56 protein-coding genes and 1 riboswitch are annotated in these 53,193 nt (G+C 41.7%); of the genes, 38 read left to right on the top strand and 18 right to left on the bottom strand.

Annotated elements, in window-relative coordinates; genetic code table 11:
• The first annotated feature begins 162 nt into the window (after window positions 1-162).
• The 9 genes from RCH61_RS04040 to RCH61_RS04000 all read left to right on the top strand — a co-directional run bounded on the left by RCH61_RS04040 (window position 163) and on the right by RCH61_RS04000 (window position 5,663).
• Entirely contained in the window at window positions 163-369 is a 207-nt protein-coding gene (locus tag RCH61_RS04040) for a helix-turn-helix domain-containing protein (protein WP_306479950.1), read from the top strand.
• 13 nt (window positions 370-382) lie between these two features.
• Entirely contained in the window at window positions 383-898 is a 516-nt protein-coding gene (locus RCH61_RS04035) for a hypothetical protein (protein ID WP_306479949.1), read from the top strand.
• 245 nt (window positions 899-1,143) lie between these two features.
• Window positions 1,144-1,944: a hypothetical protein gene (locus RCH61_RS04030; protein WP_306479948.1), complete on the top strand. Its 801-nt coding sequence runs from the start codon at window positions 1,144-1,146 to the stop codon at window positions 1,942-1,944.
• Between the two features lie 20 nt (window positions 1,945-1,964).
• On the top strand, window positions 1,965-2,948 hold the full coding sequence (locus RCH61_RS04025; protein WP_306479947.1) for a helix-turn-helix transcriptional regulator: 984 nt from the start codon (window positions 1,965-1,967) through the stop codon (window positions 2,946-2,948).
• 78 nt (window positions 2,949-3,026) lie between these two features.
• Window positions 3,027-4,175, top strand: a complete 1,149-nt coding sequence (locus RCH61_RS04020) for a Fic family protein (RefSeq protein WP_306479946.1) — start codon at window positions 3,027-3,029, stop codon at window positions 4,173-4,175.
• Between the two features lie 258 nt (window positions 4,176-4,433).
• Window positions 4,434-4,565, top strand: coding sequence for a GNAT family N-acetyltransferase (locus RCH61_RS04015; RefSeq protein ID WP_306479953.1), 132 nt, complete (start codon window positions 4,434-4,436; stop codon window positions 4,563-4,565).
• A 74-nt stretch (window positions 4,566-4,639) separates the two neighbouring features.
• Entirely contained in the window at window positions 4,640-4,933 is a 294-nt protein-coding gene (locus RCH61_RS04010; protein WP_306479945.1) for a type II toxin-antitoxin system RelB/DinJ family antitoxin, read from the top strand.
• Complete coding sequence (locus RCH61_RS04005; protein ID WP_306479944.1) at window positions 4,923-5,237, top strand: type II toxin-antitoxin system RelE/ParE family toxin; 315 nt, start codon at window positions 4,923-4,925, stop codon at window positions 5,235-5,237. Before RCH61_RS04010 ends, RCH61_RS04005 begins: the two co-directional genes overlap by 11 nt.
• 150 nt (window positions 5,238-5,387) lie before the next feature.
• Window positions 5,388-5,663, top strand: coding sequence for a hypothetical protein (locus tag RCH61_RS04000; RefSeq protein ID WP_306479943.1), 276 nt, complete (start codon window positions 5,388-5,390; stop codon window positions 5,661-5,663).
• Window positions 5,664-5,677: 14 nt separating this feature from the next.
• Here the strand turns inward: RCH61_RS04000 and RCH61_RS03995 are convergent, their stop codons facing one another.
• Window positions 5,678-7,225, bottom strand: coding sequence for a hypothetical protein (locus RCH61_RS03995; RefSeq protein WP_306479942.1), 1,548 nt, complete (start codon window positions 7,223-7,225; stop codon window positions 5,678-5,680).
• 161 nt (window positions 7,226-7,386) lie between these two features.
• Here RCH61_RS03995 and RCH61_RS03990 point away from each other — a divergent pair, with 161 nt between their 5' ends.
• Entirely contained in the window at window positions 7,387-7,665 is a 279-nt protein-coding gene (locus tag RCH61_RS03990) for a hypothetical protein (RefSeq protein ID WP_306479941.1), read from the top strand.
• 1 nt (window position 7,666) lies between these two features.
• On the opposite strand, the gene RCH61_RS03985 is transcribed toward RCH61_RS03990, so the two are convergent.
• Window positions 7,667-7,987, bottom strand: a complete 321-nt coding sequence (locus tag RCH61_RS03985; protein WP_306479940.1) for a helix-turn-helix domain-containing protein — start codon at window positions 7,985-7,987, stop codon at window positions 7,667-7,669.
• A 106-nt stretch (window positions 7,988-8,093) separates the two neighbouring features.
• On the opposite strand from RCH61_RS03985, the gene RCH61_RS03980 reads away from it, so the two are divergent.
• The 5 genes from RCH61_RS03980 to RCH61_RS03960 are packed head-to-tail and all read left to right on the top strand — an operon-like array spanning window position 8,094 to window position 11,536.
• On the top strand, window positions 8,094-8,648 hold the full coding sequence (locus tag RCH61_RS03980) for a zinc ribbon domain-containing protein (protein ID WP_306479939.1): 555 nt from the start codon (window positions 8,094-8,096) through the stop codon (window positions 8,646-8,648).
• Window positions 8,649-8,662: 14 nt separating this feature from the next.
• Complete coding sequence (locus RCH61_RS03975) at window positions 8,663-9,490, top strand: zinc-ribbon domain-containing protein (RefSeq protein WP_306479938.1); 828 nt, start codon at window positions 8,663-8,665, stop codon at window positions 9,488-9,490.
• Window positions 9,491-9,494: 4 nt separating this feature from the next.
• On the top strand, window positions 9,495-9,839 hold the full coding sequence (locus tag RCH61_RS03970) for a DUF2085 domain-containing protein (protein ID WP_306479937.1): 345 nt from the start codon (window positions 9,495-9,497) through the stop codon (window positions 9,837-9,839).
• Window positions 9,840-9,876: 37 nt separating this feature from the next.
• Entirely contained in the window at window positions 9,877-10,404 is a 528-nt protein-coding gene (locus RCH61_RS03965; protein WP_306479936.1) for a zinc ribbon domain-containing protein, read from the top strand.
• A 31-nt stretch (window positions 10,405-10,435) separates the two neighbouring features.
• A complete protein-coding gene (locus tag RCH61_RS03960; RefSeq protein ID WP_306479935.1) occupies window positions 10,436-11,536 on the top strand; it encodes a zinc-ribbon domain-containing protein in 1,101 nt (366 codons plus the stop codon).
• A gap of 174 nt (window positions 11,537-11,710) precedes the next feature.
• On the opposite strand, the gene RCH61_RS03955 is transcribed toward RCH61_RS03960, so the two are convergent.
• Window positions 11,711-14,308 (bottom strand): tetratricopeptide repeat protein, encoded by a 2,598-nt coding sequence (locus RCH61_RS03955; RefSeq protein ID WP_306479934.1) that lies wholly within the window; start codon window positions 14,306-14,308, stop codon window positions 11,711-11,713.
• A gap of 217 nt (window positions 14,309-14,525) precedes the next feature.
• Between RCH61_RS03955 and RCH61_RS03950 the strand changes: the two genes are divergently transcribed.
• The 3 genes from RCH61_RS03950 (at window position 14,526) to RCH61_RS03940 (ending at window position 16,765) form a co-directional block, all read left to right on the top strand.
• Window positions 14,526-15,746, top strand: a complete 1,221-nt coding sequence (locus RCH61_RS03950; protein ID WP_306479933.1) for a DUF3825 domain-containing protein — start codon at window positions 14,526-14,528, stop codon at window positions 15,744-15,746.
• Window positions 15,747-15,906: 160 nt separating this feature from the next.
• Window positions 15,907-16,473, top strand: a complete 567-nt coding sequence (locus tag RCH61_RS03945) for a hypothetical protein (protein ID WP_306479932.1) — start codon at window positions 15,907-15,909, stop codon at window positions 16,471-16,473.
• Window positions 16,412-16,765, top strand: coding sequence for a hypothetical protein (locus RCH61_RS03940; RefSeq protein WP_306479931.1), 354 nt, complete (start codon window positions 16,412-16,414; stop codon window positions 16,763-16,765). The genes RCH61_RS03945 and RCH61_RS03940 overlap by 62 nt, the downstream gene beginning before the upstream one ends.
• An 89-nt stretch (window positions 16,766-16,854) precedes the next feature.
• On the opposite strand, the gene yaaA is transcribed toward RCH61_RS03940, so the two are convergent.
• Window positions 16,855-17,595: a peroxide stress protein YaaA gene (gene yaaA, locus RCH61_RS03935; RefSeq protein ID WP_178006569.1), complete on the bottom strand. Its 741-nt coding sequence runs from the start codon at window positions 17,593-17,595 to the stop codon at window positions 16,855-16,857.
• Window positions 17,596-17,674: 79 nt separating this feature from the next.
• On the bottom strand, window positions 17,675-18,937 hold the full coding sequence (gene uraA, locus RCH61_RS03930; protein WP_178006568.1) for a uracil permease: 1,263 nt from the start codon (window positions 18,935-18,937) through the stop codon (window positions 17,675-17,677).
• Between the two features lie 501 nt (window positions 18,938-19,438).
• On the opposite strand from uraA, the gene RCH61_RS03925 reads away from it, so the two are divergent.
• The 4 genes from RCH61_RS03925 (at window position 19,439) to RCH61_RS03910 (ending at window position 23,251) form a co-directional block, all read left to right on the top strand.
• The gene (locus RCH61_RS03925) at window positions 19,439-20,080 is read left to right on the top strand and encodes a Maf family protein (protein WP_178006567.1); all 642 of its coding nucleotides are present in this window, start codon (window positions 19,439-19,441) and stop codon (window positions 20,078-20,080) included.
• Between the two features lie 111 nt (window positions 20,081-20,191).
• Window positions 20,192-20,296, top strand: a riboswitch (TPP riboswitch).
• 39 nt (window positions 20,297-20,335) lie between these two features.
• Window positions 20,336-21,001 (top strand): energy-coupled thiamine transporter ThiT, encoded by a 666-nt coding sequence (locus RCH61_RS03920; RefSeq protein WP_178006566.1) that lies wholly within the window; start codon window positions 20,336-20,338, stop codon window positions 20,999-21,001.
• A gap of 257 nt (window positions 21,002-21,258) precedes the next feature.
• Window positions 21,259-21,978, top strand: a complete 720-nt coding sequence (locus RCH61_RS03915; RefSeq protein ID WP_178006565.1) for a response regulator transcription factor — start codon at window positions 21,259-21,261, stop codon at window positions 21,976-21,978.
• A complete protein-coding gene (locus RCH61_RS03910) occupies window positions 21,953-23,251 on the top strand; it encodes a sensor histidine kinase (RefSeq protein WP_306479930.1) in 1,299 nt (432 codons plus the stop codon). The genes RCH61_RS03915 and RCH61_RS03910 overlap by 26 nt, the downstream gene beginning before the upstream one ends.
• 76 nt (window positions 23,252-23,327) lie before the next feature.
• Here the strand turns inward: RCH61_RS03910 and RCH61_RS03905 are convergent, their stop codons facing one another.
• The 3 genes from RCH61_RS03905 to RCH61_RS03895 all read right to left on the bottom strand — a co-directional run bounded on the left by RCH61_RS03905 (window position 23,328) and on the right by RCH61_RS03895 (window position 26,806).
• On the bottom strand, window positions 23,328-24,674 hold the full coding sequence (locus tag RCH61_RS03905; protein ID WP_306479929.1) for an MATE family efflux transporter: 1,347 nt from the start codon (window positions 24,672-24,674) through the stop codon (window positions 23,328-23,330).
• A gap of 59 nt (window positions 24,675-24,733) precedes the next feature.
• Window positions 24,734-26,122, bottom strand: coding sequence for an MATE family efflux transporter (locus RCH61_RS03900; protein WP_306479928.1), 1,389 nt, complete (start codon window positions 26,120-26,122; stop codon window positions 24,734-24,736).
• Window positions 26,123-26,257: 135 nt separating this feature from the next.
• Complete coding sequence (locus tag RCH61_RS03895; RefSeq protein WP_306479927.1) at window positions 26,258-26,806, bottom strand: sporulation initiation factor Spo0A C-terminal domain-containing protein; 549 nt, start codon at window positions 26,804-26,806, stop codon at window positions 26,258-26,260.
• A 206-nt stretch (window positions 26,807-27,012) separates the two neighbouring features.
• Between RCH61_RS03895 and RCH61_RS03890 the strand changes: the two genes are divergently transcribed.
• Window positions 27,013-27,750, top strand: coding sequence for a helix-turn-helix domain-containing protein (locus tag RCH61_RS03890; protein ID WP_178006637.1), 738 nt, complete (start codon window positions 27,013-27,015; stop codon window positions 27,748-27,750).
• A gap of 102 nt (window positions 27,751-27,852) precedes the next feature.
• Here the strand turns inward: RCH61_RS03890 and RCH61_RS03885 are convergent, their stop codons facing one another.
• Entirely contained in the window at window positions 27,853-29,292 is a 1,440-nt protein-coding gene (locus RCH61_RS03885) for a phospholipase D-like domain-containing protein (protein WP_306479926.1), read from the bottom strand.
• 249 nt (window positions 29,293-29,541) lie between these two features.
• On the opposite strand from RCH61_RS03885, the gene aroE reads away from it, so the two are divergent.
• Window positions 29,542-30,417, top strand: a complete 876-nt coding sequence (aroE, locus tag RCH61_RS03880; RefSeq protein WP_306479925.1) for a shikimate dehydrogenase — start codon at window positions 29,542-29,544, stop codon at window positions 30,415-30,417.
• Between the two features lie 52 nt (window positions 30,418-30,469).
• Here aroE and RCH61_RS03875 read toward each other — a convergent pair whose 3' ends face one another.
• The 7 genes from RCH61_RS03875 to RCH61_RS03845 all read right to left on the bottom strand — a co-directional run bounded on the left by RCH61_RS03875 (window position 30,470) and on the right by RCH61_RS03845 (window position 38,535).
• Window positions 30,470-31,279, bottom strand: a complete 810-nt coding sequence (locus tag RCH61_RS03875; protein ID WP_306479924.1) for a Cof-type HAD-IIB family hydrolase — start codon at window positions 31,277-31,279, stop codon at window positions 30,470-30,472.
• Between the two features lie 33 nt (window positions 31,280-31,312).
• Entirely contained in the window at window positions 31,313-32,734 is a 1,422-nt protein-coding gene (locus RCH61_RS03870) for a UDP-N-acetylmuramoyl-tripeptide--D-alanyl-D-alanine ligase (RefSeq protein ID WP_306479923.1), read from the bottom strand.
• 96 nt (window positions 32,735-32,830) lie between these two features.
• Complete coding sequence (locus RCH61_RS03865) at window positions 32,831-33,883, bottom strand: D-alanine--D-alanine ligase family protein (protein WP_306479922.1); 1,053 nt, start codon at window positions 33,881-33,883, stop codon at window positions 32,831-32,833.
• 93 nt (window positions 33,884-33,976) lie between these two features.
• On the bottom strand, window positions 33,977-35,425 hold the full coding sequence (locus tag RCH61_RS03860; protein WP_178006643.1) for a nicotinate phosphoribosyltransferase: 1,449 nt from the start codon (window positions 35,423-35,425) through the stop codon (window positions 33,977-33,979).
• Between the two features lie 287 nt (window positions 35,426-35,712).
• On the bottom strand, window positions 35,713-37,134 hold the full coding sequence (gene hydG, locus RCH61_RS03855; protein ID WP_178006644.1) for a [FeFe] hydrogenase H-cluster radical SAM maturase HydG: 1,422 nt from the start codon (window positions 37,132-37,134) through the stop codon (window positions 35,713-35,715).
• 70 nt (window positions 37,135-37,204) lie between these two features.
• The gene (hydE, locus tag RCH61_RS03850; RefSeq protein ID WP_178006645.1) at window positions 37,205-38,263 is read right to left on the bottom strand and encodes a [FeFe] hydrogenase H-cluster radical SAM maturase HydE; all 1,059 of its coding nucleotides are present in this window, start codon (window positions 38,261-38,263) and stop codon (window positions 37,205-37,207) included.
• Window positions 38,264-38,286: 23 nt separating this feature from the next.
• Window positions 38,287-38,535, bottom strand: coding sequence for a TM1266 family iron-only hydrogenase system putative regulator (locus tag RCH61_RS03845; protein ID WP_178006646.1), 249 nt, complete (start codon window positions 38,533-38,535; stop codon window positions 38,287-38,289).
• A 569-nt stretch (window positions 38,536-39,104) separates the two neighbouring features.
• Between RCH61_RS03845 and RCH61_RS03840 the strand changes: the two genes are divergently transcribed.
• The 4 genes from RCH61_RS03840 (at window position 39,105) to trxB (ending at window position 41,686) form a co-directional block, all read left to right on the top strand.
• Window positions 39,105-39,242: a hypothetical protein gene (locus tag RCH61_RS03840; RefSeq protein WP_178006647.1), complete on the top strand. Its 138-nt coding sequence runs from the start codon at window positions 39,105-39,107 to the stop codon at window positions 39,240-39,242.
• Between the two features lie 242 nt (window positions 39,243-39,484).
• Window positions 39,485-39,757 carry an acylphosphatase gene (locus tag RCH61_RS03835; protein ID WP_004847771.1) on the top strand — a complete coding sequence of 91 codons (273 nt, stop codon included), beginning with the start codon at window positions 39,485-39,487 and terminating at the stop codon, window positions 39,755-39,757.
• 99 nt (window positions 39,758-39,856) lie between these two features.
• A complete protein-coding gene (proC, locus tag RCH61_RS03830) occupies window positions 39,857-40,651 on the top strand; it encodes a pyrroline-5-carboxylate reductase (protein ID WP_306479921.1) in 795 nt (264 codons plus the stop codon).
• Between the two features lie 120 nt (window positions 40,652-40,771).
• A complete protein-coding gene (gene trxB / locus RCH61_RS03825) occupies window positions 40,772-41,686 on the top strand; it encodes a thioredoxin-disulfide reductase (protein ID WP_306479920.1) in 915 nt (304 codons plus the stop codon).
• A gap of 90 nt (window positions 41,687-41,776) precedes the next feature.
• Here trxB and RCH61_RS03820 read toward each other — a convergent pair whose 3' ends face one another.
• Window positions 41,777-42,514: a lysophospholipid acyltransferase family protein gene (locus RCH61_RS03820; protein WP_178006651.1), complete on the bottom strand. Its 738-nt coding sequence runs from the start codon at window positions 42,512-42,514 to the stop codon at window positions 41,777-41,779.
• Between the two features lie 211 nt (window positions 42,515-42,725).
• Here RCH61_RS03820 and RCH61_RS03815 point away from each other — a divergent pair, with 211 nt between their 5' ends.
• The 7 genes from RCH61_RS03815 (at window position 42,726) to RCH61_RS03785 (ending at window position 49,349) form a co-directional block, all read left to right on the top strand.
• On the top strand, window positions 42,726-43,196 hold the full coding sequence (locus RCH61_RS03815; RefSeq protein WP_306479919.1) for a protease complex subunit PrcB family protein: 471 nt from the start codon (window positions 42,726-42,728) through the stop codon (window positions 43,194-43,196).
• An 11-nt stretch (window positions 43,197-43,207) separates the two neighbouring features.
• Window positions 43,208-44,764, top strand: coding sequence for a DUF3794 and LysM peptidoglycan-binding domain-containing protein (locus RCH61_RS03810; RefSeq protein ID WP_306479918.1), 1,557 nt, complete (start codon window positions 43,208-43,210; stop codon window positions 44,762-44,764).
• 106 nt (window positions 44,765-44,870) lie between these two features.
• The gene (ispE, locus tag RCH61_RS03805; protein WP_306479917.1) at window positions 44,871-45,746 is read left to right on the top strand and encodes a 4-(cytidine 5'-diphospho)-2-C-methyl-D-erythritol kinase; all 876 of its coding nucleotides are present in this window, start codon (window positions 44,871-44,873) and stop codon (window positions 45,744-45,746) included.
• A gap of 1 nt (window position 45,747) precedes the next feature.
• Window positions 45,748-46,425 (top strand): GntR family transcriptional regulator, encoded by a 678-nt coding sequence (locus RCH61_RS03800; RefSeq protein ID WP_178006407.1) that lies wholly within the window; start codon window positions 45,748-45,750, stop codon window positions 46,423-46,425.
• Between the two features lie 166 nt (window positions 46,426-46,591).
• Entirely contained in the window at window positions 46,592-47,308 is a 717-nt protein-coding gene (gene spoIIR / locus RCH61_RS03795) for a stage II sporulation protein R (protein WP_306479916.1), read from the top strand.
• 1 nt (window position 47,309) lies between these two features.
• Window positions 47,310-48,494 carry a cation diffusion facilitator family transporter gene (locus tag RCH61_RS03790; protein ID WP_178006405.1) on the top strand — a complete coding sequence of 395 codons (1,185 nt, stop codon included), beginning with the start codon at window positions 47,310-47,312 and terminating at the stop codon, window positions 48,492-48,494.
• Window positions 48,495-48,626: 132 nt separating this feature from the next.
• Window positions 48,627-49,349 (top strand): acyl-[acyl-carrier-protein] thioesterase, encoded by a 723-nt coding sequence (locus RCH61_RS03785; RefSeq protein ID WP_306479915.1) that lies wholly within the window; start codon window positions 48,627-48,629, stop codon window positions 49,347-49,349.
• A gap of 22 nt (window positions 49,350-49,371) precedes the next feature.
• Here the strand turns inward: RCH61_RS03785 and RCH61_RS03780 are convergent, their stop codons facing one another.
• Window positions 49,372-50,163 (bottom strand): HAD family hydrolase, encoded by a 792-nt coding sequence (locus tag RCH61_RS03780; protein WP_306479914.1) that lies wholly within the window; start codon window positions 50,161-50,163, stop codon window positions 49,372-49,374.
• 122 nt (window positions 50,164-50,285) lie between these two features.
• Here RCH61_RS03780 and cobK point away from each other — a divergent pair, with 122 nt between their 5' ends.
• The 3 genes from cobK (at window position 50,286) to tsf (ending at window position 52,975) form a co-directional block, all read left to right on the top strand.
• Window positions 50,286-51,089 (top strand): precorrin-6A reductase, encoded by an 804-nt coding sequence (gene cobK / locus RCH61_RS03775; RefSeq protein ID WP_178006402.1) that lies wholly within the window; start codon window positions 50,286-50,288, stop codon window positions 51,087-51,089.
• Window positions 51,090-51,216: 127 nt separating this feature from the next.
• Complete coding sequence (gene rpsB, locus RCH61_RS03770) at window positions 51,217-51,963, top strand: 30S ribosomal protein S2 (protein ID WP_178006401.1); 747 nt, start codon at window positions 51,217-51,219, stop codon at window positions 51,961-51,963.
• A 91-nt stretch (window positions 51,964-52,054) separates the two neighbouring features.
• Entirely contained in the window at window positions 52,055-52,975 is a 921-nt protein-coding gene (gene tsf, locus RCH61_RS03765) for a translation elongation factor Ts (protein ID WP_178006400.1), read from the top strand.
• The last annotated feature ends 218 nt before the right edge of the window (window positions 52,976-53,193 follow it).

The raw sequence follows: 53,193 nt of genomic DNA, 5'->3' as shown, positions 1-53,193 counted from the left end.
TTCAACAAAAAGATAAATCAAAAAGAAAGTTGCCAACGATTACTTGACAGTAACACTGCGGAAACTCAAGAATGAGAGATGTTGAAAAAATAATGATTTTTATGTAGAATGATAATTACATGACTATAACAAATAGTTGTTCTGACGGAAAGGGCATTAGTAATGAAGATAAGTTATAATAAACTTCAAAAATTGATGATAGATAATCAGATGAAAAGAAGTGATTTGACGAGAGCTGCGGAACTTACACCTTACGCAGCGAAAAAAATAAATAAGAATGAGCCGGTATCTCTCGAGGTTTTAATGAGAATATGTAAGGTCTTTCATTGTGACATTGGAGATATATGTGAAGTTATCTTAGACGAGTGAGGAATGCTTGAAAATGGCAGGAAGCGAAAAGCAAACTATATTTAACAAAGTGAATAGTTTTTTAGATATGGAATTGATTACACCTATTGGTTCGATTGTACTGTCGTTAGACGATGAGCCAGTATATTTCAGTTATTCGGTTCTTGAACCGAACGAGAAGTATTTCTCTAATGTAGATGCTGCATACAGACTGAGTTATGATTTTGTTGCCGATGGAAAGCCGCACACCTTATTTTTCAAGTTTAAGGAGGGCAGTTTTGAAACAGAACCGGAAAGTGGCGAACTTTTTGAAGCGGTTTCTTTCTATAAAGAAAAATTTAAACTAACACTTGGATGTATTGCATCGTTTGTAGATTATGAGGATTATAATCTTGATTATGACGGCACTCTTTGCGATGCCGGCATTGAAATATATATTGCTGAAACAACAAAATCACAGACTTTTAGATTTGGAGTATGTTGGATCGAAAATTGCACTAAAGAAAATGATGTGCAAACTTGGTACGGAGCTGATCCGTCAATACAATGAAAATAAAGAGAGAAATTTTATTTATGCGTGTTTGAGAGGAGAATACTCAGGAGTGGATTGATGTTAGTTTAGATGCTCCTAATGGGAAATTAAGAGAAGAAGATGCCCGAAAGTGTTTTCTCCCATTTAGTGCAAAAGAAATTTTGGAAATTAATGAGTTGGTAAAAGTATCTTAGGAAAAAACTTTTGAAGGAAAAATTACAATCTCACGCTCTAATCAGGTGCTTGATAATGCCAAATTTATTTTGAGTGATACGAAAGAAGTGTTTACAAATATAAGACCGGTTATTGAGGAAGTTGCAAGGGGAGAGCTTGGAATTACAAAAAATCTTTCCAAAGTTTCTGACGCACTTGATGATATGCTTCTTGAGTTGGATAGTGTATTCAAAGCAAAAGAAGTTAATACAATGAATCAGATGGTATCTGTTGCATTGGAGTTTATAAATGCCTATGAGAAGCGGGATGCTTCATCAACAGAAATCGGAAATATGATTGAATTGCATATTGCTTTTTCAAAAACAGGAATACTACGAAGTTCAAACAACAAATTTGTTATTTTTGACACTCCGGGTTCTAATACCGCAACAAATGATGGGCATATGGAGGTACTTAAAGAAGCTCTTGAAGGCTTTTCAAACGGTATTCCTGTTTGGGTGTCACAGTATGAAGCAGAATTGAGGAGTATTGTGGAAGAAAATGATAATCCAGTTGATACTAACAGTAAATTACTTGTTGGCGGAGATGACAGCTTTTTGGCATATCCGTCTTTAGTTACGGCAACTACAAGCCTGTCAGGAAAGGAATTAGCATATTCATTGAACTTTCCGCAGAAAGCAATCGCCGGTTTACCTATTTTGGAATGTGCTGAATTTGGTAGAAATATTGTTACTTATGACGAGGTGCAAAAAACAGGTAAATTTTTTGAGTTAGGCAACATTTTTCACATGAACCGCAAAGAAAATGTAGAGGTAAATTTGGCTAAACAATCCTTTGCTTCTCATATTGGTGAGATACAAGGAGAAATGTTCAAAGAGTTATACGAATAATAACTTGGAAAGGATATACTGTGGAAACAAAACCAAGAATATTATACTTAAAGAAGATATTAGAAGAACGCACGGACGAGGAACATCCGCTTTCGACAACGCAGTTGATCAATATATTGAATGAAGAATATGGAATATCCGCACATAGGACAACCGTAACAAAGGATATTGCGGCGCTTCAGGAGTTTGGAATGGATATTGTGACCATTCATTCTACACAGAGCAAGTATTTTGTGGCAAGTCGTAAGTTTGAACTTCCTGAATTGAAACTGTTGATTGATGCTGTGGAGTCTTCAAAATTTATTACGAAGAAAAAAAGCGATGCATTGATTGAAAAGATACATACTTTGACGAGTCCGGCACAGGTAAAGAAATTGAAGCGCAACAATTATGTTGTAAATCGTATTAAGCCGGATAACGAACAGATATATTACATCATTGACGCTATCAATGACGCTATCAATATGGGAAAACAAATTTCTTTCAGATATTATGATTATACCGGATTGAAGAAGAAAGTTCTTAGAAATAAAGGTGAGATTTATAAATTGAGTCCGTACAAGCTTCTTTGGAACGGGGATAATTATTATGTAATCGGATACTCCGAAAAGAAAAGGAAGGTTATCAATTTCAGAGTGGATCGTATTGCGGGAACGCCGGAAATACTTGATAAAGATGTGATTGCTATGCCGGACGACTTTGATATAGAGAATTTTACAAAAGAAGTATTTTTTATGTTTCCGGGGAAAAGCATTATGGTGGATTTGCGGTGTGACAACAGCCTGATGAAAACAATGGTTGACCGCTTTGGAGAAGATGTAACAACTCTTGCCTATGATATGATATCATTTAGAATACAGACAGAAGTATCAGCCAGTCCTACCTTTTTCGGCTGGGTGTTTGGTTTCAATGGAAAAGTACAGATACTTGCACCGGAAAGTGTGAAGGAACAGTACAGACAGATGATTGCACGAGCCAATAAAGATATACGGGAGAACGAGTAGGGCATATTTCAAATTGTGCAGACGGACTGCACAATTTGAAAAGATTAAATTATAAGACTATGAAATGAGGTAGCGGATATGGAGAAAGATCCATTTAAAGAATATTTGAGAGAGGCTGAACCCGATAAAGCTCATAAAGGTTATGCGTGGAGTACAGCAATCGGACTTCAGGCGGTAGACGGACTCAAACCATCTAAATATTTGATTGATACTGCCATTCAAAATATCGAGGGCAAAATCACAATAAAAGAGGCGCAAAATCTCATAGATACGTATTACGAAGAAAAACCGGCACATTTACCTGATGAGGATCGTACAGAAGAAGCGGATAAGGTATCTTCCCGTATTGCTGAGATACTTTCCGAAACAGCGTTTTCTTTTTCTCCGAATGAGTATATTTCTATTCATCGCAAACTTTTTCGGGACATTTACAAACACGCCGGAAAGATAAGAGATTATAATATTACGAAAAAGGAATGGGTGCTTGATGGGGCAACCGTTATGTACGGAAGTGCTTCAGAACTGAGAGCTACTCTTGAATATGATTTTTCGCAGGAGAAAGATTTTAGCTACAAAGGATTGTCGATGGATGAGATTATCCATCATCTTGCAGTTTTTATTTCACGATTGTGGCAAATTCATGTTTTCGGAGAGGGAAATACGAGGACAACAGCGGTATTCTTCATCAAGTATCTGAGAACACTTGGATTTTCAGCAACGAATGATATTTTTGCGGAAAATGCTTGGTATTTCAGAAATGCACTTGTCCGAGCGAATTACACAAACCTGCAAAAGAATATCCACGAAACAACAGAGTATCTTGAAGTATTTCTGAGAAATCTGCTCTTAAATGAAAACAATGAGCTTCACAATCGAAATCTGCATATAAGTGGACTTCTGACTGATGAAAAAGTGGATATTGGAGGGCAGAAAGTGGATATTGAAACTGAAAAAGTGGATATTCGGAACGAAGAAGTGGACATTGAAAGTGTACTTTCCGAAAAAGGAAAAGATTTTTCTGTGAAAACGCTAGTTCATATCCAACGGCTTTTTGAAAAGTTTGGTTTTGATGAAATATTTGGGAGAAGTGCTGTAATGGAATTGCTTGAATTGAAAAGTTCCGGCGCTTCTAAACTTATTTCCAATTTGATACAGTCAGATATGATCGAACCTGTGTCAGGTCATGGAAAGGGAAAATATAAATTCAAAAATAATAGCTTACGGTAAGACAAAATCACAGCAAGTGGAAGTTTCACCTGCTGTGACTTTTTATATATAGTTATTTGATTTCAATTAAGCTATTGTAAATGTTCTTTTCCATTTCTTTTTGCTGAGAAGCAGTCAATTTGTCGGAAGTGCGGATAACTACTGTTCCAACTACTGAATGAGAACCGCTACTAAACATACCGGCACCGTCAAATCCGGCAAGGCACTCATTTCTTCTATTGGCGTCCTCAACAGTTGGATAAACTTCGATAGCACAACATAAAAGGATTTATTGGTTTAATGAATGAATATATTGCCAGGATTTTTGTTGACAAAAACTGCCGTTCCACAGGAATCGGTACGCAGCTTCTTACTTATGTGAAAGAAAAATATGATATAAAATCAATATAAATGTCAAATCATTACAAATGTATTGAATTAGAAATGATCAGGCATTATAATAAAGAAAAACGGAGGTGTGAAATATGTCAAGTACAATACAAATTCGTGTCGATGATGAGTTAAAAACGAAATCCGATCAGCTTTTTAAAGATCTTGGAACAGATACAACTACAGCAATTAGAATGTTTTTAACGCAAGCTGTGGCAAATAATGGTTTTCCATTTGAAATTAAAAGAATAGTACGAAGTCCATATAGTCCTATGACGGAAGAGGAGATTTTAGAAAAACTGGAGAAATCCAGAGAGTCAGCGGCAAAGGGAAACTACAAATCAGCGGAAGCGGTTGTTTCAGAACTGAGGGGAAAATATGGATTATAAGGTTGTTGTTACATCAGATGCAGAAGAAGATTTTGATAGATTTATTCAATATCTTTTCTTTGAAAAGAAAAATGAACAAGCAGCCAAAAATGTTCTTGACGATTTTGAAGATACATTAAATTGCTTGAAAAATGCTGCAGGAAGTTTGTCTTTATGTGAAAATCAAAGACTTAGAGCATTAGGTTATCATAGAATTAATTTTTTAAGACATCGATATTTTATGCTCTATAGAATCGAAGAAAATACGGTGTTCATAGATAACATATTTCATGAACTTCAAGACTACGAAAACAAAATGATATAAAATCGAGATAACAAAATAAAGGAAAAGTGTAAGCACACTTTTGAAAAAAGTCATTTACTGTAAAAATGTAAATGGCTTTTTTGCTTTTCTCGGTGGAAATGAAACAGGTCTTTGTTTTTGACCGGGAAAAGAAGAAAGCCCAGATGCCGGATGGACAAGGTGAGGAACGGAATCTGCAAAAAAAGCAGATCCGAAAAAAGTCACTTCAAACCATTTCTTAATGTAAGATTAGGGACTCCAGAGCAGAAACAAGCCCTGCGGAATATATTAGAGTATTGTGATGAAACTACATTGAAAGTTCCTTTTATTATGGGAATAGGTGTGAAGATGGCAGGCGGAATTATCATCCGTCATTTGTTGCCCGGAGAAAAATGCAGAAAGAGCTCCAAGATAAAGGATATAACGATATATTCATCCCCAATTTGATGGTTTTGCGACACCTATTTTATTAAGCCTAAAAATTGACGGAGGTTTTCAAGATCAACTTGCAATAAAAATTCGGCAAATGATATCGGGAAATGAATCTTTTTATCACGGAAATATTGAAGAATATAATCTTCCGATACAAGATAGTTCCCTGTTAATCCGTAGGTTATTTTTAAGCATTCTTGAGGAAAGAGGACAGCGGGATATGTGAGGTCGTGTACCAATCCTCTGTCGTTATAAAATAAGAATGGTTTGGAATGTTCAAACGCGGTCATAAAATTTTTCCCGAAGAGTTTTCTTTCGATTGCTTTGATCGATTGTTTGAATTCCGAGAAGTAGTCTTTGTCAGTTTTTAACGATATATATTGTTCAGGAGAGGCGTGAGAAGCCTTCCTGACGTTGTTTTTGAAAGTCAGGATCGTTTGTACAAACGAATTGGCAAATGTTGTAAGGGCGTCTATGAGCAAATAATATCTGTAATTTAAACTTTCTTGATCAAGTTCTAAGCGTCCGTTAGAGAGCGCGCGGCTGATAGTCGGTTCGTTTATTAGATTAAAGTAGAATGCCGTGACCTCTTCTTTTTCCTTCTCAACCTGTCGTTCTATGTTGTCTATGATCTTAGTGCATCCGACGGAAAAGGCGTCATAGTCCTTTGCCGAGATGTGGTAGGGGGAATGAAAATCCAAAGCTTCTTCCGCAAAAGAAAATGCTTTTGCAGAAAAGAAAGACAGAGAATGCGTTATGCTCTCTATCAGTTCTTTCTCCCCTATGATAGACCACGGCTTTTTGCGAGGATATAAAGGTGATAAATCTGTTTTTTTATTTTCTGAACGAGTCTGTTCATACAATTTTTCCCTGAAAGTCTCTAACAGAATACAGGCGTTTGCAGCAATCGGGCTTCCGGAATTAATTCCAGAGCCTCTATTTTGCGGAAATGCGATTAAAGTTTGGGTCAGATAAAAAATACAATGCCGGATCGCTTCTTTTTGAGAGTCGTTTTTGGCGAAAGTATTATAAATTTCTTCAGCAGTACAAAAATATTTGCGGCAAAGAATTTTGTCGGTTAAATTTCGATATTCTGTTCTTGTGAGATTGCTTTGCAGACTTTCAGTTTCTGCAAATGTTTCATCAAGCTCATTGAAAAATGAAGTGACAGGGGCGGCTTTTTTGAATTTGCTTGCGGCTTTGATATAGCAGATCAAAAAAGGCATAACAGAAACAGGAACGTTCCATTTGAATGCTGCGGGATCGTATTTGGATGTAAGATCTTCATAAGGCTGGAATTGTAAAAAGCAGGGAGTTCCCAGGCAGAGGAACTGGTACATTAATTTATGAATATATAAAAATTCCTGAGGATATTGATCGCTTTTTTTCATCCCATTATAAGCCAAAGAAAGAAACGCAGGATTGGAATAATCGGAAGAAGCATAATACATACATCTCTTGAAAAAATGAATCCATGTGAGTAAAGTACGTTTGTCGTAAGAAGTCAGATTTTTGAAAGCAGAGAGAATGCCTGCTTCTGAGGTAATGTGGATTGTTTCTTGTTTCGTCTCTTTCATTCTTTAATCCTCCCCAAGTATAAAACACTGCAAAAAAAATCAAAAATTTTTTGCGGCTTCATGTAGTTTGATAAAGATGGTTTAATGATAGTGCAGGGTAATAAAAACAGCCTGGTTATATTGTAAGACAATAGGAAAGAAATGGAAATAGGAGAATTAAGATGGTTCAAGAATTAAAAGAGAACGGGTCGGCAGATAAGGGAGAAAGAATAAGAGAAATTTATCTGTATTTATTATCTGAAACAGATTATTTAAAAGAGGCAGGGAAAGCGATTGAAAAGGAGACGGAGAGACTGCTGGAAGAGGACAGAATGAACCTGGAGAAAAAGACGCATGAAGAGGTGAGAGATGAGCTGTTTGGATTAGCGAAGGCTGCGGAAGAAAATGGATTCATACAAGGATTCCGATACGCCGTAATGCTGCTGGCAGAATGTTCATGAATTATTGTAAAGCTTTGACGATTTTTAAAATCTGCAGCTTCGTTTCATTAGTGCAGGAATGCAGCTCATGGAGGATTTCCTGTTCAATGGCTGAGGAGGAGTCATTATATTCGTCGGACAGAATATAGTCAACGGTAGTGTCTAAAGCATTGCATATCTGTACTAAGACAGAAAGTGAAACTTTAACACGGTTATTTTCGATATTGCTGATATGACTTGTATTTACATCGGCAGCAGTGGCAATATATTCTTGCGTTAAGTTTTTGGAAAGGCGGATTTTTCTTAATTTTTCTCCTATTTGTTCGAAATTTAAAGTATCCATGAAATGACCCCCAAAAAAATATTGATTTAATTGTAATATTGATTTAATTATAGTATAATGACCTATAGCTATAAAAATATTAGTTACAAAGGAAGTGTGGAGCGAAATGAAGTGTGAAAATTGTGGAAATGATGTCAGAGAGGGAGCGAGATTTTGTCCAAAGTGCGGAAGCAGTCTTTTAGAACAGCAACAGAAAAGCGCTGAGAATATGGTCAATGCAGACGGTATCAGTGAGGATGGACAAGACGAAAAGAATTTTCATTTTGAAAAAGTGAAAATGATTGGCAGACTGCGTTATAAGATTATTAAAACAGAAGTAAAAATCAGCGGAGAGAAAGTAGGGATCAGACAAAATATCCATAGATTTTTGAGAAAGGAAAAAGAGGATCATATCAATCTTAAATTGTCAGAAATCAATTCAATGGAAGTAAAAACAAAAATGGATTTTTGGGATACGTTGTATGCTGCGATCTTCGGGGTGATGTACTTAATGGATATAACGGATGTCGTGTGGCTTTTGTTGATTGCTGTTTTTTTGTATACCGGTTATGGGAAGATCCTTAATTTGAAAATGAATAACGGAATGAACTATGAAATTGCTGTCAATGGAATGTCAGAAGATGTGGAACAGTTTCAAAAGTTGATTGCACTTAAGGGCTGAAGGGAGGCGCTTAGATGAAATATTGCAGAAAATGCGGAAAAGAGCTGAATCCGGATTCTCAATATTGTCCGAGCTGCGGTGCTTCGGTCAATGAGAAGCAATCGGAACAAAATGCAAATTCATTTCAGAAGAGTGATACGGATGGATCTCTTTGGGATTCGCTTACCGAATTTTTTAAGGGCCTGATCAAATATGTGAAAGAAGCGGGGATACATATTTACGGCATGATTGATAAAGAGATTCATAAGGAACCGAATATACCAAAAGATTCCACATGTCCGTATTGTAACAGTGAGGATACATTTCCGGTTGTTAAGAGCGAGACAGAAGTTAAAACAAAAGGTTACAGTATGGGACGTGGATGCTGTGGAATGTGTCTGCTTGGCCCGTTTGGATTATTGTGCGGAGCACCCCTTACAGGCTCTAAAGTAAAGAGCAGATCTATCACCTGGTGGGGATGTAAAAATTGCGGAAAACAGCATTTAGCACAGCATGACGCCGTTGAAATGTTATGTTCGTTTATGAATAAAATGATAGTAAATTGTCTCTGCTATGGTTCGATTGCTTCTCTTTTACTCTATCCGGTACTGGATGAATTAGTACATGGATTTTTAAGAACGATCATTGTTGTTTTGATCGCTGTTATAGTGGGAGTTTCGGTGCCGTTATATTTTTACTATCAGTTATGTGAGGATATGGATAAACAGTTAGGGTATAGTGTTTGGGATATTTTAGAAGTAGAAAAGAAACAGGAAATTTGGAGTTGTATAAAATATTCCATGATTTCTTTAGCAGGAACACTGGTTTTTGTTTTTCCGATCTTAGGATATTTTGCAGAGTGAGACAATGATGGATAAAAGAAGAATATATAAGAGACTTATGATGGCGGGAAGAGCGACGGGATGTCATCAGTTACCGGAACGAAGCTTTTTCTTTCATGGAAAACAATTTCCGGTATGCGCAAGATGCACAGGAGTGTTTATAGGAGAAGTGTTAGGTATCTTCCTGTTCAAGGTCGGAGAGATTTCAAACGTAACAGCAGTTTTGTTCTTTTTAATCATGTTTGCAGATTGGTTCGTACAATATAAATTTCATTACGAGTCAAATAATATACGCAGATTAATAACCGGTCTTCTGTGCGGATATGCGTTTGGGAATATTATTATGAAATATATGAGATGTTTTATGTAATCGGATATATTAAAATGGAACGTAGGAGGAAATAGCCATGTTTTGTGAGAAGTGTGGGAAAGAAATAAAAGAGGTTGATAAGTTTTGTCCGTATTGCGGAGCAGAAAATAAAACAGATAAAGCAGAGTCAGTTCAGACCGCCCCTTCGGATTTCAAAGACAAGGGAACAGGGAAAAAGAAAAAAGGAGCGGTTATTGCAATCATTGCTTTAGTTATTATTGTGGCAATCGGTATTTTTAAGTGCAGTTCAAAGGATGAAATATTAAGATACAATGTGCATGTAATTAATAATACCGGTTTTGATATTTATGCTCTTTATGCTTCAGAGCCTGAGGTGGATGACTGGGAAGAAGATTTGCTTGGGAATGATATCTTGCGTAACGGTGAAAGGGTAGATATCGAGTTTGTGATTACAGAGGAGGATCTTGACTGGGATTTTGCGATAGAAAATTTTGAAGGAAATATTCTTGAATTTTACGGTTTGAGTTTTGCGGAGTGTGATGTAAAAGGGGCAACTTTGATTTTGGAATATGACGGCTATGAAGGAACAGCGTCGTTATATTAAGAGGATAGAATAAGACAGGGGATGTTAAAAAATGTTTTGTGAAAATTGTGGAAAAGAAATAGGAGATAAGAATAAGTTCTGTCCGCATTGCGGAGCGTCTGTACAGCCTGAGCAGTCTGCACGGGCACAACAGCAGGAAGAACAGCCAAAACAGTCTGAGCGGTCAGAACAGCAGGAAGAACAGCCAAAACAGTCGGCGCAGTCGGAACGGAAGAGCGAACAGCCAAAGCAGCCGGTACAGTCAGAGCGGCAGGAAGAAGAGCAGCAGATAAAATCTGCACTGAAAAAGAAAAAAACAGCGGCAGTGATCGGAGTTATCGTGATGGCAGCAGTCGTAATCATTGGAATTATTGCAGCGGTAAAAATATTTGGCGGTTCCGATTCAAAAGAAACAGCACAGGATTCAACGTATAAAGAGGTTAAAGAGGATGCCGCTGAAAAAGAATCGAAACCGGCGACAGAAGAAAAGATAAAACATGGAAAAGAAACTGTCGGGGAGGCGAAAAAAGATTCCGGACAAGAAGAAAAAAAGGAGCAAAAAGATAACAGTAAATGGGAAGGCGTATTGACAGATCCCGTCACAATGGGATGGGCAGGCACATACAAAGACGATGATTCGGGAGACAGGCTTGTGATTGCGTCCATTGGATATGAATGGTCCTATGTTATCTATACGTCCAGCGGACAGATTTTTGAGAAAGAATCAGAATGCGGCACATTCGGAGATTATTTAGAAGGGCAATATTATACATTCTATAAAAATGAGAACGGATTGTTAAGTGTAACTTCAGGTGCAGGCGGAGGCTGGGGAAATTATCGCAGGATCAGCGGGACATATACGCCGGATCTGGAAATCGAAGGTACTTATGAAAATGATACGACTACGATGATCGTGTACGATCAAATGGCAGAGGCAAGCACAGAATATGTTCCGACAGGATCTGATATTGCGGCAGTCCGGGTAGAATATAATAACGGCCTGGTGATAGATGGAAGATTGTATACGCAGGGAGACGGAGGTCTTTCGATTATAGACAGCGTTACAAAAGAAATATATGGAATCGCTACTTTTGAAAACGGACAGGTAAGCGTGACCGGAAGCGGATTTGACGGTATTTTGGAATCTAAGTAAAAAGATATGAAATTCTGACAAGGATATATGGGAAGAGGAAATAAGAGACGCCGCGTGTTTGCGGCGTCTCTTATTTGCAGTGCGCCTTGCGGCGAGCCAAAGTCCGGGCTTGCCCGAGACCTTGGCGACCGCTTACAATCCCGGAATGTGCCTTTTGTCACTTCCGGTGATTGTTCATGAAAGACTGCATTCATTTAGCAGTTGTTGTGTTTTTTCGAGCGCCTTTACTTTATGAAGATCCGATTGAATCTTCTCTGCAAGTAAAAGATGTTCTTTTGCAGATTGGATTTGATGGATCTTTAAATATGCTTCTCCTAATAAGTATAAGATTTCGGCAGTGTAGGCGTGTGAAGGCTGGAGGATCATTTTTCGGATGTTGAGACAGTTTTGGTAGTTCTCGATCGCCTTTTCATATTCGCCTTGATAAAAATGCCATAATCCAATACTTTGGTAAGACCATGCTGTGTCAGGATGGGTTTCTCCTAATGTGAGTTTTCGGATTTCCAAACCTTTTGAAAAATATTCAAAAGCATCGCTGAAATGATAAGAGGAGTCGGTTCTTGCTGCCTGGGTATAGTCATTGCCGATCATCGTTAACGATGCGGCGATGATCGGTTCGTTATCAGGGTATATTTCCTGACGGATCTCTAATGCCTTTTTGTGCCATGTGATGGCATCTGCGTATTTTTTCTGTCGTTGATACACCGTTCCGATATTGTGATAAGAATAGGCAATCTGTTCAAGGTCCGGCTGTTCAACCGATTCTCGGATCTCACGCGCCTTTTGATAATTTGCTAAAGCTTTATCGAAAATATCAAGGTTGATATAGATCACTCCCATATCATTATAAATATCCGATGTCAATTTCGGATCTTCGATATGGTTGATATCGATAATATTTTGCGCTTTTGTAAAATAATCCAAGGCCTGTTCGTATTTTGATGCTTTTCGCATCACGACTCCTAATTTGTCATATAATGTGGCAAGTTTTTTCGGAAAATCCTTGTTTGACTTTTCTATGATCGTAATTGCAGATTGATAGTGAGAAATTGCTTCTTTATAATCGGCAAGTCTGACTGCAAGTTTTCCGGAAGTTTCGTAGTAAGATATGTGCAATTCGATGTCGGCTGAGGAGTCTTGATTTAATAATTTTAATCCTTTCTGCAAATACGAATACGAATCATGATACATCAGACTGCGCCATAAGATCAGGGCAATGTTGTACATTAATTCGAGATGTTCGTCAGTATATTTGAACATGAGGCGCGCATTTGCAAGAATTTCACATAAATCGTTTCCTATACTGTCTTCGATCACATCTGCGGAAGCTGTGTTCATAAATTCAATTATTTTATTGATAAAAACAGAACATTTTTCTATGGAAGGCTCCGTATTATTTATTACAGCGGCTTTAATAACCGGGTGCAGATGAATCTGCGACGAAGCGGGGCCTCCGGGTCTGCTTTGTATGATCCAGCTTTGTCGGATCAAAGTGTTGATATCCGAATTATTATAATCTAAAAATTGTTTGAATAAACGCTGTCTGATACCGTTTATTGACGTAAGAGACAGGTTCATCAATATTTCCTTTTGGATATCGGTAAGATTGCTTGTGTCGAAAAGTTTGGATATAAAGTTATTCATTTTTTCCTGTTGATAAGTATTATCTTTTTCAATCGACACTTTGCTTATATCTTCATATTCGGGACTGTACAAAATATCCGTCATTTCTTCGGGTGTTAATGTTTCGACAGCCATCGTTTTTGCGATCAGCTCTAAAAGAAGAGTATGCCCTTCTACCATATCGAATATTTTAAAATAGTCGCTGTATTCATCTTCGGCGATCGTAAACTGCCCGTAGTGCATAAATAATTGAAGTTGTTCTTGTTTGGAAAGAGGATAAATCGGTAAGAGAAACTTTTCTGAATCAAGATCAGTTTCCCGTGAAGTGAAGAGAATATGTATCGGTAATTTTTTTAATCTCTCATAGTTTTCCCGATCCTTCGGGTGAGTATCCATATTGTCGATGATGAGCAGAGTATCTTCACCGTAAGAAGCGAGAAGAGAAAGACGTTTTTCAAATTTTTCATCTTCAGAAAAATGAGATTCGTCCAATCCTGTAAATTTTATTTTTAAAATCGTGTTTTTTATGTCGCCTGTGAAAATGATCTGCTGGATTTGCGTATAGGAATCTTCATATTCAGCGGCATATTTAAGAGAACAGTAGGACTTCCCTAAACCGCCGATTCCGTAGATGATACAAGTTCCCAAACGGCATAAAACAGAACGTATTTTTTCAAACAACTCCTGCCGTCCGAAGAAAGCATTGTTTTGTATCGGGTTATGAAACGGTTCAAAAGCAATGGCGTTGGAAGAAGACTGGCGAGCGGATTTTGACGCGGATTTTGGTGAAACCGCATTTTTTTCATATCGGACTTCTTTTAATAAAGTGAGCAGAAAGGTTTCTGCGGCTTCATGTGATCTGTGTTCTTTATAGTCAGAATATGCCGTGTCTATTACTTCATTTGAGTTTTCGGTGTTTAGAACGTATGTGTAAAGGTTGTGAACACTTTGAAAATCAGTTCCGATATCGGACTGGCGAAAGACATCTTTGTAAAAAACATCACAGGAAATGTCTTTTTGCATTCCGCGTTTATTATTTTTGATGTTGCTGATAATTGACGGATCGAGGTTAAGCCACTCGGCGATCCTTATGTTTGGAATATTCAGTTCTTCAGTCAGATATTGAATGATGACAGCGTAATTTAACATATTTACCTCCGATCAATAATGAAAGTTGTCATTTTGGTGTCAATTTTTTGTCATTTGACAAAGGACGATCTTGTCAAAAAGATGTCAAATTGCAGTTATTCATGATGACGGAAAAGGGTGCTACGATAAGTTTACAAACAAGAAAGCAGTTGATACAAAAAAGGTTCAGGCAGCAGTTATTATGTAATGATTATATCACAAAGTAAGGAGGATAACTATGGATCACATGATTAAAGAAAAGTTTATTGTAACAGACGGAAAAATAGTGACAGACGAAATATACAGGGTGACGGGACTGGATGTTGAAATGGATCAGGTCATAAAAAATATTTCATCGGAAGAGTCAAATATATATTTTTTCGATAAGGATTTGTCAGGGAGATCTGAAAATGAGAAAGACGTCAGTCTGGCATGGCTGGATACAGGAATTAAGACGAATAGAAATGAGCCGATGATGATTTCATTATTAAAATGGTCTGATTATTTCTCAGGGTATTATGTCGGAACTCCGTCTTATTTAGTAAATGGAATGTGCAGGCGAACTCCGCATTCTGAACGAAAACTTCGATCAAATTTATTGAAATTCTGTAACCGATACAGGAAAGATCATGCGGATCGTATTTGTAAGATCGAACCTGAAGTAAAAGACAGATGTGAGATATGTGACGAAAAACCGATTTTTATAAAAAATGAAGAAGCGCTTTCTAATGTTACAGAAGCGATATATGACAGATTACTGTTTCCGAACTGGAAGTCGATGAAAGGACTGGACAGATATATAAAAATTATAGGCACAAGGATAATGCAGCTTGTCAGCGCTGAAAGGACGGAATATTTTGTAGCGAATAAAACGAAATCGGTAATCGTGAATACCGGGATGATGGATTTATTTGGAAATGATTTTTTAGTGCTGTACCGTTATTTTGAAAAGTATAAAACGTATATTGCGGAGTGTGTGATTGAGAGCAAACAGGATTATTTAAGCTATGGATTTACAAGAGAACAATCGATGATACAGATTGAGCCTGTCAGTTTTTTTGAGGAGAAAGAAGAAGTATTCAACCCGAACAAGGAAGATTTTGATATTAATCAAAATTGCCTTATTCATATTATACAGGAACGGCGGGATCGTTTTCCGGAGAGTATCAGAAGTCAGAGCGATAATAAGATCGCAGGTCAGATCATGAATGCGCTTGAGCGGGGAATTAAAATGCAGCGCCGCGACAGGTCATTTGCCAAAGCTTCTTATTCAGGAAAAAGCGGGACGATTTCATGGTTTATGCCTCTGCATATAGACGCGCCGTTAAAGGAAGAACCGGAGCTGGTCATGGTAGTAAGGAAGGCAGGAGACTTCTATGAGATAAAAACAATTTTACCTTATGATGATGAATTAAAAGACCGCATTACTGCCCTATCTTTATACAGCAAAATCTGGTGAAAAGGAGGGATGCTTTAGGGGAAGGGATTGTATGTATGCGGATGACTTCGGATCAGTACGAAAGGAGATGCCGAGGAAGGAGGTGCTTTAGTAGAGAAAAAGAATTAAAAAAGAATCGGATGAAAAATGTGGAGAAGTACAATAAAGGAGGAAGATAAAAATGAGTGAAAAGAAAGAAAAAACAGCAGGGAATCTGGCAAACAGCGCGGTGGAAGGGTATGACTATTCTGTAGCAGTAAGAATGTCAGGAAGAGCAGGTGCAAATTCGCCGATCGGCGGTAAGGGAAATGCTTTTGAGGTGATGTATTCTGATAAGAAGAATCTCTCGAATTTGCTGAAACCGGACACAACAACAAAATTGACAAATTCTTCAACCGCCCGTCAGGTAGATTTGGTTACGAAGCGGGGCAATCGGATCATTGAGCGGATTCAGTGCAAAGATACTCCGAGTGCGAAGGGAACGATGGATACGATCAAGCGGGTGCAAAATGGTCAATATCGGACGACGCAGCTGGTCGGAACGACGGAAAGCGCTGCGGCATTTAATGCAAAAGCACCTTCGCAGGGGGTGACAAAAGTGATGAAAGACAGTGGAATCTCAACAAAAGATACAACCCGTGTAAGTAATAAATTTAACGGGGTGCAGTCATCCACCGGAATTGCCAATGCGGCAAAATCGTCTGCAAAACTTGGGGGGCGCTTTCGGCGGTGGGATCGCTGCCGTTGAATCGATCGTGAACGGAGACGATTTGTCAACAACAACGGGAAACGTCGCCTCAGGAGCATTAAAAGGTTCCGTTTCCGGAGCTGCCGGAACAGCCGCGTCAGAGGCGACGATGGCGGTTCTGGCAGCCGCACCTATTCCGTTAGCCGCAAAAGTTGTTATCGGGATCGGAGCGGGAATGTTTGCGGGCAGCGTAGCCTCTGACGTTGTCAGCGATGTGTGCGATGGAGTCGGCGGTATTGTTTCCGGTATTGTAGACGGCATCGGAGATTTTTTCGGAAGTCTCTTCTTATAGGGAAATAGTGCCGGGAAAGCACAGGCTGAATATCCGAAAGGATGTAATTTAGGAATCACAGCGTATTACCCTGTGAACAGCTTGAGCAGTCAAAGGCAGAAGGTGTAAGTGTCTTCAGTGGAGTGAGCGGGAGAAAACTGATATCCCAGTTCTTTAAATTCGCGGATATCTGAAATGTTTTCGATTTTCTCCTGTGCCATCCAGCGAACCATTTCACCGCGGGCAATTTTTGCCTGTGTTCCTTTCACTTTTATTTTGCCGTCTGTTTCTTCGCCGAAAACACAGGTGACACAGGGGATATTTTTGTAGGGGAGGATCGCTTTACTGTATTCTGCAGAGGCAAGATTGACGCATGCAGTCATGCCTTCTAAGAGAAGCGTTCGGTATAATGCACCTCCCCAGTATTCATAAAGATCTTTCCCTTCGGGAGTGCTCAGTTTTGCCTGCATTTCCAGGCGGTACGGAATGACTTTATCGGTCGGTTTTAAGACTCCATAAAAACCGGATAAAATACGGAGATGGGACGTTACATAATCCCATTGGGCATCTGTAAAAACGGACGGTGCAATATGTTGGTATTGGATACCTTCATAGGCAAGAAGCGCCGGTGTTGATGCCTGAGACGGGGAAAAAGAAAGAAGTCTTTGATGATTTTGTTCTGCAAGTTTATCACTGCATTTCCAAAGAGTTTTCAGTTCCTGTATAGTCTTGCTTTTTAAAATCCCATGAAGCACATCTGCCCGGTCAGAAAAGACCGGGACAGTGGCGTTACAGGGAAATTCATCTGTGACATTCATCTTTTTCGCTGGTGAAATGATGATTTTCAGCATGGTAATGATTCCTCTGTTTCTTTCTTTTTAAATTTTCTTTTTGTCAGTGCATTTTCGTGTATTTTCTGAATGAATCTGCTTAGTTGTTCTCTCTGTCGTTTGTAAGTTTGAGTTTATCAAAGACGAAGAACATCAATCCCATAATCATTCCGACAACACATGCAAGTACCATACCTGTAAGCTGGATGCTTCCGAACTGTACTTTGATGCCGGATAATCCGGTTACGAAGATAATCGAAGTCATCGCCATATTTCTTGATCTTGAGTAGTCAACTTGAGAATCAACAAGAATACGGATACCTGACGTACCGATCATTCCGTATAGAAGAAATGAAATTCCGCCGATAACCGGTCCCGGGATCGTGCTGATCAGTGTTGTCATTTTTCCAATAAAGGAGCAGATGATCGACAGTACAGCGGCGCCTGCAATGACGTATACGCTGTAAACCTTTGTCATAGCCATAACGCCGATGTTTTCTCCGTATGTTGTTGTCGGTACAGAACCGATAAATCCGGAGATCATCGTGGAAAAATTATCGGCAAACAAGGAGCGATGCAGCCCGGGATCTTTCAGAAGATCGCGGCCGACAATTTTACTTGTCACAATCTGATGTCCGATATGTTCGGAGGCAATGACAAGGATGACCGGAAGAATGATCACAATCGCTTCCCATTTAAATTTCGGTGTAGAGAAGTTCGGGAGTGCAAAAAATGACGCCGAAGCAACTTCACTGAAATCGACGATTCCGCATAAAAGGGCTGCGATATATCCGGCAATGATCGCGATTAAGATCGGAATCACGGCAAAAAATTTGCGGAATAATACAGAGCCGAGGACTGCTGTTAAAAGAGTGACAAGGAATACAATCACATTTTTAGGGTCGATGGACGCCTCTGTAAGACCTGCATTAGAAGCGGCAGTTCCGGCAAGTTCAAGACCGATCAGCGCGACAACCGGTCCCATTGCAGCGGGCGGGAGTACGACATCGATCCATTTGGAACCGAATTTGCGGATGATCAAGGCAAGGATACATCCTAAAAATCCGACAGCAACAAATCCGCCGAGAGCATAACTGTAACCCCATTTTTCAATTACAATTCCTGCAGGCGCCAGAAATGCGAAGCTGGAACCGAGGTAAGCCGGCGCTTTCCCCTTTGTGATAAGAATGAACAATAATGTTCCGATTCCGTTCATAAATAAAACAACGGCAGGATTCAGTCCGAATACGAACGGAACGAGTACGGATGCGCCGAACATGGCAAACATGTGCTGGATGCTTAACGGCACGAGCAGTTTAAAAGGTACTTTTTCTTCTACTTGGATGATTCTTTTGTTTTCCAAAGTTAGATCCTCCTCATTTTCATCTTTCTCATATATTTTTTTAATAATCTTTTACATTTTATCATAGTAAAGGGAATGCTGTCATTATAAATTTAGTGCCAGATCGCTGTTTGGGTATAAAAAGGACTGTGACATGAATCGGTTCACTTCACAGTCTGGTGTATGGGCTTTTTCAATATACGCATCTGAAAAGTGCGGGATTTTTTCTTTTGTTCGGAATCATTTTGTGTAGAATCAGTATACGAAAAAGGGTTGTTCTACAGTACAATTCGTACAAAACAAAAGAAAATAATGGGTGAAAATACACAAAAAAATAATAAAACAAAAAGAACATATGTTTGCAAAAGAGCGTTGAAAACAGGACTGAGTTATAGTATAATAGCAAGAAATAAAAGGCTTGTAGGTAGGTGGAATAATCTGAATGGTGATAAATTTATGGGACCGAGATAACGAAAAACATATAACTTGAAAATCAATAAGAGAAGAAAGCAGAGAGGCGAAATGCAGATAAAGAAAAGAATTATCCTTGGATCGGCATCTCCGAGAAGGCGGGAATTACTTGAGCAAATCGGAATTTCATTTGAAGTGAGAGTCAGTGACAGGGAGGAAGTTTATCATAGTCGGGAACCGGAAGCAATCGTGAAAGAGCTTGCGCTTGCAAAGGCGGAAAATGTTGCGGAAGATTTACAGGAAAAGAAAGATTTGCCGCAGGAAACAGGACGAGAAGGAAAGAATGAATTGAGGAATACGATCGTGATCGGTGCAGATACGATCGTTGTATCGGACGGAAGTATTTTAGGGAAGCCGAAAGATGAAGCGGATGCCGTCCGTATGATTCAAAACCTGCAGGGAAGAAGTCATAAAGTATATACAGGTGTAGCAATTTTGGATTTTGACAAAGAGGGGAAGAGAGCATCGGTTGTTCATGCGGTTGAAACGGAAGTTTTCGTCTGTAAAATGAGTGAAGAAGAGATCCGCGAATATGCGGCAACCGGGGAACCTCTTGACAAAGCCGGAGGGTACGGCATACAGGGGAGATTTGCGGCTTATATCGAACGGATCGACGGAGATTATTATAACGTAGTCGGACTTCCGGTATCATATGTGCATCAGCAGCTTAAGCAAATAGAGCGTGAAAATTAAGGCGTTATGAGATGAGTTTTACAGAAATGCGAATGCAGCCTGTTTCTTCAAATTTCTTGACATTTTTTGTCAAAGAGGTTATCATAGAGTCGGTCAAAAAATTACATATGGATTGATGACAAGGGGAGCTTGTGTACAGGCTGAGAGGAAGTTGGAAACTTCGACCCATAACCTGATTTGGATAATGCCAACGTAGGGATTATGTTATGAGTGTTTATACCTTTTGTTTTCAATCTGAGAACAGGAGGTTTTTTTATGTTTGATTTACTTGTAAATGCAGAAGGCGGACTGACAACTGCGGGATATGTTGTCACGGTATCTGTAGGGGTCGTACTTTTTTTGGCGGCAGTATTTTTCGCAGGAAAGAGATCTGAGCGTAAGAAAATGACAACGAAGCAGCTTGTGTTCTGTGCGGTTGCAATGGCGCTGGCTTTTGTTACATCTTATGTGAAGATTTTCCAGATGCCGTGGGGTGGAAGTGTGACCTTGTGCAGCATGCTCTTTATTGTACTTGTGGCAAACTGGTACGGTGTCGGAACGGGAGTTTTAGTAGGACTTGCTTATGGAATTCTTCAGTTTATTCAGGAGCCATATGTCCTTTCCTTCTTTCAGGTATGCTGTGATTATATTCTTGCTTTTGCAGCGCTTGGCGTGGCAGGATTTTTTGCAAAGAAGAAGCATGGTCTGATCAAAGGGTATATTGTGGCAGTTTTGGCTAGAGGAGCATTTCATGCATTGGGCGGATATTTGTACTGGATGGACTATATGCCGGATAATTTCCCGAAATCATTGACGGCGATCTATCCGATAGCATATAACTACAGTTTTCTTTTGGCAGAAGCAATCATCACGCTCGTGATTATCTGTATCCCTGCTGTGGCGAAAGGGCTTGGCAAGGTGAAACAGATCGCGGCAGAATAGAATAAAATCCACATGAGTAACGATAACAGGCGGTTCGGAAACAGTTAAATTTCCGAATCGCCTGTTATCGTTTGTGGTATAATGACTAATGATTGCACGCAGTGAAGTCCAAGCCGCTAAATCGGCTGACCGTCACAAGAAGCGATGGATTATATCACAGAATCTTATAAGAAAAATTTAAGAATTATATCGAGGTTTTTTTAACAGGGAAAGTGTATTGTTTATATCAGATAAAGGAAAATGCAGAGGTGAGAAAAATGGGAGAAGACATGAATACCGGAGAGGTTGTTATGGTTGTGGACGATAACAAGGAAATTGTATATTCAATCAGTGAACTTTTGAAATATGAGGGATACCGTGTGCTTCAGGCGTATGACGGAATGGAAGCGCTGAACATGCTTGAGAAAAATCCCGTAGATCTGATTTTGCTTGATGTGATGATGCCGCGGTTGAATGGACTGTCGGCTCTTATGAAGCTTCGTGAGAAATACAGAATCCCGGTTATCATCCTTTCGGCGAAGACGGAGGAAAGTGATAAAGTATCAGGACTTGTTCTTGGCGCAGATGATTATGTGGAAAAACCGTATAATCCGGCGGAATTAATGGCGCGTGTGAAAGCGCATCTGAGGAGATACCGCGCGTGGGGAGGAGAACTTCCGAAGGAGAACGAAGATCAGATTGTAAACGGGGGACTTGTACTTGACAAGAAGCAGAGAATTGTCCTTGTGGAAGGGGAGGAAGTGAGGCTGACTGCTACAGAGTACAAAATATTAGAACTTTTAATGGAACATCCGGGACAGGTGTTTTCTTCGGAACAGATCTATGAAAATGTCTGGCAGGAATCGGCAAATTATACAGTGGAAAATACAGTAATGGTTCATATCAGACATATACGGGAGAAAATTGAAATTGATGCAAAGAAACCAAGATATGTAAAGGTGGTGTGGGGTATTGGATACAAAATGGAAAAATATTAAGTTAAAAGCGAAAGGATTTTTAGACAAATGCTGGATGAGCAGTACCGGAATTGCAGTGAAACTGTTCTGCCTTGTACTGGCGGGATTCGGAGTGGCATTTTGGTACAGCATTGTAGCGTATCGCACATATCATCCTACCGGAGAATCACTGTTTTTCGGAATCTTGGGAAATGTGTTGTTCGGCGCAGGACAGATGCTCCTGACTGCGTTTCTTATTACAAGAAAATTTCGTGAATGGAATCCGGGTGAGAAGGATGCCTATGTGAAATGGCAAAACAGGTGGAAAAGCCGGTTGCGTAAATTACAGTGGATTGGCGGGACTGCGCTTATTGTTGCGCTTTGGTATATGTCATATTTGATGAACGGCGGAATGTATATGGGCGGCGGATGGTCGTACAATTATGCGTCAGGGTATGTCATGATCTTATCCGTGATCGTTCAGTTTATGATCAGCGAAACAGTGATGAATCATTTTAAGAAGAAACAGTTGGATATGATCATGTGTAATCTTGATGAAATAAATCAAAACAGAATCAAAGAAGCGCTGGAGATTGAGAGAAAAAGTCTGGAGAAAGTATCGCGGAGCGATCAGCTCAGAGTAGATCTTATTACAAATGTTTCCCATGATCTGAAAACTCCGCTGACTTCGATGGTTGGTTATATTGAACTGATCAAGAGAGAAGAATTAAGTGATGTTGTCCGTGATTATGTAGATGTGATTTCAGAACGTGCAGAGAAGTTAAAAGAAATGATCAACAGTTTGTTTAATCTGGCAAAGGCGAGCAGCGGCAATGTAGAACTGCATTTGGAGCCTTTTGAAGTGAATCGGATGATCGAACAGATCTTTGCAGATATGGATGACAGGATCAGGGAAAGTCATTTAGAATTTGTCACCGATCTGACAAAAGAAGATACGAGTCTTATATCAGATAATTCCTATTTTTACAGGATCTGTCAGAATCTGATTGAAAATGCGCTGAAATATTCGGCGAATGGGACGCGTGTTTTTGTAAAGACGAAGCTTTTGCAGTTGGATGGAAAAGAGGAAGTTTGTTTGGAGGTAACAAATACGTCAGGATATCCGATGGATTTTACAAAAGAAGATATTATTGAAAGATTTGCACGTGGAGATAAGGCTCGTTCAGGAGACGGAAACGGACTGGGATTGGCGATCGTAAGTACTTACGCAAAGGCGCTCGGAGGAGAATTTGATATATTGATCGATTGCGATCAGTTTAAAGCCTGTTTGAAATTCCCGAAAACGATATCATAATATTGACTGACAGGCAGAAATGTGCAGTAAATAAAAATTACCCGAATCATCATAGGAATCGGGTAATTTTTTAATTTTATCTTTTTGTTTTATGAGTTGTGTATATATAGTAGATAATAAATGCAAGCGCAGTCACAACCCATGTGACGGGATAGCTTAAGATGATGGAAGGTATCGTCGGTGAGATCTTTAATACGGCGGTCAGCCATATAATACGAAGTACGCAGACGCCCAAAAGTGTAATGATCACAGGGACAACGACATTGCCGACTCCGCGTAGTGACCCGGCAAGAATTTCAATAAATACATACACAATGTACCACGGGGTGATAAGAACGAGCATATCGCATCCGATCTGGATAACATGACTGTCACTTGTAAATAACCGGAATAAAAGGAAACGTGCTGCAATCAGAAAGACAACGAGTATGGAAGAAACTACAAAATCCATGAGAAGACATACACGGGTGCTTCTTCGTACACGATCCATCTTGCCTGCTCCGTAGTTCTGTCCGACGAAGGTCGTGATCGCAATTCCGAATGCGGTGCTGACCATCCAGAAAATAGCGTCAAGTTTTCCATAGGCAGACCATGCGGCGGTTGTGTCTGTGCCGAATGTGTTGACCGCGGATTGGATGGCGATATTAGTAATAGAAAAAAGTACAGCTTCAAATCCGGTCGGAAGTCCGAGTTTTAACTGCATTTTTAAAATAGAGCCGTGGAAGCGGATCTGTTTAATAGAAAGTTTTAATATTTCTTCAGAATGCATTAGTTTTAACGTGACAAGCACAGCGCTTACAGCCTGCGCAATGAGCGTGGCAACAGCGACGCCCATAACTCCCATATGGAAAACGATGACAAATAAAACGTCCAGCACAATATTGATGATACAGCAGATAATCAGGTAATAGAGCGGACGCCTGGAATCTCCTGTGGCGCGAAGAATTGCCGATCCCATATTATAGATGAGAACGAAAATGATTCCGGCAAAATAGATCTTTAAGTAAATGGCAGAATCTTCGATAATATCGGCAGGCGTGTTCATCATTTTCAAAAGAAAAGGCGTCAGAATAATTCCTGATACTGTAAGGATAAGACCGCCTGAAGCGGCGACCGCGTATGCTGTGTGGAGTCCTTTATTTGCAGAACGGGCATCTTTTGCTCCAAAAAACTGTGCAATCGTTACAGACGCTCCGGAAGAAAGTCCGGTGAAAAATCCAACGACAAAAGCGACAATCTGTGCAGAAGAACCGCCTACTGCCGCAAGCGCCTCCTTTCCGACGAACTGACCGACGATAACGCTGTCGATCGTGTTATATAGCTGCTGAAAAAAAGTTCCGAGTAAAATAGGAAAGAAGAAAAGCAGAAGCTGCCGCCAAATAATGCCTTCTGTAATCTGGTTTTTCTCAATGTTGGTAGGCATAGAACATCTCCTTTCAATCGATTTTGTTTTGATCAATTTCGTTGCAATTATTTTTCGTTTTAATCTGTTTCAGTTTTAAGAGTTTCTGCCTGTTTCATTTTTTTCATCTCAACTGCAATCAATATTACGGTGATGATAAATGCAAGACTGTCTGCAGCAGGTCCTGCAAACAAAATCCCGTCAAGTCCGAAAAAAATCGGAAGAATGAGGACAAAAGGAATAAGAAACAGCACTTGCCTTGTCATAGAAAGCACCAATCCTTTTACAGGTTTTCCGATTGCAGCAAAAAAGTTGGAGGACAGAAGCTGAACTCCGTTGATAATGACCATAAACAGGAAGATCCGCATGAAGCGTACGGAAAATTCAAAATACGCCGGTTCGCCTGTTCCGAATAATGAAATGATCTGATATGGGAAGAATTGAAACAAAATAAATCCGATGGCAGAGACAACAAGATTTGCCGTAATGGCAAGTTTATATGTTTCCCGCACACGGTTATATTGTCCGGCGCCGTAGTTGAATCCGATGATCGGCTGTGATCCTTGAGAAATTCCGATAATGACGGCAAGCAGGATTGCATTTGTCTTCATGACAATACCGCATGCCGCAAGGGGAATTTCCTTTCCGTAAACAGATAAAGCTCCGTAGTAGGTCAGCGAGTTGTTCAGGACGATCTGGACAAAAGTGATGGCAATCTGGTTCAGACTATTACTCATTCCAAGTGATGCAGTCTGAAGACATTCCCCCGGAGAAAGGCGGATATCTTTTAATGATAATGAAATATTTTTAAATTTCCGTATATAGAGGATCGCAAAAAGAAAGGAAAAAAATTGTCCTATGATCGTTGCCCATGCAGCGCCTGCTACGCCGAGGTTGAAGACAAAGATAAAGATCGGATCAAGGATCGTGTTGATCACTGCGCCGATCAGCATACATGTCATAGAATATTTGGGGCTTCCGTCTGCTCTTGCGAGATTGCTCATACCGTTTGTAATAATAAGGAAGGGCATGCCGGCAGCTACAATATAGGAATAGGTCTTTGCATAAGGCATGATGTCAGGAGTTGCTCCGAAAGCTGTCAGGAGCGGAACCATGAAGATTTCTGCCAGTATCATGTAAATAATGCCGAACACGATCATCATGCAGATGCCGTTGCCGATTACTTTTTTCGCCTTCTCTTTTTCTCCGGCGCCTAAATAAAGTGAAAATCTTGAAGCGCTTCCGATACCGATGAGCAAAGCGATCGCAAGACAGATTGTCGTGAGGGGATAAGAAACATTTGTAGCTGCATTGCCCCGATAACCGACTCCTTGTCCAATGAAGATCTGATCAACGATATTATACAGTGAACTGACAAGCATGGCGATAATGCTTGGAATAGCAAATCCCTTCAACAAGGAAGGGATGCTTTTATAACCTAATGGATTTTCAATTTTCTGCTGATTCAAAAAAACACCTCTTTCTGCTTTACTAATAAATATTATACATGAAGAATGAAGGAAAACCAAGCAGAAAACAATCGGTATTTACGTTTGGCACTGTTTGCTGTAAATGCAGTAAAAGCAGAACAGAACTTTTGAAATTTATTTAAAAGAGTTTGGAAATTCAAGACGGACTTGTCCGTTGTGTTCCCTGTCAGCCAGAGAAACATTGTTCGTTACAGAAGCAAGAGTGCGATTTAATAAAGATTCGATCTCCTCAGATAAGGTTTTCATTGCTTCCATATAGATCTGTGCTTTAAATTCACAAGTCTGTGAAGTACAAGTCTGTGGGTTGCATTGCTGATGGCGGCGTTCTGCCTGATGTCTCCGTCGTTCCTGCCCGATTCGGAGATAGAGTGTTCGAAGTTGTGTAGAGTTTTGCCGATTCGTCAGATCCAGATAGTGTGCTACCATATCGGGATCTCCTTTCGTTAATGCAATATCGAAAGCGTGGCGTATAGAACGTTCTACCCGTGACGGCGTTGTATGATATTTTTTGGCGATGTCAATGTAAAGCACTGATATCTTTCCGTCTGGATAGTATGGATCGGTACTAAATAATTCCATTGCGTCACAAATATAAGAAAATCCCTTGATCCCTGCCGGAATTCCGATGCTTATCAGCGCATCTATTACATAATCTTTCATCATGCCCCTCGATTCTAGTTGTTAATATTGCCTGACAAAATTGATTGATATTAAGAAAATATACCAATTTTATGGCTATTTCTAGATTAGTTTACGACAGTTTGAATAAAAAGTCAATGCAATTTTACATAAATCTTGAAAAAATGTTGATTTTACATGAAACTTGTAATATACTTTGGATAATATGTGGTGAAGAGAGGGTTATCATAATGACGATGATCGGAAATAAGATTCGGAAACGAAGACAGGAATTGAACATGTCAAGAGCACAGCTTGCCGAAGAGGTACAGGTTACGCCGTCGGCGATTGCAAATTATGAGAATGGGATCAGCTATCCAAAACCGGATATTTTTGTTTCATTAATGGTGGTGCTTGAAGTAGATGCGAATTATTTTTATGAAGAACATGTGAGAAACAGGGAGATTGCCCGTGCATGTAAAAGACCGATCTCACAGGACGAGATTGACGCGCTTGAAAAATACAGAAAATTAACAAGCAGCGGGAAAAAACTGGTTCGTATGGTAATAGAAGAAGAGTATACGAGGATGCAGCGGGAAGCCTGGATCTCTTTTCCGTGTGTGAAAGATGAAGGAAAAGGGCTGAATACACTGTGTAAAAAGAATGCGGAGTATTTTGAGTTTTATGTGAGAAAAGAAAATATAATTGACGGCATGGAGTTCTGTCTGCAGATTCAGACAGATAAATATGAGCCGATATTTCGAAAAGGAGACGTTATCGCTCTGACAGAGAAGAAAGCAGGGCAGAATGAAATAGGAATTTTTTCTGTAAATGGAGTCTACTATTTGAGATTGTTATATCAGGAACAAGGCGTGAGAAAGCTGAAAGCGCTGAATGTGCTGGAGCAGGATATAGAAGTAAAAGCGAAAGATCAGTTTATCTGCATGGGAACAGTTCTTGGCAAAGTACAGGGGATGTCTGATGTGTAACGCTGTTCCCATACAGTGAAGATGCATGCATTATTATAAAATGCTTCAGAAAACCTTGATGATAGTTCTTGTAAAACTTTCGCAAATAAGTCGTTTGTATTTTTATAAAAATCTTCGGATCGGCTTGATGATCTGACGAAGAGTCGCGTAGAATATTTTTTTCCCCGTACTTAATTCTTTTGTTTTATAGTTCTCTCCGTAAATATATTCTCCGTTTTCCATTGTTTTTGAGAATGTTTTATCATGTTCCGCTTCCTTTCTTATGAGAGCGTTTAATTCCGGGGAATCGACTGCAAGCATTAATTCGGTATCTAAGTAAGTGCTTCTCATATCAAGGTTGTAAGAACCGACGATACTCATACGGTCGTCGATGAGGACGGCTTTTGTATGGCAGGAGTGGCGCGCCATGTATTCATAAACTTTTACGCCTGTATCCCATATTTTTTCTTTTTCATTTAAATAATCAGAACACCCCCAGGGGTTCGCACCTTTTGCGACATCATTTGTAATGATCTCAACAGACACGTTGTTTCCGGTTAACTGTGAGAGATCTTCATACATTTCTTTCCCACATATGATGTAAGGCGTGTAGATCGTTACCTGATCGCCGGACATCATAAGCTGATGAAGGGAATACCACATCCAAGGTTCTTTGTTCGCTGACTGGATCGGGTTATTTAAAAGTGTCACCCGGTTTGCTGGAAATGTCTTTTCTTCCCAATTTTGTTTTTTAAATGCTTCTGGATACTGCGTCTGTAGTTCTTCGTAACGTTTTTCCAGCGCGGCTGCTTTTTCGGAAGTCTTTTTTCCGGTTCGTGAACCTCTGCATGGTTTGCTGTCTGAAGAATTCCACACAGATTCAAAATAAGCCTGAAGCTGGGAAAGAGAAGTTCCGGTGGAATTGCTCTTTTTATCGATGTCGGCAGTTTCATAAACGAACAGTTCTTTGTCGATGTTTTTGCCTTTTGAATAGTTCCCAAGGAAGAGATTCATTGTGTTGCGCCCGCCGAGCATGTACATGGTATCATCAATGATGAGATATTTGTCATGAAGACGAGCCTGCATATCCCATGGTTTTAAGAGATTGACCGGATTATAAATGTGTACCTGAGCGTTTTCATGAGCGTCTAAGGCAAGAAACCATGGATTATGCTGTACGTCCATAAATCCGCTGATCCCGTCGATGATGACACGAACATTGACGCCTCGTTTGGCAGCGTTCAGTAAGGAAGCCAGGATATCTTGTCCGGCCTGATCGTCGTTAAAATCAAAAGTTGACAAAATGATGGAGTCTTTTGCCTCTTCGATCATGCTGAGCCGATATAGAAGCGCATCCGTATTGTCTGTAATGTAGGAAATACGTTCCGTTCCGACAGTGTCAGAGTAGTATTTGGTGGCGGCAGCCTTTTCTTTGTGCGCCTCGGACACCGATTTGTGGGGCAGATAAGGAACTGTGAGAAGGAGGATATAAATAAGGATAACGAGAAGTAAAACGTATTTCCATGAAATGTGTTTTGTGATAAAAGAAAAACTGTTTTTCATATTTTCTTAAAGACTCCTTTCCTTTTGGAATAACATAGCACATTTTTCAGAAAGGGGCAATTCATCAAGACAAAACAATAACGCGTTAGTATTACAGGGCAAAAATAGAGTTGGTTTCGTGGCAGTTTTGTGCATTAATAACGATATATTCGTACTTTAAAGTGTTGAAGCGAAAGAAAAGTTGTGATATACTGTATCCATATTTGTACCGCGTTGTTTTGCGGAAAGAATGAATATGGAGGGTGAAAAATGGAAAGAAGAATTAACGGACATACAAGACTTTACGCATTGATCGGTTCGCCGGTAGGTCATTCAGGCTCTCCGGCAATGTACAATTACAGCTTTGAAAAGCTTGGGATCGATGCGGCATATCTTGCGTTTGATATACCGCTTGAGAAGACGAAAGACGCGATTGAAGCGTTTCGCACGTTGAATGTGGGCGGATTCAATATAACGATGCCGAATAAAACTGCGACTGCCCGTCTTGTAGACAGACTGTCTCCGGCAGCGGAGCTTGTCGGAGCATGTAATACAGTTGTTGTGGAAGAAGATGGGACAATGACAGGACATATTACGGACGGAATCGGATTTATCCGTAATCTTAAGGAGCATGGAGTTGATATAAAGGGAAAGAAGCTCGTTCTTCTTGGCACAGGCGGCGCGGCGACGGCCATTGCAGTACAGGCGGCGCTTGACGGAGCGGCAGAGATTGCGATTTTTAACCGAAAAGATGAATTTTATGCAAACGGTGAACGGACGGTGGAAAAGATCAAAAAGACAGTGCCGTCGATGAAAAAAATATATATCGAAGATATTGATGATGAAAGAAAATTAGGAGACGCCATTGCCGGAAGCGATCTTTTGATCAATGCGACCCGAGCCGGAATGAGTCCCTTAGAAAACGTACTTCCTGTTCCGGTCGAATTCCTTCATAAAGAGTTGGCTGTTGCGGATGTCGTATATAATCCGAGAGAGACATTGCTTATAAAAAAAGCAAAAGAACTGGGCTGTAAAGCCGCAGTCGGAGGAATCGGTATGCTGCTTTGGCAGGGAGCTGCGGCGTTTGAACTGTTTACAGGAAAAGAAATGCCGGCACAGGAAGTGATGGAACTTTTCTTTTCCTGAAAAAGTTCTGTAACAGCTCTTACAGATTGCTGAGTTGTTATAAAAGGTTTCTTTAACGCATAAACGTATTGATTACATGGAGTACGCCGTCTTCGTCATTTGAACGGGTGATGAAGTCGGCGGTTTCTTTTATGATCGGCTGTGCGTTTTCCATGGCAACACCAAGTCCTGCATATTCGATCATGGACAGATCGTTGAATCCGTCGCCGCAGCAGATCATTTCGTTTGCAGTCAGTCCGATGCTGTTTAACAGCTTTTGGAGAGACTGTGCTTTGTCGATATTTTTCGGCATGATCTCTAAGAAAAACGGTTCGGACAGATAGATGTTCAAAAGTCCGTGATATTGTTTTCGGAGAGGTTCGATCATCGTTTCAAGTATTTTCGGATCACCGCAGATCAGAAGTTTATTTACCGGAAAATCAAGGGTGTTTGGAAAGTCGTCTGTAGGTACGATTTCCATACTATTTATGCCGGATTCGATTTCTACATATTTATTCGGGCAGATTCCTGAGAAAATATGGGTGTCATCGTAAGAGATGATATCCAGTCCCGGAAATGTTTTTGCGTATTCCCAAACAGGACGGATGATTTCTTTCGGGATCGTTTTGTTGTAAATGATCTCGCCGGTGGAGCATTTTGTAATACGCGCGCCGTTAAAAGAGAGCATATATCCGCCGAAAGTATCCATCTGAAGTTCTTTCGCCAGCGGTGCGACGCCGTTGATCGGTCTTCCGCTTGCAAGCACGACGGTGCGTCCGTCTTTTTGAATCTCAAGAAGCGCCTGCTTTGTCGGCGCAGTAATTTCTTTTTTTGAATTGGTCAAAGTGCCGTCCAGATCAAGGACGAGAACCTGATATTTCATAATCCTTCTCCTATGTTTTATCAAAATAAATTATTATTTTTGCAGAAGTTCAACGATTTCCGGAAACTCCATTCCGTGGGAAGCTTTTACAAGTATAGTGTCGCCTTCTTTTAAAAGGTCTTTCGCTTCGCGAAGAAAATCAGCTTTTGTGTCAAAATAACAGATCTGAGTCGTAAAAGGTTCGGAAGATGACAGGGATTTTTCGGTATGCGTTTCGCCTGTGTGTTCTTTCATGTATTCCAGCGCTCCCTCTGCCGCCGACTTCATTAAACTGCCGATACAGATCAGAACATCAATCCCTTTTTGGACGGCGTGGATACCGACTTCGCGATGCATCTGTTTTTCGTTTTCCCCGAGCTCAAACATATCTCCGAGGATTGCGGTTTTGCGCGTGTCTGCAAAGGCAAGGACATCGAGAGAAGCCTTCATAGAAGCAGGGTTTGCATTATAACAATCGTCAATGATCGTAAAGTGAGGTGCACGGATCAGATTGTTGCGTCCTGCGATCGGAACATTTGCTTCGATTCCTGCGCGGATCTCGCTGTCCGTCATGCCGAGTGCGTATCCGACCGCGGCTGCTGCGAGCGCGTTATATACCATATGAGCGCCCGGGATGTTGATATGTGCCGTAAAAGAAGATTTTGGTGTGAAAAACTGTGCGTCAGTTCCGTTTAAGCCTTTGCCGGAAACATTTCCTGCGTGGAAGCTGCAGCGATCGTCAAGTCCGAAGTATACAGGGGTAATTCCGTTTTCAGGAACATATCCGCGCAGTTTGTCATCGTCTCCGTTTAAGATGATCGTTCCGTTTTCATTCATATACGCGAACATCTCTGTCTTTGCTTTTAGAATCCCGTCTCTAGATCCTAAATTTTCCATATGGGCAACGCCGATATTAGTGAGGACGCAGATGTCCGGGCGCGCGACTTTTGCAAGGCGTGTCATTTCACCGAAGCCGCTGATTCCCATTTCAAGAACTGCAATCTCATGTTCTTCACGGAGATTAAAAACAGTAAGAGGAAGTCCGATTTCGTTATTAAAGTTACCTTCTGTTTTCAGAACCGAATATTTTTGCGAGAGGACAGATGCGATCATCTCTTTTGTACTTGTTTTTCCGACACTTCCCGAAATGCCTACGACTTTGATATCAAGGGAACGGCGGTAATGTTCGGCAATGTCTTTTAAAGCCTGTTCGCATGACGCCACTTTAATATAGGAGTAGGGAACATCTCCGAGATCTTCCTCGGAAACAGCGCAGAGCGCTCCTTGTTCCATTACTTTAGGGATAAATGTATGTCCGTCAACGCGAGCTCCTCTAATCGCGATAAACAGACTGTCTTTTTCTGCTTTCCGGCTGTCGATGACGACGCTTTCTACTTCGCGGGAAAGAGATTCAGAACTGCCGTAGTATGTACCGCCGCAGGCTGCGGCGATCTCCTGTAATGACATATGTTTCATAAGATAGCTCCTGCCTTTCTTAACAACATCTTTCTGATGATTTATTGAAACAGAGTGTTTTTCTAAAAGTTACAACACGATGTTTCGGATCAAATATTAATAACGCGCTTCTAATGATTTTTTGATGATCAGTTCGCACAGATCGCCGTATTCGATCCCTGCCGCTTTCGCTTCTTTCGGAAGCAGACTGGCAGCGGTCATGCCCGGAAGTGTGTTCATTTCCAAACAGTAAAGATTTCCTTTTTCATCGAGAAGAAAATCAGCGCGGCTGTATACGTTGAGTTTCAATGCGCGAAATGCTTTTACAGTAAGCTCCATCATCCGTGAAGCTGTTTCATTAGGAATATCCGCAGGGCATACTTCTAAAGTCGCGTCAGCCTGATATTTATTTGCGTAGTCGAAAAAGCCTGTTTTCGGGATGATCTCTATCGGAGGAAGAGCCTCGTTGTCGATTACGCCGCATGCAAATTCACGGCCTTTGATATATTCTTCCACAACGACTTCATCTTCATAGAAAAAGGATTTTTCCAAAGCTTCTGCGTATTCTTCTTCTGTGCTGACAATGTATACTCCGATGCTGGAACCGCCGGAACATGGTTTTACAACGACAGGAAGAGAAAGACCTGTTGAAGCAAGAGAGCGGTCTTTTGCTGTCTTGTGAAGTGTAACGCCTGCCGGGGTGTCGATGCCTGCCTGAAGAAAGACTTGTTTTGTCAATCCTTTGTCCATAGCAACGGCGCATCCGAGAGAATCAGGACCTGTGTAGCGGATGCCGAGCAGATCAAAGGTAGCCTGAAGCTTTCCGTTTTCTCCTTCGCCGCCGTGAAGTCCGAGAAATGTAATATCTGCCAGACGGCATAATTCGATGACGTTTGGTCCTAAGAAACAGTCGGACTGGTCAGGGCGGGATGCTTTTACAGCAGCAAGGTCAGGTTCTGTGGCGCTGATGTTTTTTGCAATCTCAAGACCGTGTCCCGGAAGGGTAAATACATCTTCCAGACGCTCGGGAGCGTGTTCCAGTCCTAAGAATACGTCGAGAAGAAATGCGTCATGCCCTTTTTCGATTAATGTGCGGCAGATGCCGGCAGCGGAAGCAAGAGAAACGTCTCTTTCGGTGCTTAGTCCTCCGGCGAGTACGATGATTTTCATAATTGTTTATACTCCTTTAATTCCAGATATTCGATTTGTTTCATTATAGTACGGAACATTCATATTAAGTATTGATCTGAGATAAATATGTTCCTATCGGTTTACGTTATTCAACAGTTCGGTTTTTGTATCGTAAAGCTTCTGTGAAAGGTCTACATATACTTTATGCGGGTTGAAGAGTCGTTTGGTTTCATCCCACAGCGTGTTCTTCTCTTGTGCGCAGAAAGCGGCGATCTCTTTTACAGAAGGGGAAGTGTATTTGCATTCCCCGCGGATAAAGATCGGTTTCAAAATTTCTTTCATTGTATATGTGCCGCCTTCAAGCCGTGTTTTTTTCCATGTGGAATTCGGATCGAAAAGAAGCAGATCTTCGGACGTATCGTAAGTTTCGTCCGCGAAACAGATCAGATCGGCGCGGATCTTTCCTGTTTCTTTCTCATAAATGCGGTAGATTGTTTTGTTTCCAGGATTTGTGATCTTTTCGATATTTTCGGAAATCTTGATCTTCGGAACAAATGCTCCGTCTTTGTTCTGGATGGCGGCAAGCTTGTAAACGCCTCCGAACGACGGGCAGTCTTTCGATGTGATCAGATTCGTGCCGACACCCCAGGAAGTGATAGCCGCTCCCTGAATTTTCAGGTCGTTGATCAAAAATTCATCCAGATCATTAGACGCGGCGATAACTGCGTCAGGGAATCCGGCTTCATCAAGCATTTTCCGTGCCTTTTTGGAAAGGTAGGCAAGGTCGCCGGAATCAAGACGGATACCGTAACTTTTCGGGTGAATTCCTGCATCTTTCATTTCCTGAAATACGCGGATCGCATTCGGAACGCCTGACTTCAATGTATCGTATGTATCTACGAGAAGTGTGCAGGCGTCAGGATACAGTCTGGCGTATTCTTTAAACGCTGTATATTCGTCCGGGAAGCTCATGATCCAGCTGTGGGCATGTGTCCCGAGAACCGGAACGTCAAACATTTTTCCCGCAAGGACATTGGACGTTCCGACACATCCTCCGATCATGGCGGCTCTTGCGCCATAAAGTCCTGCGTCAGGTCCTTGCGCGCGGCGCAGTCCGAACTCCATCACGCCGTTTCCCTGTGCCGCATGGACGACGCGGGAAGCTTTTGTTGCGATCAGAGACTGGTGATTGATGATGTTTAAGATCGCGGTTTCCACCAACTGCGCTTCCATGATCGGGGCGATCACTTTCACAAGCGGTTCCCGCGGAAAGATGACGCTGCCTTCGGGAATGGCGTAAATATCGCCGCTGAAGTGAAATCCGCTTAAATAGTGCAGGAAGTCTTCGCTGAACAGTCCGAGTCCCCGCAGATAATCTACGTCTTCATAAGAAAAATTCAAGTTTTTAATATATTCGATCACCTGCTCTAAACCGGCCATGACAGAGTATCCGCCTTTGTTTGGGTTTTCGCGGAAAAATACGTCGAAAATGACCGTTTCGTTTGCCTGTGATTCAAAATATCCCTGCATCATTGTCAGTTCGTAAAGATCTGTCAGCAGGGTGAGATTTTGTGCACTCATGGTTATTCCCTCTTTTCATTGCCATGCATAAGACGAAACGATACAGCTTCGTCTGTATGTAAATTTGCAAAGGAAGCGAAAGCGGTTTCCTGCCGCGGCTTCCGTCTGCCAACGCTCATTATATCACAAGAAAAGATAGGTGTATAGGGTTTGATAGGGTTTGCCGGACTGAATCAGTCAGTCCGGCAAGGATTGTTTTTAAAAAGTTTTTAAAATTAGATTTGTAAGAATTTTGTCAGAAAATAAGTCTGGTTAGTGAATATAGAAGGCGCTTATTGTTCGCTGTATTAAAAACGGAAATCTCTTCGGTTATCCTGTTCGATCAGTTTCAGGTTTTCTAAAACGACAGCGCGCGCTTTTTCATTCGGAACATTGAGAACCTCTCTGTCGATCAGCTTATCGCCGATCGCTTTTGTTTCAGGAGAAGCGTAATCCATCAAATATTCCTTCAGTGTCATGAGAGCGTTCGGATGACAGCAGTTTTGGATCTGCCCGCTTTTACAAAGAGACATGAAACGGTCGCCGGTTCTTCCTTCGCGGTAACATGCGGTGCAGAAGCTTGGGATGTAATCCATTTCCATAAGCCAGCGGACAACTTCGTCGAGCGTGCGGGTGTCGCTGACGTCAAACTGCTCGGATTTGGCATCTTCCGGCTCCGGTTCGCAGTAGCCGCCGACGCTTGTCCGTGATCCGCCGCTGATCTGGGAGATTCCAAGATGCAGGACACGCTCTCTTGTTTTTTGGTTTTCGCGGGTGGAGATGATCATTCCTGTATATGGAACGGCGATTCGGATGCAGGCAACGATTTTGGCAAAAGTATCATCGTCGATTCCGTTGTCAAACTGATCGGGATCGATGTCATCGGCATGTTTCAGACGAGGAACGCTGATCGTGTGCGGCCCGACTCCGAACGCCGCTTCCAGATGCTCGGCATGCATGAGAAGCCCGGCAAATTCATAGCGGTATTTGTCCAGTCCGAAGAGAACACCCAGACCGACGTCGTCTATGCCGCCTTCCATGGCGCGATCCATCGCTTCGGTGTGATAGTTGTAGTCGTGTTTTGGTCCGGTCGGATGCAGTTCAAGATAGCTTTCTTTATGGTATGTTTCCTGAAACAAGATGTACGTTCCGATGCCGGCTTCTTTGAGCAGGCGGTAATTATCGACTGTCGTAGCCGCAATATTAATATTGACGCGGCGGATCGCGCCGTTTTTATGTTTGATGCTGTAAATTGTTTTGATGGATTCTAAGTAATAGTCCATTGTATTGCGGACAGGATCTTCTCCTGCTTCTAAAGCGAGCCGTTTATGTCCCATGTCCTGAAGTGCGATGACTTCTTTTCGGATCTCTTCCTGAGAGAGCTGCTTCCTCATAATATGTTTGTTTTTTGCATGGTACGGGCAGTAAGTACAGCCGTTGACGCAATAATTTGACAGATAGAGAGGAGCAAACATTACGATTCTGTTTCCGTAGAAATCTTTTTTGATCTGCTCTGCAAGCTTATAGATCTCCTTGTTTTTTTCTTCGTCCGAACAGGCGAGAAGAACCGATGCTTCCCGATGTGTCAGCCCTTTTCGCTTTTTTGCTTTTTCAATGATCGCGTCGATCAGTTCCATGTTATCTTTATTCTCGTCCGCATAGGCGAGCGTTTCGAGAATTTCTTCATGGTTGATAAAATCATCTGCATGTTTTGAATTTACATCGTACATAATTCAGTCTCCTTTATTGTTTATTTTGTCAGATTTTTCATCTTGTAATATATTTTAGGTTAACGCGTTTTTATACGTTCAGAGAATCTCCTCTGGAAACTTGGATCTCATATCCGATCTTCTGCATTCTCTGCGTTAAAGAACGAAGGCTTTCGGCGGCTTCGTCACCGGTGCAGAGCTTATTGTCGTAAAGCAGATATTTTTCTCTTACCTGCGGCGGAGAAAGGTTCGGCATGATCACGTTTGCTCCGGCAAGGATTCCTTTTTCACGTCCGTCGGAATCAACTGTGCCAAGAGCAGTTGTGGCGGGGAGAAGGACTTTCGGCAGAAGCAGACGGATCAGTCCGAGCAGAAACAGCGTCAAGTCGGCGCTTCCAGCTTTTTGGTCTGCAAATGGGGTATCATGATGAGGGATGAAAGGGCCGATCCCGACCATTTGCGGATTGAGTTCTTTTAAAAACAGCATATCGTCCGCCAGATTTTCAAAAGTCTGATAAGGCGATCCGACCATAAATCCGGTGCCGACCTGATAGCCGATCTCTTTCAGATCCCAAAGACATTGTTTCCTTTGGGCGGCGCTTAAGCCGGATGGATGAAGCTTTCTGTAATGCGTGTCATCATATGTTTCGTGCCTGAGAAGGAATCGGTTCGCTCCGGCATCATAAAGCTGTCTATAGCTTTCATAAGAACGTTCTCCGACTGAGAGTGTAATCGCGCAGTCATTCCACCGCATTCGTATAGAAGAAACAAGATCGGTCAGCCGATCGTCTGTGAAAGAGCCGTCTTCGCCTCCCTGCAGAACGAACGTCCGAAAGCCGAGAGAATATCCCAGTTCACAGCAGGAGAGGATCTGTTCTTTTGTCAGGCGGTAACGCTCGGCATTTTTGTTACTTTTTCGGATTCCGCAGTAGAAGCAGTCGTTTTTACAATAATTTGTAAATTCGATCAGTCCGCGAATGTATACGTCGCGCCCGTAATGACGGATGCGGACTTTCTGCGCCCGTTCAAATAAATAATCTGCATCGTCAGCTGTTCTGTCCCGGATGAGGCAGATCCATTCGTCTCTGGAAAGAGCATGGGTTTCATCCAACTTGTCGATCAGTTGTTTTGTATCGTTTTTTTTGGTCATAGTCATGTCCTCTTACAAATAAGTTACGTTGCTTTGCCGTAGATCGTCTTCGTGCTGACGCCGGGAAGCATTCCGAGTTTGCCGGAAAGGGCGCTGATAATATTGTTCGGGGCGTCTATGGCGATACTGATGATGTGAATTCCTTTTTCTTTGTACGGCAGTCCCATTCTTCCGATTACATATTCCCCGTAGTCGCTTAAAAGATGATTTAGTTCATCGACGGATTCGCGGGTTTCGAGAATGACGCCGATAAGGGCGATTCGAGTGTCCATAGTTTGTCTCCTTATTGAAAATGTTTGTGTTAAAACATACGGTGTAAATATGCGGATATACGCAGAATCATCGGAAGTGCCAAAAGGTACATTCCGGGATTGCAAGCGATCGTCAAGGTTTCGGGCAATCCCGGACTTTGACTCGTCACTATTGCAAAAAAACGCGCCTGAAAAAGGCGCGCGGATATGCAAAGAAAGAGGGAACTGCCCTCTGATATTCCGTATATGCGCCTTTTTGCTCAGGGGTGTAATTCCTTTGCAGTCAGAACGTATGTCTTGTGTTTGAGTATAGCATAAAGATGGAAAAATGACACGAAAAATTTGGAGATTCCCATATTTTTTTTATATATTATGTATAAGGTGTTTGTGCGTTTTTAGTGCGGTTTCTATAATATGATTTTTGCGTTTTCTGTGATATTATAAAGTTAAAAAGTGTGTTAAGGAACGGATTAAGGAGAAAATATTGAAAAAAGTCCGACTGTTTTTAACATTAACACTTATTATTGTGTTAGCTGTTCCAACTGTGGTTCGAGCAGAAGATTATCAAAAGATCGAACGAGGAGGATAAAATGGATCTTTTTATTGTGAATTCAGCTATTTTTTTTATTGGTTTTGGGATAGTGTCATATATTTTGTTTTGTGTAATTTCAAAAGCTGTGAAAAAAGGAATGCTGGAGGCTTTAGAAGAGTGGAGAAACCGTCAATGAACATCAAGAAAAGCATGACTGGAGAAGAGGATTTTAGTGCAAAAACAAGGTTGGCATTTTGAAAATGTCAACCTTGTTTTTGTTTCGACAGAAATAAATGAATAATGACTATTTATTGTGATATAGTCACTGTCAAAAAGTTTTTATTGGTTTAATATAAAACTAGAGTATAATAGAAAAGGGTTCGTAAATTCATTTCTATGATTGAAGCATATATTTTCAGAAATTGAGGAGGCGGTAATATGGCAGAGATCAGAAAACGGATCGTTTTTCACGGGCGTGTTCAAGGCGTCGGATTTCGTTATACGGCAAAATATCTCGCGCAGTCTTTGGAATTGACAGGCTGGGTTCGCAACGACTGGGATCAAACTGTGACAATGGAAGTTCAGGGAAGAGAAGCGCTGATCAATAAACTGCTTGTCGGCTTGAATCAAGGGCGTTTCATCGATATTCAATGGATGGATACGGAAGAAATTCCATTAGAGGAAGAGCGGGAATTTACAGTGAAGTATTGAAAAAATGAGTGAAACGAAACATCGAGAAAATATGACAAAATGAAGAAAATCTCGAATAAAACATACGGGTAAATAAAAACAAGGAAAAGGAGAAAAATAATGAAATTAGGGTTTATCGGAACAGGAAATATGGCAGGAGCGATTATGGGAGGTATTATCCGAAACGAGATCTTTCAGCCGGAAGAGATCATTGGCGCAGACATCTCAAAGGAAGGCAGAGAAAGAGTCCGTGCAGCATACGGAATTAACGTGACAGAGGATAATAAGAAGGCGGCGTCAGAATCAGAAGTTCTCGTTCTCTCTGTGAAGCCGCAGTATTATGCGGAGACGATCAAGGAGATCAAGGACTGTATAAGCGAAGAGCAGCTGATTATTACGATCGCTCCGGGCAAGACACTTAAGTGGCTGGAAGAACAGTTTGGAAAAAATGTTAAGATCGTTCGCGCAATGCCGAATACGCCGGCGCTTGTCGGAGAAGGGATGACAGCCGCATGTGCAAATGATGCGGTGACAGAAGAAGAAAAAGAATATGCGTTGAAGATCTTGCGCTCTTTCGGAAAAGTAGAGATTGTGGCGGAAAATATGATCGATGCGGTTGTTGCCGTAAGCGGAAGCGCTCCGGCATATGTATTTCTGTTTATTGAAGCGATGGCAGACGCCGCTGTGTCGGAAGGAATGCCGAGAAAGCAGGCGTATGAGTTTGCTGCGCAGGCAGTGTACGGAAGTGCAAAAATGGTGCTCGATACAGGCAAACATCCGGGAGAATTAAAAGATATGGTATGTTCTCCGGCAGGAACAACGATCGAGGCTGTCCGCGTGCTGGAAGAAAGAGGTCTTAGAAGCGCGGTGATCGAAGCGATGAAAGTATGCGCTGATAAATCGAGAAATATGTAATAACATGCCGCAATATTTTAGTTTTGGAAGTATACAGCAGATAAAAAAAGCAAAACCGATCTTTGCTCAATAAAAGAAGCGAACAGGTGATTTAGTGAAATAAAAAAGGAGATGAAAACTATGTATGATATCGGAATCATCGGCGGAGGGACCGCCGGAATGACAGCGGCAATCTACGGTCAGAGAGCCGGAAAAAGAACAGTTATTATAGAAGGAGGAACATTTGGAGGGCAGATCACTTCTTCCCCGAACGTGGAAAATTATCCGGGGATCGCAAGTGTGAGCGGAAGTGAATTTTCTATGAATCTGCTTGATCAGGCGATGAAACTTGGCGCAGAGACACAGATGGCGCAGGTGACGGGAATCCGTGATGAAGGAGAAGTAAAAGTGATCGTCACACCGGAAAAAGAATATCCGTGCAAGAGTATTATTTTGGCGACAGGAGTAACGCACAGACATCTCGGAGCACCGAATGAAGAACGGCTGACAGGGGCGGGTGTTTCCTACTGTGCGACTTGCGATGGAATGTTTTTCAGAGGGAAAGAGGTCGCTGTAGTCGGCGGCGGGAATACGGCGTTTCAGGATGCAGAATTTCTTTCCAATTATTGCAGTAAAGTATATTTAATCCATAGAAGGGATGAATTCCGAGGTGAAAACAGCGGAGTGAAACGTCTGGAAGAAAAGGAAAACGTAGAGTTTATCCTCAGTACGACGGTGAAAGAGATCGTAGGGGAGTCTATGGTGGAAAAACTGATCTTGAATGATAAAAAGACAGGAGAAGATTTTGAACTTCGTGTGGATGGCGTGTTTGTTGCGGTTGGTCAGATTCCGAAAAATGAACTGTTTGAGGATGTGGTGACATTAGACGACAGCGGCTTTATCCTTGCGTCAGAAGACTGTCAGACGTCTCATTCGGGAATATTTGCAGCCGGAGACTGCCGTACAAAAGAAGTAAGACAGCTTACAACGGCTGCGGCAGACGGCGCGGTAGCGGCGCTTGCGGCATGTAAATATATAGCAGATCAGAGTTTATAATGCGTAAAATAAAAAGAAAGCAGTTCTGCTCGACAGATCAAAGAGTCTGTGCGAAAGCGGCGCTGCTTTCTTTTTTTGTTTTGTTAAAATTTAAAAATATAATTCTGCATTTTTCTGAATCGTCTCTTTGATGATTGATTCTACATGATTTCCGATATGGCGCTTTGTTTCCTTGTCAAGCTGATCCGGGTAGATCGGTTTTCCATATTCGATCACAACATGAGTTTTTCGGATCTTCGGAAAATGATTTTCGAAAATTTCTGCTGTATTATTCATACAGACCGGAATGATCGGGCAGCCTGTTTTTGTAGCGATCTTAAAAGCCCCGTCTTTAAAAGGAAGGAGAGAAAGCTCTTCTCCTGTATTGCGTGTTCCTTCAGGAAAGATACAGATTGAGATGCCCCGCTTAATATAATCAATGGCAGTCAGGATCGTTTTCAGCCCTTGTTTCGGATCAGAGCGGTCAAGGAACAGACAGTACAGACGTCGCATCCATGTTGTCAGTGTCAGATATTTTTCCATTTCCTTTTTCGCCACATATCCGGTGAGCCGTTTGCAGCGGCTGTATGTCAGGAGAATGTCAAAGTAGCTTCGGTGATTTCCAACAAAAAGAACGGCTTCGTCAGGAATGTTTTCTTCGCCGATGACCGTGGTTTTTACTCCCGTTATTTTCAAAATAACTTTGAATCCCCATTGTACGATGCGCAAAGAGCTTATATCACGGGCATTTGGCGCAAATTTCCCGATGATCCACTCAACGATGAGGATCGGAATTGTAAGGATAAGAAATAATATAAGAAAAATTACAATACAGATAAAACGAAACATAAAAAAACCTCATTTTCTTCTTAATTTTGCAATACAACGGTAATTATACAGCGGTGCCTTAGAAAACACAAGAGTTATAAAAGGAACATTATGTTTCCGGGAGAAGGGGGAACGTATTCGTCTTAAAGCTTAAAAATAAGCAGGAGAGTAAGGAATAAGATCAGCATAAAACGCATATGTTTGTATGGAAAAATGCAGAGGTTCAGCTGGGATGGATCAAGGAGATGCTAAGAAGGAAAGAAAATGGAAGATGCAGGCAGCAGAGCTTCGGAGAAAGGCGATGAGACGGATCGTGCCTGTCATGGCAGCCCTTGTCGTGATGTTGGCCGGCTGCGTTTCATCACAGGAGAAGACAGCGAAGCTACAGGATATGAAATTCGAAGTGATCGAGAAAGAGGATATTCCTCCGACACTGGAGAAAATGCTTGGGGAAGAGAAGGAACAACCGTTTCAGATTACTTATGCCGACCAGGGGAAGCTTTATATTGCACAAGGCTATGGAATGCAGCCTACGACAGGATACAGCGTGGAAGTGAATGAACTTTGCGAGACAGAGACGGCTGTCTGCATCAAGACAACTTTGATCGGTCCGAAAAAAGGAGAACAGAAAAAAGAAATCGCCACATATCCATATGTGGTCGTACAAACAGAATATGTTGAAAAAGAGGTTTTGTTTGATTGAGGAGGAGTTTTATGGAGTTGACGAAAAAAACAGTTCATTACACAGAGGAAGGAAAAACCGTTTTTGACCGGTTTTATTTGGACGAAGATTATAATGTGCCGGAGCAAAAAGAAGACGTTCAGCGTGTCGTATACAGCAGCGCACAGCTTAGGACAGAAGATGTACGTCCGGTAGAAAACTATGTGAAAGTAACGGGAAAAGCATATTTCAAGATCCTTTATATGACGCAGGGAGAAGTGAAACTTTCGGTTTTAGAAGGGAAGATCCCGTTTGAAGAAATGATTTATGCAGAAAATGACGGCGGAGAAACCTTTTTCATCCGAAATGAAAGGACAGAGTTTTCCGTATCGGTTGTCCATTCGAGAAAATTAACTCTACGGGTAACGGCAGAGCTTGAGCTTGGAAGGGAGCGGATGCGGGATGAAGAACTGACGACAGATGTAGAAAGTGATTTTCCGGTATACAAAAAATGGCAGAAGATGAGTTTATCAGAATTGAAAATTTCAAAAAAAGATACATACCGTATAAAAGAAGAAATTGTGCTGCCGGGAACGAAAGAAAGCATAGGGCAGATTTTATTTTTTGATGTGAGCGGAAGAAAAGCCGAAATCCGACCGGGACAGGATGAACTCTTTCTGCGGGGTGAGGCGGAAGTGTTCTGTATGTATTTGTCACCGGAAGAAAAGGTGGAATGGATCGGGCAGAGTGTGCCTTATGAAGGCAGGATTTTATGTGAAGGTATGGAAGAAGATATGATCTGTCAGATCCGTCAGAATCTGGAAGATCCGATTGTTGATATCCGTCAGGATGAGGACGGGGAAATGAGGGTACTCGGGATCGAGGCGACACTTTCCTTGAAAATGAACGTTTATTCCGAGACAGAAACAGACATATTAAAAGATATGTATTCGCTTGACAGAGAGTGCGTGCTTGACAGAAAAGAAGGCGTCTATGAAGAATTGCTCATGCATAATCAGGCGAAATGCAAGATTGCGGAGCGGCTGACTCTTCCGGAGTTAAAAGAAGATGTGCTGCAGATCATCCACAGCGAGGGCAGTATTCAGGCAGAAGGAGAAAGATACACAGAAGAAGGGATACAGATTGAAGGAATTCTTCACGTTTCTTTTCTTTATCTAAGAGCGGATGACGAGCAGCCTTACGGAAGCTGGACAGGGATGATTCCGTTTTCTTATCTTGTGGAATATCCGAATCTTCCGGAAAATGTCAGTGCGAGTCCATCCTATCGTGTGGAGCAGCTTGCGGTGACTTTGGCAGGGAGTGAAGCGGTTGAGGTGAAGGCGGTGTTGACATTTGATATTTTTCTGAAGAAAATGATTTCGGCAGGGATGATCACAACAGTTTCGGATCGTCCGTTTGATGTGGATGCCTCGGCAAAACGTCCGGGAATTGTCGGGCATATCGTGCAGGAAGGCGAGGATCTGTGGAGTCTGGCGAAGAAATATATGACAACAGTTTCCGGGATTATGGAAGTCAATTCCATGGAAAGTGAAAATGTGAAAGCAGGGGATAAATTATTGATTTTTAAAGAGAATATGAGTATACTGTAAGCATAATGTATACAAGATACAAATAGATGCACCGCTGTAAAAAAATAGAGGGAAATAGAAGACGGAACGTGAGAGTCGGAGAGAAAACAGAGTGGGAGGACGGAAGATGAATGGGATTGAATTGAAATCACTGGCAAAGATCAATCTTGGATTGGATGTGCTTGGAAGAAGAGAAAACGGATATCATGACGTAAGGATGGTAATGCAGTCAATCTACCTTCATGATGATGTAAAGATTGAGAAAAAGAGGAAGGAAGGGATCGAGATTATGTCGAATCTGAGATTCCTTCCGACCGGAGACGGAAATATTGCATATAAAGCCGCGAAGATGCTGATGGAAGAGTTTTCTCTGGAAGGAGGCGTAAGAATTACGTTGGAGAAACATATTCCGGTTGCTGCCGGACTGGCAGGCGGCAGTTCTAATGCGGCTGCAGTTCTCTTTGGCATGAATCGGCTGTTTCGGCTTGGGTTATCAAGAGAAGAACTGATGGCAAGAGGCGTACGGCTCGGGGCAGACGTACCTTACTGTATTATGAGGGGGACGGTTCTCGCAGAGGGGATCGGTGAGGAACTAAGAGAACTTCCGCCGATGCCAAGATGTACGGTTCTGATTGCAAAGCCTCCGATCAGCGTTTCTACAAAAGCGGTATATGAAGCGCTGGATGCGAAAGAGATTACGGAACATCCTGATATTGACGGGATTATGGAAGGGCTGGAAAAAGGAGATCTGAAAAAGATCGCCTCCTGCATGGGAAATGTTTTGGAAGATGTGACAATCCCAATGCATCCGGTCATTGAAGAGATCAAGCAGGAAATGAAGGCGTGCAAAGCGTTGAATGCAATGATGAGCGGAAGCGGTCCGACTGTGTTCGGACTGTTTGAAAACAGAACTGCGGCGAAGGAAGCCCAAAGACGTATCAGAGAAAAGTCACTGGCGGGACAAGTGTATGTGACGAGTATCCATGGAGTAAGGAGGAGATAAGATGCCGATAGATTTTGAAGTGACGATGAATGAATATCTTCCGTTAAGAGACGTTGTATTCAACACGCTTAGAAGGGCAATTTTAAGAGGAGAACTAAAGCCGGGAGAGCGGCTGATGGAGATTCAGCTTGCAAACAAACTGGGGGTGAGCAGAACGCCCATCCGCGAAGCGATCCGAAAATTGGAATTAGAAGGTCTTGTGCTTATGATCCCGCGTAAAGGTGCGGAAGTGGCGGAGATTACAGAAAAAAATCTGCGCGATGTGTTGGAAGTGCGATGTGCGTTGGAAGAACTTGCCGTACAGCTTGCATGTGACCGTATTAAGAAAGAGGAAATACAAGAACTGCATACAGCGGCTGCCCGTTTTGAGGAGATGCTTGACAGTGATGACATCACAAGAATCGCTCAGGCGGACGAAGCGTTTCATGATGTGATTTTTCAGGCGACGGATAATGAAAGACTGATCCAGCTTCTGAATAATCTCCGTGAGCAGATGTATCGATATCGGATCGAATATTTGAAGAAGAAAGAATGTTATCCCCAACTGATCGCAGAACATGAGGCGATCATGCAGGCAATCGAAGGGCATGATAAGGGAATGGCAACAAATATTACAGGGCAGCATATCAATAATCAGGTAGATACTGTAGTGGGAACGCTGCGCAGCAAAGAAGAATAGAAAAGCAAAGAAGAGAAGAAACAGAAAAGCCGAGAAGCTGAAAAAATTGAGAAGCCGGAAAAAATCACTTGAATTTATAAAAGAATTGTTTATGATGTATAAAAGGAAATGAAATGTCCATACTCTTTGTACGTGATCAGAAAAGAATCAGACGGAGGGAATACATATGGACAGAATAAAACGCAAAAAACAGTTCGGCAGGCAAGAGGCATACGAAGGGGGCGAAGGCGGGATTGCTCAGAGGCAGATCCGTTGGCAGAGACGATTCTGTGCGGCAGCGGCAGTTTTATTTGCATTGGCTGTGGCAGTTGCTCTGACAGCAGTAGTTTACAGGATGGATGCGAAGGCGCAGAGTTTATTGCAGCGTCGTCTGTCCGAAGAGGTGCTTCGATTTCACGTTCTGGCAAACGGCGACAGCGAGGAAGATCAGGCATTAAAATTGAAAGTGCGCGATCGGGTATTGGAATTTTTGGAAGTCAGCCTTCCTGATGAGAAGGAGATGACGGAAGAAGAAACAGTGATGTGGATTCGAGAGCATATTGACGAAATTGAGGGCGTAAGCCGGCAGTGTGTCGCTGAGGAATCTTATGATTATCCTGTTAGTGCGGCAGTGACAACTTGTTGGTTTCCGGATAAAACATACGGGGATGTGACATTTCCGGCAGGTAATTATGAGGCGCTTCGGATCGAGATCGGTTCGGCAAAAGGACAGAATTGGTGGTGTGTTCTTTATCCGGGTCTTTGCTTTCTTGATACGACCAATGCGGTTCTTCCTGATGAAGGGAAAGAGAAATTGAAGCATGTTTTGACAGAAGAGGAGTATTCAGAAATTACGGCGGGGACAGATTTTAAGATAAGCTGGTATTTTTGGAAAGAGAAGTAAAATGACACAATTTTTAATCAAACATTTTATCAAAGATTATGAGGACGTAGAGAAGATATCTGTGAGAACGGCATACGGAGTGCTGGCGAGTATCGTAGGTATCTTCTGCAATGTCTTTTTATTTGCAGTAAAGTTTACAGTCGGACTGATCGCACACAGTGTGTCGGTCATGGCAGATGCATTTAACAACTTATCCGATGCGGGTTCATCGATCATCAGTTTTATTGGTGTGAAAATGGCGGAGAAACCGGCGGACAGAGATCATCCGTTTGGACATGGACGGATTGAATACATAGCGGCGCTTGTTGTATCATTTATCATTTTAGAAGTGGGATTTACATTTTTAAAAGATTCGATCGGGAAAATACAGTCGCCTGAAAAACTGAATTTCCAAATGATTTCCGTGATCATATTGATCTTATCGATCGGAGTAAAGTTATGGCTGGGACTGTTTAATAAACGGCTCGGTGAGCGGATCAATTCGAAAGTGATGATGGCGGTATTTGCAGATTCTATGGGGGATGTTATCACAACCGGAGCGACGATCCTTTCTTTGATTGTATTTAGGATCACAGGCTGGAATATTGACGGCGTAGTCGGAATCGGAGTTGCACTTGTCGTAATGTGGGCAGGCGTCGGAATTGCGAAAGATACGTTAGAACCACTGATCGGCGAGGCGATCGATCCTCAGGTGTACGATCAGATAAAGGCATTTGTGGAAAAATATGACGGAATTGAAGGAACACATGATCTGATCGTTCATAATTATGGTCCGGGCAGGAGCATGGCGTCGATTCATGCAGAGGTTCCGAACGATGTAGATATTGAGCGGTCGCATGAGATCATTGACCGGATTGAAAGAGATGCAAAACAGACGCTTGGACTCTTCCTCGTAATTCACATGGATCCGGTAGAAATGAAAGATGAAAAAGTACTTCAAATACGAAGAGTGGCGGAACAGATATTGAAGGAACTTGATCCGGCATGCAGTTTGCACGATTTTCGAATTGTTCATGGAACAAGGCAGATCAATCTTGTGTTTGATATGGTGATTCCGATCGATTATGATGAGGATAGAAGAAATGAACTTCCGTTGTTGATGATGGAACGCCTGAAACAGGTGGACCATAGATACGAATGTGTGATTACCGTTGATTATGAATTTGTGGCGAAGGCGGAAGTGTAAGTAAAAACGGGAATAAGAGAAAGATCGAAAGAAAAAATAAAAGAAAGTTCAAAAGGCAGAAAGAATAAAAGAGTAATAAAGAAGAGTAAAAAGAAGGATAAAAGGAAGAACAAAAGGAAGAAGGAACGGGAAATGGAAAGAACACATCAATATGAGTTCGAAAGTAAGGTAAGATATAGTGAGATCGACCATAGAGGTACGATGACACTTCCGGCGCTTATTAATTATTTTCAAGATTGCAGTACGTTTCAGTCCGAGGAAATCGGATATGGGATGGAAGTGTTAAAAAACGAGAAAAAAGCGTGGATACTTGCATATTGGCAAGTGATCGTAGAAAGATATCCAAAATTATGCGAAAAGATTACGGTAGGAACATTTGCGTCAGGCTTTAAAGGGATGTTCGGTAATCGTAATTTTTATATGAAAGATGGAAACGGCAGACAGATCGCGTGTGCCAATTCGATATGGGTTTATATGGATGTTGAAAAAGGACGACCGGTTCGTGTTTCGGATGAACAGGCGCGGGCTTACGGATCGGAGGAGCCGTTGGAGATGCCTTATGAGGATCGGAAGATTGAAGAGCCGAAACAGTATGAAGAAAAGCCGTCTTTCCCTGTGAGAAAGTATCATATCGACACAAACGAGCATGTAAATAATTGCCAATATGTTCAGATGGCGTTAGAAACACTTCCGCGCGATATGAGTGTCAGACAGGTAAGGGTTGATTATAAACGGTCGGCTGTGCTTGGGGATATGATTTTCCCGAAAACAGCGCAGGAAAAAGACCGCGTGCTTGTCCGTCTTTGTGATAAGAACGAAAAGCCTTACGCGGTCGTGGAATTTAAAATATCATAGATAGTTTATCTGTGTTTACGGTTCAATTATCCAGTCCTGCCAAAATATCTTCCAAAACTTCTTCCACGGAATCTGTGACGTATTCGGCGTGTCCGGCAATGCCGGGAGCTGCGTTTGACATGGCGTATCCGATGCCGGCTGTTTCAAGCATTTCTACATCATTGTACTGATCGCCGAAAGCAACGCATTCTTCCGGTTTTACGTCGAAAAGATTCATCAGATTGCGAAGCGCGCTGCCTTTGTTGCAGCCGGGAACGATGAAGTCGATCCAAATGTTTCCGGAAGTGACAACTTTGATCTCGGATGAAAACTTTTCCTGAAGTTTCTTCAGGCAATCGGTTGTGTTGCGGGAAGTCATGTTTGCAAATGCAATCTTCAGAAAAGGGCCTTTGACAGTTAAGATATCATCGACGACTTCGGTCGTATTGTGCATGACATTTACAATATGGTTTACGAACTTGGGATTATTGTTTTCGATCAGACATGTGTCTTCACGTGATATGACGATTTCGAATCCCGGTTCTTTTTTTAATTCCCGGAGGATGCGGTAAGCCAGATCATCTTCGATCAGTCCGCGGGAGATTACTTTTCCCTGATGAATGCAAAGAGAGCCGTTTTCTGCAATATAGGAGATCTGGTCTTTGATTTCGTGAAACAGAAGCCGCTCGTTCGCATACTGACGCCCGCTTGCAACGGCAAAATGAACGCCTTTTTGCGTCAGTTTCCGTATCAGTTCGATTGCCCGGGGAGTCAGTTCCTGCGCTTCGTTTTGAAGCAGAGTGCCGTCTAAGTCGCTTGCGATTAATTTGATCATAGTCATACCTCCACAAAGTTTCTGCAAATACATCAGTCAGTATTTGCGCACTACATCGGATTATAGCGTAAAAATTTTTGGCAGTAAATAAAAAATAAAAGAAAGCAGAGGGAAAGAAGCAGATGAAAAAAGAAAAGATATGGATTTTTGCAGGAACGACGGAGGGCAGGCTTCTCACCCGATTTGCGGCGCAAAGGAAGATGAAGGGCTATGTCAGTACCGCGACAGAATACGGAAAAACCGTTTTGGGAGAGACAGGGGAACTGCAGGTAATTCCAAAACGGATGGATAAGGAGCAGATGCGCACATTTATCAGAGAAAATCATGTAGGACTTGCAATAGACGCGACGCATCCGTTTGCAAGGCAGGTTACAGAAAATATCCGCACCGCCTGTAAAGAAGAACAGATCGGATATGTTCGCTGTCTTCGGGAAGATGAAAGAGAAGCGGTATTTCCTGACGAACAAGAGATAAACGTACAAGGTACAGAGACCTTTTCCTCTGTGAAAGAAGCGGTGGAATATTTAAAACATACAGACGGCAATATATTTATCTCCACAGGAAGCAAGGAACTTTCTTTCTATACACAGATCAAAGATTACGGGGAACGGTGTTATGCGAGAGTTCTTTCCACACAGGAAGCAGTTGCACAAGCGGTTCGTTTGGGCTTTGAAGGAAAACATCTGATTGCAATGCAGGGTCCGTATTCGGAAGAAATGAATTTAGCGGCGCTTCAGCATGTAAACGCAGCATACTTCGTGACGAAAGAATCCGGCGGTGCGGGAGGGTTTGAAGAAAAGGAAAAAGCGGCAAAAAAAGCGGGAGCAAAGCTTCTTGTAATTGCGCGCCCGAAGGAGTCGGGAAAAAGTATTCAAGAGACAGAAAAAGTTATGGAAGAATTCCTTGCAAAGAAAAATCTTCTATGATATACTACGAATGTTGCAAAAAAACACGCATGCGGTTATCTCCGTCGGTGCCTAAGCCGGAAAATCCGGACGGTTTCGGAGGAAAACAAAACATGCGGAAGTAAAAAACCAGTTGGAGGAAAGAAACATGGGCGTTATTTCAATGAAACAGCTTTTAGAAGCAGGTGTTCATTTCGGACATCAGACAAGAAGATGGAACCCGAAAATGGCTCCGTACATCTACACAGAGAGAAATGGTATTTATATCATCGACCTTCAGAAATCTGTAGGAATGGTTGACGATGCATACAAAGCCGTTTCTGACATCGCGGCAGAAGGCGGCACAATCCTTTTCGTAGGAACAAAGAAACAGGCTCAGGATGCAATCAAGACAGAGGCTGAGCGCTGCGGAATGTATTATGTAAATGAGAGATGGCTGGGCGGTATGCTCACAAACTTCAAGACGATCCAGAGCCGTATCAAACGTCTCAAAGAGATCGAGACAATGTCAGAAGACGGAACATTCGATGTACTTCCGAAGAAAGAAGTTATCGAGCTGAAAAAAGAGTGGGCAAAACTTGAGAAGAATCTCGGCGGAATCAAAGATATGAAGGGACTGCCGGATGCAATCTTCATCGTAGATCCGAAAAAAGAAAGAATCTGCGTACAGGAAGCACATACACTCGGAATTCCGTTGATCGGTATCTGTGATACAAACTGCGATCCGGAAGAGCTGGATTATGTAATCCCGGGTAACGATGATGCTATCAGAGCTGTTAAGCTGATCGTTTCTAAGATGGCTGACGCTGTGATCGAAGCAAATCAGGGAGCAACAGACGAAGAATACTACGAAGCAGAGACAGCAGAAGAAGCTGAAGAGGCTGTTGAAGAGTAAGAAAACGAAAGCTTCAGCCTGGAAATAGGTTGAAGCTTTTTGCTTCATTCAGGCAAAAAATAATATTGAAAAGATAATGGAGGAAATTATCATGGCAATCACAGCAGGAATGGTAAAAGAATTAAGAGAAATGACCGGAGCAGGAATGATGGACTGCAAGAAAGCTCTCTCTGAAACAAACGGAGATATGGATGCTGCAGTAGAATTCCTCAGAAAGAACGGACAGGCAAAAGCTGAGAAAAAAGCTGGAAGAATCGCAGCAGAAGGTATTGTTAAAACAGTTGTAAAAGATAACAAAGCAGCAATCGTAGAAGTAAACTCTGAGACAGACTTCGTTGCAAAGAACGATGAGTTCCAGGGATTTGTTGAAGCAGTTGTAAATCAGATCGTTGATTCTGAAGCAGCAGATATGGATGCATTCATGGCAGAAGCTTGGGCAGCAGACACAACAAAGACTGTAAAAGATGCACTTGTAGAGAAAATCGCAGTAATCGGAGAAAATCTTAACATCAGAAGATTTGAGAAAGTTGCTGCTGACAACGGATGCGTTGTATCTTACATTCACGGCGGCGGACGTATCGGAGTTCTCGTAGTTGCTGATACAGACGTTGTAAACGATGACATCAAAGCTTGCCTTAAGAACGTAGCAATGCAGGTTGCAGCGATGTCTCCGAAATATGTATCCCGTGACGAAGTTTCTCAGGAATATATGGAGCATGAGAAAGAGATCCTTCTTGCTCAGGCTAAGAAAGAGAACCCGGAGAAACCGGAAAACATCATTGAGAAGATGATTATCGGACGTCTTAATAAAGAGATGAAAGAAATCTGCCTTCTTGATCAGGTATACGTTCAGGACAGCGATCTTACAGTTGCAAAATATGTTGATAAAGTAGCAAAAGAAAACAATGCTAACGTAACAGTTAAGAAATTCGTTCGCTTCGAGACTGGAGAAGGACTCGAGAAAAAAGTTGACGATTTCGCAGCAGAAGTAGCAGCACAGGCAGGAATGTAAGCGTTTAGCACAAGCGCGACATATACAAAAAAAGGATTCGATATGAGTTTACTCATATCGAATCCTTTTTTTGTATATACCGGGCGACGCACGGTAGTGAGATGAAGCGAAGCGAAATCGAACTAAGCGCTTGTGCGGATGAATGGGAAGGACAACGCGCGGCAGTGAGATGAAGCGAAGCGAAATCGAACTAAGCGCTTGTGCGGATGAATGGGAAG

Source organism: Mediterraneibacter sp., assembly GCF_030825015.1.
Lineage (GTDB): Bacteria > Bacillota > Clostridia > Lachnospirales > Lachnospiraceae > Mediterraneibacter.
Note: the sequence above shows the minus strand (reverse complement) of the source record. Positions and strands in the feature narration are given on the sequence as shown.

Excerpts from the sequence above, each read along its gene's own strand:
- RCH61_RS04040 (WP_306479950.1), top strand. The coding sequence starts at position 163 with ATGAAGATAAGTTATAATAAACTTCAAAAATTGATGATAGATAATCAG.
- RCH61_RS04035 (WP_306479949.1), top strand. The coding sequence starts at position 383 with ATGGCAGGAAGCGAAAAGCAAACTATATTTAACAAAGTGAATAGTTTT.
- RCH61_RS04020 (WP_306479946.1), top strand. The coding sequence starts at position 3,027 with ATGGAGAAAGATCCATTTAAAGAATATTTGAGAGAGGCTGAACCCGAT.
- RCH61_RS04010 (WP_306479945.1), top strand. The coding sequence starts at position 4,640 with ATGTCAAGTACAATACAAATTCGTGTCGATGATGAGTTAAAAACGAAA.
- RCH61_RS04005 (WP_306479944.1), top strand. The coding sequence starts at position 4,923 with ATGGATTATAAGGTTGTTGTTACATCAGATGCAGAAGAAGATTTTGAT.
- RCH61_RS04000 (WP_306479943.1), top strand. The coding sequence starts at position 5,388 with ATGGACAAGGTGAGGAACGGAATCTGCAAAAAAAGCAGATCCGAAAAA.
- RCH61_RS03995 (WP_306479942.1), bottom strand. The coding sequence starts at position 7,225 with ATGAAAGAGACGAAACAAGAAACAATCCACATTACCTCAGAAGCAGGC.
- RCH61_RS03990 (WP_306479941.1), top strand. The coding sequence starts at position 7,387 with ATGGTTCAAGAATTAAAAGAGAACGGGTCGGCAGATAAGGGAGAAAGA.
- RCH61_RS03985 (WP_306479940.1), bottom strand. The coding sequence starts at position 7,987 with ATGGATACTTTAAATTTCGAACAAATAGGAGAAAAATTAAGAAAAATC.
- RCH61_RS03980 (WP_306479939.1), top strand. The coding sequence starts at position 8,094 with ATGAAGTGTGAAAATTGTGGAAATGATGTCAGAGAGGGAGCGAGATTT.
- RCH61_RS03975 (WP_306479938.1), top strand. The coding sequence starts at position 8,663 with ATGAAATATTGCAGAAAATGCGGAAAAGAGCTGAATCCGGATTCTCAA.
- RCH61_RS03970 (WP_306479937.1), top strand. The coding sequence starts at position 9,495 with ATGATGGATAAAAGAAGAATATATAAGAGACTTATGATGGCGGGAAGA.
- RCH61_RS03965 (WP_306479936.1), top strand. The coding sequence starts at position 9,877 with ATGTTTTGTGAGAAGTGTGGGAAAGAAATAAAAGAGGTTGATAAGTTT.
- RCH61_RS03960 (WP_306479935.1), top strand. The coding sequence starts at position 10,436 with ATGTTTTGTGAAAATTGTGGAAAAGAAATAGGAGATAAGAATAAGTTC.
- RCH61_RS03955 (WP_306479934.1), bottom strand. The coding sequence starts at position 14,308 with ATGTTAAATTACGCTGTCATCATTCAATATCTGACTGAAGAACTGAAT.
- RCH61_RS03950 (WP_306479933.1), top strand. The coding sequence starts at position 14,526 with ATGGATCACATGATTAAAGAAAAGTTTATTGTAACAGACGGAAAAATA.
- RCH61_RS03945 (WP_306479932.1), top strand. The coding sequence starts at position 15,907 with ATGAGTGAAAAGAAAGAAAAAACAGCAGGGAATCTGGCAAACAGCGCG.
- RCH61_RS03940 (WP_306479931.1), top strand. The coding sequence starts at position 16,412 with ATGCGGCAAAATCGTCTGCAAAACTTGGGGGGCGCTTTCGGCGGTGGG.
- yaaA (WP_178006569.1), bottom strand. The coding sequence starts at position 17,595 with ATGCTGAAAATCATCATTTCACCAGCGAAAAAGATGAATGTCACAGAT.
- RCH61_RS03925 (WP_178006567.1), top strand. The coding sequence starts at position 19,439 with ATGCAGATAAAGAAAAGAATTATCCTTGGATCGGCATCTCCGAGAAGG.
- RCH61_RS03920 (WP_178006566.1), top strand. The coding sequence starts at position 20,336 with ATGTTTGATTTACTTGTAAATGCAGAAGGCGGACTGACAACTGCGGGA.
- RCH61_RS03915 (WP_178006565.1), top strand. The coding sequence starts at position 21,259 with ATGGGAGAAGACATGAATACCGGAGAGGTTGTTATGGTTGTGGACGAT.
- RCH61_RS03905 (WP_306479929.1), bottom strand. The coding sequence starts at position 24,674 with ATGCCTACCAACATTGAGAAAAACCAGATTACAGAAGGCATTATTTGG.
- RCH61_RS03895 (WP_306479927.1), bottom strand. The coding sequence starts at position 26,806 with ATGATGAAAGATTATGTAATAGATGCGCTGATAAGCATCGGAATTCCG.
- RCH61_RS03890 (WP_178006637.1), top strand. The coding sequence starts at position 27,013 with ATGACGATGATCGGAAATAAGATTCGGAAACGAAGACAGGAATTGAAC.
- RCH61_RS03885 (WP_306479926.1), bottom strand. The coding sequence starts at position 29,292 with ATGAAAAACAGTTTTTCTTTTATCACAAAACACATTTCATGGAAATAC.
- aroE (WP_306479925.1), top strand. The coding sequence starts at position 29,542 with ATGGAAAGAAGAATTAACGGACATACAAGACTTTACGCATTGATCGGT.
- RCH61_RS03875 (WP_306479924.1), bottom strand. The coding sequence starts at position 31,279 with ATGAAATATCAGGTTCTCGTCCTTGATCTGGACGGCACTTTGACCAAT.
- RCH61_RS03870 (WP_306479923.1), bottom strand. The coding sequence starts at position 32,734 with ATGAAACATATGTCATTACAGGAGATCGCCGCAGCCTGCGGCGGTACA.
- RCH61_RS03865 (WP_306479922.1), bottom strand. The coding sequence starts at position 33,883 with ATGAAAATCATCGTACTCGCCGGAGGACTAAGCACCGAAAGAGACGTT.
- RCH61_RS03860 (WP_178006643.1), bottom strand. The coding sequence starts at position 35,425 with ATGAGTGCACAAAATCTCACCCTGCTGACAGATCTTTACGAACTGACA.
- hydG (WP_178006644.1), bottom strand. The coding sequence starts at position 37,134 with ATGTACGATGTAAATTCAAAACATGCAGATGATTTTATCAACCATGAA.
- hydE (WP_178006645.1), bottom strand. The coding sequence starts at position 38,263 with ATGACCAAAAAAAACGATACAAAACAACTGATCGACAAGTTGGATGAA.
- RCH61_RS03845 (WP_178006646.1), bottom strand. The coding sequence starts at position 38,535 with ATGGACACTCGAATCGCCCTTATCGGCGTCATTCTCGAAACCCGCGAA.
- RCH61_RS03840 (WP_178006647.1), top strand. The coding sequence starts at position 39,105 with ATGGATCTTTTTATTGTGAATTCAGCTATTTTTTTTATTGGTTTTGGG.
- RCH61_RS03835 (WP_004847771.1), top strand. The coding sequence starts at position 39,485 with ATGGCAGAGATCAGAAAACGGATCGTTTTTCACGGGCGTGTTCAAGGC.
- proC (WP_306479921.1), top strand. The coding sequence starts at position 39,857 with ATGAAATTAGGGTTTATCGGAACAGGAAATATGGCAGGAGCGATTATG.
- trxB (WP_306479920.1), top strand. The coding sequence starts at position 40,772 with ATGTATGATATCGGAATCATCGGCGGAGGGACCGCCGGAATGACAGCG.
- RCH61_RS03820 (WP_178006651.1), bottom strand. The coding sequence starts at position 42,514 with ATGTTTCGTTTTATCTGTATTGTAATTTTTCTTATATTATTTCTTATC.
- RCH61_RS03815 (WP_306479919.1), top strand. The coding sequence starts at position 42,726 with ATGGATCAAGGAGATGCTAAGAAGGAAAGAAAATGGAAGATGCAGGCA.
- RCH61_RS03810 (WP_306479918.1), top strand. The coding sequence starts at position 43,208 with ATGGAGTTGACGAAAAAAACAGTTCATTACACAGAGGAAGGAAAAACC.
- ispE (WP_306479917.1), top strand. The coding sequence starts at position 44,871 with ATGAATGGGATTGAATTGAAATCACTGGCAAAGATCAATCTTGGATTG.
- RCH61_RS03800 (WP_178006407.1), top strand. The coding sequence starts at position 45,748 with ATGCCGATAGATTTTGAAGTGACGATGAATGAATATCTTCCGTTAAGA.
- spoIIR (WP_306479916.1), top strand. The coding sequence starts at position 46,592 with ATGGACAGAATAAAACGCAAAAAACAGTTCGGCAGGCAAGAGGCATAC.
- RCH61_RS03790 (WP_178006405.1), top strand. The coding sequence starts at position 47,310 with ATGACACAATTTTTAATCAAACATTTTATCAAAGATTATGAGGACGTA.
- RCH61_RS03785 (WP_306479915.1), top strand. The coding sequence starts at position 48,627 with ATGGAAAGAACACATCAATATGAGTTCGAAAGTAAGGTAAGATATAGT.
- RCH61_RS03780 (WP_306479914.1), bottom strand. The coding sequence starts at position 50,163 with ATGATCAAATTAATCGCAAGCGACTTAGACGGCACTCTGCTTCAAAAC.
- cobK (WP_178006402.1), top strand. The coding sequence starts at position 50,286 with ATGAAAAAAGAAAAGATATGGATTTTTGCAGGAACGACGGAGGGCAGG.
- rpsB (WP_178006401.1), top strand. The coding sequence starts at position 51,217 with ATGGGCGTTATTTCAATGAAACAGCTTTTAGAAGCAGGTGTTCATTTC.
- tsf (WP_178006400.1), top strand. The coding sequence starts at position 52,055 with ATGGCAATCACAGCAGGAATGGTAAAAGAATTAAGAGAAATGACCGGA.